Source organism: Mycobacterium sp. ACS1612 (assembly GCF_001667505.1).
Classification (GTDB): domain Bacteria; phylum Actinomycetota; class Actinomycetes; order Mycobacteriales; family Mycobacteriaceae; genus Mycobacterium.
Genome location: NZ_LZHZ01000054.1, coordinates 114329 through 169963 on the forward strand (window position 1 = coordinate 114329; position 55635 = coordinate 169963).

The window sequence follows — 55635 nt, forward strand, 5'->3', positions numbered from 1 at the left end:
GGCACCGGCCACCGGTGCGCACTGGCTGGACGGTCAGATGGCCGCGGCGTACGTGCCTGCGCTGGGGTTGGCGACAAGCGATAAGTACTCCCCCCAAAGCGGCACTGCGAGAATGGATTTCGAGCACGGATTCATCACGTGGGCACCGTTCACCGGCGTGAGGGTGACGCTCAGCTAGGCCGCGACGGTGTCGGCGCGCAGCAGCGCTTCCACCGCGCGGTGCGGTAGACGCTGCTCCCAGCGCTGCCGGTTGATCTCGTACAACCGGTCGCCGATCGCCGCGGCCCCCGTCTGGTCCACAAGAAGCCTGCGGCACTCTTCGACGAAACCGTCGTCGTCGTCGAAGGTTTCGAGGCCGAACAGCGACCCCAGGTCGCCGATGGCGGCGCTGGTACCGACCACCGGCAGCCCCATCCGCAGCGAGTCGAGGATCTTCACCCGGACGCCGCCACCGGTCTTGATCGGCGCGATCATGGCCCGGCAGGTGCCGAGAAACGCCTGCAGGTCGTCGACGAAACCGAGGTCGCGAACCCCGTCCGGATACACCGGATCGGCGGCGCCCGGTTTCTTCTTGCCGATCACGCACAACTCCGCGCCGGGAATGCCCGCCGCAATCCGCGGCCACAGCCTCAGTGCGTACAGGAACGCCTCCTGGTTCGGCGGCCAGTCGCGTAAGCCCATGAACACCAGTCGGCGCGGCGAGGTAGCGACGTCGACCTGCGGCACCGGCGGCAACGTCAGATCGAGCCAACGGGCGCGAGGCACCCCGTTGGCCCGGTAGAACTGTGCCTCGGGTTCGTCGTATGTGCCAACGGCGTTCGCCGCCCTGGCGACACGGACTTCGTCCCTTCGCAACCGGGAGGCCTCCAGCCTGCCGAGCGTCCCGCGAGTGGCCCGCCACACCAGGGCCTCGCTGACGTTGGTGTTGACGACCAGCGCCGCATTGCGAAACTTGTTGCTACGCAAGAACGATTCGGCCATGTAGCTGTGCTCTGCGACGAACACGTCGGCGTCGACTCCCTCGATCGCCGCCGCCAGCGCCGCGGTGTCGAACCGGACGTGAACCAAGCTGCGCCGCTTGCGGACCGCGTCGGCAAGCAACGGGGCGGGCCGGATCTGCGGCTTGGGTATCCGGGTCACCGGAATGCCGCCAGGCAACTGCGCCGCACCGGTTTGTCCGGACAGGCATATCGCTGAGACGTCATAGGCGTCGGCGGCGAGCTGCATCATCAGCCGGCCCAGCTCGACATCACCCGCCCGCTCGGTCAGCGGGTCCTTCGACAACAGGAACGTCGCCCTTGGCATTCCACCTCCTTCCGTAGATCGCGACGGTGAAGATCACCAACAGCAGGAAGTCGCTGACGGATGTGGCGATCGCCGCGCCGACCGCACCCAACGGCGCCGCCAGCGCGGCGAGGATGCCGAATTTGACTGGCACCAAGCCGATCACCGACGTCAGCCGAATCACGTCGCGCCGCTGGGCGTAAAGGATGAACGTGAACACCATGATGATCGTGCGGAAGGTGGCGTACGCGGACATGACGACCATCGCGACCGCGAGTTGATGCGGCACCGGCGTGAACAACAGCACGATGCCCGTGATGAGAACAATCAGCCCGCCTGCCAAACCTATTGCGACGGTGAGCTTCAGCGGTGGACCGGTCTTCACGTCGCCACCGCTGTCCCGCAGCGGCTGGGTGTAGGTGGCGCCGAACGCTTGGCCCACATAGCCGATCGCCGAGGCGAGCACCCAGGTCAGGTTGTAGTACCCGACGACCGTGGTGTCGGTCAGCCAACCGAGAAGCAGCACATCGCCCTGCAGGAACGCGGCGGTGCCGAGCATCTCACCGGACAGCACCAGGATGGTCCGGATCGGACCCGGCCATTGCGGGCGGTGGCCACGAACGGTGAACGCGGCCAGCACCGCGACCACCACATAGGGCACGCAGTAGGCGATGCTCGCGCCGAGCAGCGTCGGCTCGCCGAGTCCGGCGATGTGCGTGCCGAACAGGTAGGCACAGCCCGCGACGACGCTGCCGATCTGTCGGCTGGTGTCGATCCGGGAGGTGCGGTGCGGGTCTCCTTCGCGTAGCGCGCGCGCCTTATAGGCGCCGACGCACAGTTCACCGCCCGCGGCGAGGATGCCGAACCAGAGGATGTAGTTGATAGGCAGGAAGACCTGCGCCAGCAGCATGAGCGCGAGGCCGAGTAGGTAGCGGCTTGCGCGCTCCCGGACGAAGTCCTCTTCGGGTTCGCGCGCTGCGCGCACCACGTACGGGTTGTTCAGGGTCTGCCCGAGCACCGAGGTGACCGCGAAGCCCAGGCTGTAGAGGCCGTACTGGCTGATGCCGAGTTGATGGATCATCGCCAGCGTCCACAGCAGGCCCGCGGCCCTGCCGCCGTAGACGAACATCAGCGACATCAGCGTCTTCACGGAGCGGCGGGTGCCGGCTTGCGGCGTGGACAGCTCAGGACCCTTCAGTACAGGCTGGTATCACGCTGACAATCCCTTTGAGTGGCGGCGGCGACCGTTTTCGGTCAGTGTTCCGCGAGTGCGGATTATTTTTTCGAAGTAGATGGAACCGCAAACTCGTCATGGTGACAAGCCGGGCTCTCCGGGCGTCGCCATTTGCGCTGGCCACGTCACTTCAGTGAAGTTGCTGGGAGGTACGCCGCGCACTGGTGCGGCGCGATCACGATGTGACGAGAAGTGGCGCGGTCGCGTCGGCCACGTGCACGATCGGCCCTGCGCCTGGCCGAAACCCGGGCCCTGAAGGCGGTTGCTGAGCGCATCGAGTAGGCTGTGCCGACAGTCGTTCGCCTTTTGCAGGAGTAACGCGTGAGTATTGCTGGAACCCTGAAATTTCTGGTTCTTCAGCGGGTCATGGACTTCCCCGTCCCCGATAGTCCGTTTTTTTACGGCACCGACGGCAAGGGCGACGAGGGGCTCGCCTTTTTCCTCGAGACGCTCACCGGATCGAAGCGCTATCTGGAATACGGAACGGGCGGCTCCACGTATCTGGCGGCCAAACACGGGATCGAATTCATTGCGGTCGACTCGGATCCGTACTTCCTGAAAAGCGTCCGCAAGAAGATCGCCGACGCCGGCCTGGCCCAGCCGACCGGCCAGACGTACAAGTACGGCGACATCGGGTTGACCGGACACTGGGGGCGCCCGATCGGCCTGCGCAGTCCTTCGGCGAGCAGGCTGGAGAAGTTCCGGCGTTACTCCGATCCACCGCCGGAGTGCCTGGAGGGCGGGCGGACTCCGGACTTCGTTCTGGTCGACGGGCGCTTCCGGGTCGCGTGCGTGCTCAAGGCGATCCGGATGCTGCAGAACGAGCGCGGGTGGACCATCGCGATGGACGACTACGGCGACCGTCCGCATTACAAGGCGATCGATGAGTTCGCCAACATCGACCGTCTCGTAGGCGGTCGGATGGCGGTGATCACCTCGCTCAAGGAGTTCAGCGCAGAGCAGCTCGAGTCTGCGATCCGCAAATACGAAATCGACCCCGAGTAGCCGTCAATTCAGTTGGGCGCAGCGAGTATCCGGGACCAGACCGCGGCAAACGCCTCGGCGGTGCGCGGCACGGAGCGGTCCTGACGGGTCTTCTCGGAGTACTCGCCCAGTTCAGTCAGCCGCGGCTGATCGTCCACCAGCTCGGTGATGGTGCGTGCCAATTCTGTTGCGACGGTTTCGGGTTCGTCGTGATCGACGGGGACGACGACCGCTCCGGTCTTGGTGTCGAGTTCGGCCAGCGAGCCGTATCCTGTCGTCACGATCGGTGTGCGGTATGCCATCGCGTGCGCGACGACACCTGAGGCAGGGAAAGTGACGTCCTGCCAATGCCGCTTCCCGTAGGGCACCACGATCGCGCGGACAGATTCGAAGAACGCGTCCTCGTCAGGACCGTCAACGGCGCCCAGCACCTCGATACCGTCCTCACGGGGCAGCGCCTCGGTGCCGCGGCCCGCGACGCGGATCAGCACGTCGTCCGGCAACTGCTTACGGATGCCTTCGATCTGCTCGAATCCCTTGCCGCGGTACACATGTCCGAAGAACCCGATCGCCTTCGGCCGGTCCTGGGCGGGTCGGATCGTCGGCCGGTCCCGCACGATGTGCGGGATGTGCACCGCGGAAAGGTGCGGGTACCTCTGTTCGATGGACCGCCTGCCGGTTTCGGTCAGCGCGACCAACGTCCTGCCGGTGTAGACCCGGCCCTCCAGCGCGGTGGTGACGCGCTGCGTCGGGAAGTGCACGCCGTGGAAGAGCAGTCGGCTGCGGTGCATGAACCTCGCCGACCACGGCCACCAAACCCCTTGCGGCGGATCGTGAATCGTGGCGGTCACCGGCACGCCGCGCAGTCCGACGATCGACCAGAACGGCACGAAGCCGCCTGCCGCCAACTCGGCGTGCACCAGCACCCGGCCTGCCGGAGCGGTGGCGACGTAGTCCATGACGGCCTTGCGGGCGCGTCTGGCTTCGGCGATCCCGTCGTCGCCCGGCGAACCGCACCGCACCTCGACCACCTCACCGAAATGCGGTCGCACTCCGGTGAGGAAGTCTTCGGAGTAGTCGCCGACCGCGGTCTTGCCGCGCGCAGGCGCGACGAAGACCAGACGGTAGTCCTCGAGGTCGACCATCAGTGGAAGAGCGGTCGATAACTGGCGCTGTACTTCAGCGCCTCGGGGTCACGCTTGCCGATCACCTTGGCCGGAACGCCGCCCACCACTTCACATTCGCCGACGTCTTTGGTCACCAACGAGTGCGCGGCGACGACGCCGCCGCGGCCGATGATGCAGGGCAATGTCATTGCCCTGCTTGCGATCCAGGCGTAGTCACAGATGACGGTGGGGATGCCGGGCACCGGCAGGAAGTCGGGGTGGTTGATGTCGTGGCCGCCGCCGACGATGTGCACGTCGCTGGCCAGGGTGACGTTGTCGCCGATCCACACACTGGCGCGCGCGTCGATCAGACACCGCATGCCGATGGTGCTGTTCGTCCCGATCCGCAGGAACTCCGGGTCCAGGATGGTCGTGCCGCGCATGATCGACGAGCCCTTGCCGATCTTCGCGCCCGAAAGCCTCAAGAAGCCCAATCGCACTGTGTGCGAAGGGATGTAGGTGATGAACATGTTGTACAGCAGCGTGGCGACGCGGTTGCGGACCTTCCGCGTAAAACTGAGGTCCTGCATCTTGTAGCTGACCAGTCTCTCGCCGTCCTCGGACAGCACCCACGTCGGCCCGGGGACGACAACCAGATCGGGAGCCAGTTCGCGCTTGCGGGCGATGTCCTCGGGATCGGGCTTCTGCGGTTCTTTCCACATGGGTCCTGCTCCTCTCAGCTGCCGGCCAACTTGTCCACCTCGGCATAGAGGCGCTTGGCGAAGTGCTCTTCGTCGAATTGCTCGACGTGGCGACGGATCTTGTCCGGATCGAACTCCATCTGCTCGAATCGGTCGAGCGCCTCGGCGATGGCCTTGGGTTCCGGCTCGTCGAAATAGATTCCGGACAGGCCTTCGTCGACCGTGTCCAGGAAGCCACCCCAGCGCACCGCGACCGTGGGCCTGCCCCGCATCCCCGCCTCGATCGGCGTCAGGCCGAAGTCCTCGTAGCTGGCCGCGATCAGCGCCCTGCAGTTCTCGTAGAGCCAGGAGATCTGGCCGTCGGTCAGATCCGACAGCATGTGCACGTTGGACGTCTTCATACCGCGCAGCCGCTCGGCCTCCGGTCCCCGGCCCACCACGACGAGTTGCCGGTCGGTGTTCGCGAACGCGCGGATCACCACGTCGACGTTCTTGTACGGCAGCAGCCGAGACACGCACAGGTAGAAGCCACCGTTCTCCGCACCGGTGCCGCCCAGGGCGGGAATGGTCTCGGCCGCAGCGAGATTCGACATTTCAGCGGGCCCGAAGACCACGTCGGAGTCGATGCCGTACGCGTCGGCGATGCGCCCCTTGATCAAAGTCGATATCGCCAGATACTTGTCGGCGGAGCGGGCCTGGCGGCGGTCCCACGCCTTCAGATAGGGCGAGGTGGCCGCCAGCCCGATGCGCTTGGCCAGGCCGGCGTCCTCGCCGAGGTACTTGTCGGGCAGGTACAGCCACCGTGCGGGCGAATAGCAGTAGATGAGCTTGCGGCCCCTGGTACGGAAGCCGTGCGCCCAGCCGCTGCTGCTGGTCAGCACCACGTCGGCGTCGACGAACATCGAGTTCGCCACCAACGGCCAGATCGGCAGGCCCACGCGGTGATGCCTGCGCAGCGGCCCGACCTTGTTGGCTGCCGATACCCGAATATCGCGGTCGGCAAATTCCGGATACGTCAGCGCCGGGTCGTACAGCAACGTGTGGATCGGCGCGTTCGGAAAGGCGCGGCTCATCGACAGAACCATCTTTTCCGCCCCGCCGAGCTGGGTGAGATAGTCGTGGGCGATCGCCACCTTCGGGCCGTCGACACCGTCGTACCTGCGGTCTGATTGCACGCTGGTAATCCCCTCGAAAGGTTGCGCTGACGCTCGGATCCGAGTCGGTCGGGCTGACGACCAGACCCGCCGATTCCATTAGGACTGCAAACGTACCGCACTGTCCAACCGCGGCCAAACATCGCCGCGGCAAATCCTGGCAAAACGCATAATCGACGATTTCGGGCCATCTTCCGGCCATGTCGGCGTGACACGAACAGGTCGCACACCGGTGCAGATCTCTATCCAGATAGCGAATGGACCTCGGCAGAGTAACGTCTGTTGACGGTCCGTTTCCGATGCCGCCAGCAAGTTCGCTGCGTGCCTTGCGACGGCTAGCCGGGTCAGGTAGGTTGCGCCGGGGTTGATGATTCGTCAACGGCGCCGACATCGGCACCTACCGCTACAAAAGTGCGGCGGTGGGATGTTTGCCGGCCGGTGCCGGCAGTTGGCGACTCAGCAGACTTCGCCTGTTCGTGGTGCCAGGCACGACGACGTGTCCTCCGATGATTTGACGTCACGAGGATTAGCTGGTGAAGTGCGCGGTGTACGCGGCGTTCTTGCACCCGACACTGAGCTACTTGTAAGTTGGTCACGGTAGCCTGGGGGGCTTGTCGAGGAATTTGAGTTTGCCGGCAAATACCGCGGGAAATGACAATTCAATTGCGACCGGCACCACAACCTTTTGGAGTGCATACATGGCCATCCCCCCCGGCAAAGTCGTCTACATGGATATCGACGAGCTGTGGAACGGATATGAGGACTTACTCGTCGATCTCGCGAAGCGGGAGGGCGCAAAATCCGTCGCTGAACTCGGCGGCGGGGCAAACCCGATCGTCGCGGATTCGAACTGGGATTTCCTACAGCAGCGGGTGGTCGTCGACATCTCCGCCCAGGAACTCGCCAAGGGCGAAGGCGTAGTCGAGACCAGGGTCGCGGACCTTTGCCAGCCGATCAACGGCGGTCACAACTCCTACGACATGGTCTTCTCGAAGATGCTCGTCGAGCACTTGCCCGACCCTGTCGCATTCCACGAGAACTGCTTCAAATTGCTCCGCCCGGGCGGGCTTTCGGTGCATTTCTTCCCGACGCTGCACAGCTTGCCGATTCTGGTCAACCACTTGATCCCGGAGAAGCAGGCGCACGCTTTGGTGCGGTTCTTCCAGCCCTCCCGAATCGCCGATCCCAAGCAGCAGAAGTTCCCCGCCTATTACCGGTGGTGCCTCGGACCGTCCGAACGCACGGCAAAGCGATACGAGAGCGCCGGATTCGAGGTCGAGCGAATCAACGCCACTTTCGGTCACGGGTACTACCGCCGCATTCCGCCGTTGCACGGGCTCGAGCAGTTGAAGATGAAGATGCTGCACCGTCACCCGGTCCCCTATATGGCCAGCTTCATGGTGGTGATCCTGCGTAAGCCCCACGTCGGCTACGAGTCCGGGGCGGCGTCGTCGAGCGCCACCGCGCCCGAGAAGGCGATCAGAAACGCCTCCGGCTAGACACGCTGCGGACGCCTGCCTAAGAAGACTTTAAGGCCGTTCGTTAGCATCGACCACCATGACGAGCGTTTCCGAGCAGAAGGCTGAAGCGGCCGCCGAGCACGAGATCGACATTCACACGACCGCCGGCAAGCTGGCCGATCTGCGCAGGCGGACCGAAGAGACCCTGCATCCAGTCGGCGAGGCCGCCGTCGAGAAGACGCACGCCAAGGGCAAGCTGACCGCGCGGGAACGCATCCTGGCGCTGCTGGACGAGGATTCGTTCGTCGAACTCGACGCGCTGGCGCGGCACCGCAGCACCAACTTCGGCCTGCAGGACAAGCGCCCGCTCGGCGACGGTGTGGTGACCGGGTACGGCACCATCGACGGCCGCGAGGTCTGCATCTTCAGCCAGGACGCAACGGTGTTCGGCGGCAGCCTCGGCGAGGTGTACGGCGAAAAGATCGTCAAGGTTCAGGAACTCGCGATCAAGACCGGCAGACCGTTGATCGGCATCAACGACGGCGCGGGCGCTCGGATCCAGGAGGGCGTCGTCTCGCTCGGCCTGTACAGCCGCATCTTCCGCAACAACATCATGGCGTCGGGCGTGATCCCGCAGATCTCGCTGATCATGGGTGCCGCGGCCGGCGGGCATGTGTACTCCCCCGCGCTGACCGACTTCGTCATCATGGTCGACCAGACCAGCCAGATGTTCATCACCGGCCCCGACGTGATCAAGACCGTCACCGGCGAGGACGTCACCATGGAGGAGCTCGGCGGCGCGCACACCCACATGGCCAAGTCGGGCACCGCGCACTACGTCGCCTCGGGTGAGCAGGACGCGTTCGACTACGTGCGAGACCTGCTGAGCTACCTGCCGTCGAACAACTACGCCGATCCGCCGCGCTACCCGGCTGCGGTGCCGACGGGCGCCATCGAGGACAACCTGACCGACGAGGACGTCGAGCTGGACACGCTGATTCCGGATTCGCCGAACCAGCCCTACGACATGCACGAGGTGATCACCCGCATCCTGGACGACGACGAGTTCCTCGAGGTGCAGGCCGGCTACGCCACCAACATCGTGGTCGGCTTCGGCCGGGTCGAGGGACGCACGGTCGGCATCGTCGCCAACCAGCCCACCCAGTTCGCGGGCTGCCTGGACATCAACGCGTCGGAGAAGGCCGCCAGGTTCATCCGCACCTGCGACTGCTTCAACATCCCGATCGTGTTGCTGGTGGATGTGCCGGGCTTCTTGCCGGGCACCGACCAGGAGTACAACGGCATCATCCGCCGCGGCGCCAAGCTGCTGTACGCGTACGGCGAGGCTACGGTCGCGAAGGTCACCGTCATCACCCGCAAGTCCTACGGCGGCGCGTACTGCGTGATGGGATCGAAGGACATGGGCGCCGACGTCGTGGTGGCCTGGCCGACTGCACAGATCGCGGTGATGGGCGCCTCGGGTGCCGTCGGGTTCGTGTACCGCCAGCAGCTGACCGAGGCCGCCAAGAACGGCGAGGACGTCGATGCGTTGCGGCTCAAACTGCAGCAGGACTACGAGGACACCTTGGTCAACCCGTACATCGCGGCCGAGCGTGGTTACGTCGACGCGGTGATCCCGCCGTCGCACACCCGCGGGTATGTGGCCACGGCGCTGCGGTTGTTGGAGCGCAAGATCACCCAGATTCCGCCGAAGAAGCACGGGAACATTCCACTGTGAGCGGCCGAGTGCAGTTCGCGAAGCGAACGTGACGAGAGAGCGAACCGACAGCCATGAGTATTGAAGAGCAGGTCGTCGATCCGCACGCCCACGAGGCGCACATCAAGGTCGTCAAGGGCGAGCCGACCGAGGAAGAGTTGGCCGCGGTGATCGCCGTGTTCGCCGCGGCCTCGGGCACGCCTGAGCAGCCACGCGAACAAGAGCAGAATCTCTGGGGCCATCCGGTGGACCGACTCCGCTACAACGTCTTCAGTTGGCAGCGGGTGACGCTGCTGGAGCGGACGCACATGCGCAAATGACCCGGCTGGTGCTTGCGTCGGCCTCGCCCGGTCGTCGTAAGGTGCTGCGCCAGGCGGGAATCGATCCGCTTGTCATCGTCTCGGGTGTGGACGAGGACGCGGTGATCGCCGGGTTGGACCCCGAGGCCACCCCCGGCGACGTCACCACCGCGTTGGCGGCGGCGAAAGCCGACGCGGTCGCCCATGCCCTCGATCCAGCCGTGGCGGCGGATTGCGTTGTAGTGGGCTGTGATTCGATGCTGTACCGCGACGGCAGGCTGATGGGTAAACCGGCTACGGCGGCAGACGCGTTGGACGGCTGGCGGCAGATGGCCGGAACGGCCGGCCAGTTGTACACCGGGCATTGCGTTATCCGCTTGCGCGACAACGCGATCACCTATCGCGCCGCCGATGCGACGCGCACCACTGTCAACTTCGGCGTCCCCTCCCCCGACGACCTCGATGCGTACGTCGCGCGGGGCGAACCGCTGGCGGTGGCGGGCGGATTCACCATCGACGGACTCGGCGGCTGGTTCGTCGACGGGGTGGACGGCGACCCGTCGGCGGTGATCGGCATCGGTCTGCCGTTGACGCGCCGACTGCTGGCGCTGGCCGGGCTGTCGATTCGCGACCTGTGGGCCGCCAACCCGGTCACCCTTTAGCGCGAGACTGCAGTTGTCGCGCGCCGCCTCGAACTACCGCGCGATAACGGCAGTTTCGCGGCTACATCAGGTCGTTGGCGGGCACCAGGTCGCGGTTTTCGCGGTACCACGCCACCGTGCGTTCCAGGCCCTCGTCGAGTCCGACCACCGGTGACCATCCCAGCGCGCGCATCTTCGAGATGTCCGGACACCGCCGCTTGGTGCCGCCCTGGTGCAGCGCGCCGGGCCGAATGTCCAAGTCGATACCGACGATCTTGCCGATGCGCGCGGCGAGTTCGCGGATGGTGAGCTCCTCATCGCTGCCGATGTGGTAGATCTCGCGGTGCCCGCCCTTTTCGTACATCGTCAGAATGCCTTCGACGACGTCGTCCACATAACAGAACGACCGCGTCTCGGTGCCGTCGCCCTGAATCGGGAACGTCCCGTCGCCGGTCTCCTGACACGCCAGCGCCCGCAGAATGAACTGCGGCTCCACATGCTTCCAGCCCATGTTGGGCCCAAACACGTTGTGCGGCCGGAAAACCTGCACTTGACGGTAGTGGTCCTGGCCGTAGTTGAACGCGATCAGCTCGCTGACGATCTTGCCGCCGCCGTAGGAATATCTCGGGTTGAGGCTGTCGGGCAGCATCAGCGGAACGGTCTCCGGCGTCGGTATCACCGGCGGCGTCTGATACACCTCGGCTGTCGACGCCACCACCAGATCGGGCACGCCGACATTGCGGCCCGCGTTGGCGACCGCCAACATGCCGAGCATGCCCACCTCGAGCACGAGTTCCGGCTTCTTGTAGAAGTTTTCGGTGCCGTTGACGGCGGCCAGGTGCATGACGACCTCGGCGCCCTTGAACGCCTTCTCCAGCGCATCCTGGTCGCGCACGTCGCACGTGAAAAGCTCGACGTCCGAAGCGACTTCGGCGAATCGGCTGGCGTCGCCGCGCACCATGTTGTCGACGACCGCAACATCCCACCCGTCGCGCACCAGACGCTTGACCAGGTAGGCACCGATGAAACCGCCACCGCCGGTGACGACTACGCGCTCAGCCATCGATCGGCGCCCATCCGCTGCGGCCGACCGCGAAGTACGAGTCGCCCAGCTCCGATGCGGGTAAATGGCTGAAGTGGTTCCAATAATCGAAGACGAACCCGTTGGGACTGATGAACTCGGTGATGGTGCGCGGCCCGATGGTGCCAAGCGACGGATGGTTGTTGGCGATCACCACCACCGACGCCCCGCTGACAGCGTCGCCGAACCTGTTGAACACCTTCTCGTCGGGAAACTCGGCGGCAAGCGTTTCCGGTGAGGTGATCGGGTCGTACACCCCGATCTCGGCTTCCGGGTGTGCCTTCTTCAACGCATCGAGCACCCTGATCGACATCGACCCGCGCAGATCGCTCGTCTCGGGGATCCCCTTGAACGCCATGCCGAGGATGTTGATCCGCAACCGGCCCGCCGCTGCCAGATTGCGGCGCCTGATCTCGCTGCTGATGAACTGAACGGTCTCCAACGGCTGACGTTCGTTGACCAACCTGCCCGCCGTGGTTATCTCCATCTCGATGCCGCGCGACCGCGCGCTCTCCATCAGGATGTGCGGATCCTTCTCCAGGCAGGGCCCGCCGACCAGACCCGGCAACGGGATGTTGGTGCGGTTGTAGCCGAGCTTGCCCGCGGAGATCACCTCATGCGCGCTGACGCCGAACGCGTCGCACACCCGCGCGACCTCGTTGGCGAACGCAAACTGCACATCGCGGAAGGTATTACTGACCAGCTTGATGATCTCGGCGGTCTCGATATCGGCGACTTGGACTATCGAAATCGTGAGCCGCCGAAATAGCGCGGCGGCCCGATCGGCGACGGCCGGATCGTCGGCTCCGACAATTTGCGGCAATTCGCGCAATTCCTGCAGCGCCTTGCCTTCCAGCGTGCGTTCCGGACACATCGCGATATCGAATTTCTTACCGCTCGCGGTCAGGATCGGGGCCACCACATCGCGCGTCGTGCCCACCTTCACCGTCGACCGCAGGATCACCAGCGCCCCGTCGCGCATGTTCTCGGCGATGTCGCGGGCCGCCGCCTCGATCATGTCCAGGCGGGCCACTCCGTCGGCCGACAGCGGCGTCCCTACGGTGATGATGTAGGTGTCGCAGGTGAAGCTGTCGTCGAACTGCTCAACGGCCACGAACTTCTTGGACCTCGTGACGCCCGCCAGCGCGTCGGGCAGACCGGACTCGGTGAAGTGCGGGGTGCCTGCGTTGGTCATCTCGACGATCTCAGGCCGCTTCTCGACGCCGATCACCGAGGTGCCCGATTCGGCGAGAACAGTCGCCAACGTCAGCCCCACGAAACCGAGTCCGACAATTCCCACGTCGTACTTTGCTGGCTCAGCCATCATTCCTCATGTTCCTAGCGCGAAGACGTTGCGACGACAAGTGATCACAATACGTCGCCGCCCCGCATTTGCAGCAGTGGGCATGTGCTGTTTCGTATGCCGCCTGGGTAGGCTCGTGGTGTGCCGCTGCCTGCTGATCCAGATCCCGCCCTACAGTCGTATGCCCATCCCGAACGCCTGGTCACCGCCGATTGGCTATCGGGCAACCTGGGCCGCCCGGGGCTTGCCATTGTCGAATCCGACGAAGACGTATTGCTTTACGACACCGGCCACATCCCCGGCGCCGTGAAGATCGACTGGCATACCGACCTCAACGATCCCAATATCCGGGACTACATCAACGGCGAGCAGTTCGCCGAGTTGATGAACCGCAAGGGCATCGCCCGCGACGACACCGTCGTGATCTACGGCGACAAGAGCAACTGGTGGGCCGCCTACGCGCTGTGGGTGTTCACCCTGTTCGGCCATCCCGACGTGCGACTGCTCGACGGAGGCCGCGACCTGTGGATCTCCGACGGCCGCGAAACCACGCTGGACGTCCCGTCGAAGCAGAGCACCGGCTACCCGGTCGTCGACCGCGACGACGCGCCGATCCGCGCCTACCGGGAAGACGTCCTCGAGATCCTCGGTAAGCAACCGCTGATCGACGTCCGCTCGCCGCAGGAATACACCGGGGAACGCACCCACATGCCCGACTACCCGGAAGAAGGTGCGCTGCGCGGCGGCCACATCCCCACCGCCCGTTCCATCCCCTGGGCCAAGGCCGCTCGGGACAACGGCCGGTTCCGCAGCCGCGAGGAACTCGAGGAGCTGTACGGCTTCCTGCAGCCCGACGACAAGACCGTCGTCTACTGCCGCATCGGGGAGCGGTCCAGCCACACCTGGTTCGTGCTGACCCACCTGCTCGGCAAGCCCGGGGTGCGCAACTACGACGGCTCGTGGACCGAATGGGGTAACGCGGTGCGGGTGCCCGTCGCCGTCGGGGAAGAGCCTGGAAGCGCACCATGAGCGCCATGCCGGCGGCACTGGCCGAAGTCGTTTCGGATTTCCAGGACGTGCAGGGACAGGACAAGCTTGCCCTGCTGCTGGAGTTCGCGAACGAATTGCCCCCGCTGCCAGCCGATCTCGAAGAGGCGGCGATGGAGCCGGTGCCGGAATGCCAGTCGCCGCTGTTCCTTCACGTCGACGCGGCCGACCGCGACAAGGTGCGGCTGTATTTCAGTGCTCCCGCGGAGGCGCCGACGACGCGCGGGTTCGCCGCGATCCTGGCGACAGGCCTCGACAAGCAGTCGGTCGACGACATCCTCGCCGTGCCCGACGACTTCTACTCCGAGCTCGGGCTGGCCGCGCTGATCAGCCCGTTGCGGCTGCGGGGCATGTCGGCGATGCTGGCGCGGATCAAGCGCAGGCTGCGCGAGAACTGATCAGAAGAACGGCAGCTTGTACTTGCCGCTGTACTGAAGCGCGTCCTTGTTCCGCTCGCCGATCACCTTGGCGGGCACCCCGCCGACGATCGCGAACGGCGGCACTTCCTTGTTGACCACCGAGTGGGCGGCCACCACGGCGCCCCGCCCGATCAGGCTCGGCAGGATCATCGCGCGGCTGCCGATCCACACGTGATCGTCTATGACGATGGGGTCGGGCGGGTTGGGTGCAGGGACGAAGTTGGGGTGGTTGATGTCGTGCCCGCCGGCGATGATCTGCGTGTCGCTGGCGATGACCACGTCGTCACCGATCGCGATGCCTGCCCTGGCGTCCAGCAGGCAGCGGAATCCGATCGAGACGCGGTCTCCGATCACGATGTAGGGAATGAACCAGACACCGGTGCCCCGGCAAATCGCCGTGCCCTTGCCGATCTTCGCGCCGAACAGGCGCAGATAGCCCAGCCGGATGAAGTGGAACGGGATGTAGGTGACGACGGTGTTGTAGAAGTACGCCACGTAGACATCGCGGATCCGGTGGAACAGGGTCTCGCCCTCGAGCTTGTAATTGACGATGCGGCCGTCAGGCTCGGTGACCCACTCCATCTTCGGCGGGATGCGCACATCGGGGTTTACTTCACGCTTGCGGGCGATCACTTCGGGGTCGGACGCTTGCGGTTCAACGAACAAGAGTGCTCCCTCAATAGCCTCAGCTAACTCCTGGATCAGCAGCCACCTTAACTCCGGCGGCGGTGAACCTTCCAAACGCGCCGTGAATTTGCTCGTAGCGCGCCGCACCCGCGAGTGGGCCGGGCGGTCAAGCCCCTTAAACTGCGAGACGCTACATTCTTAAAGACGTTTCTTAGAGAATCTGCCACCAGGAGGCGAAGTGCCTAGTCACGCCAGCTCGAAGATCTCCAAGGTGCTTGTCGCCAATCGTGGGGAGATCGCGGTCCGGGTGATCCGGGCAGCCAGGGACGCCGGGCTGGCCAGCGTGGCCGTGTACGCCGAACCCGATGCCGACGCGCCGCACGTACGGCTGGCCGACGAGGCCTTCGCGCTCGGCGGGCAGACCTCCGCCGAGTCCTACCTCGACATCGCCAAGCTGCTCGACGCCGCGGAGAAGTCCGGCGCCAACGCGGTGCACCCCGGCTACGGATTCCTCTCTGAGAACGCCGATTTCGCGCAGGCAGTCATCGACGCCGGGCTGATCTGGATCGGACCCAGCCCGCAGTCCATCCGCGACCTCGGCGACAAGGTGACCGCCCGCCACATCGCCGCGCGCGCCCAGGCGCCGTTGGTGCCGGGCACCCCTGATCCGGTCAAAGACGCCGACGAGGTGGTCGCGTTCGCCGAGGAGTACGGCGTGCCGGTCGCGATCAAGGCCGCGTTCGGCGGCGGCGGCCGCGGCATGAAGGTGGCCCGCACCATCGAGGAGATTCCTGAGCTGTTCGACTCGGCGACTCGTGAAGCGGTTGCGGCGTTCGGCCGCGGTGAATGCTTCGTCGAGCGCTACCTGGACAAGCCGCGTCACGTCGAGGCGCAGGTGATCGCCGACCAGCACGGCAATGTCGTCGTCGCAGGCACCCGCGACTGCTCGCTGCAGCGCCGGTTCCAGAAGCTGGTCGAGGAGGCGCCCGCGCCGTTCCTGACCGACGCGCAGCGCAAGGAGATCCACGAGTCGGCCAAGCGCATCTGCAAAGAGGCCGGCTACTACGGCGCGGGCACCGTCGAGTATCTCGTCGGCCAGGACGGGCTGATCTCGTTCCTGGAGGTCAACACCCGTCTGCAGGTCGAGCACCCGGTCACCGAGGAGACCTCGGGCATCGACCTGGTGCTGCAGCAGTTCAAGATCGCCAACGGCGAGACCCTCGACATCACCGAGGACCCGGCGCCGCGCGGGCACGCGATCGAGTTCCGGATCAACGGCGAGGACGCGGGCCGCGGCTTCCTGCCCGCGCCGGGCCCGGTGACCAAGTTCGAGCCGCCGAGCGGCCCCGGGGTACGGCTGGACTCCGGCGTGGAGACCGGTTCGGTCATCGGCGGGCAGTTCGACTCGATGCTGGCCAAGCTGATCGTCTACGGCGCCACCCGCGAGGAGGCGCTGGCCCGGTCCCGCCGCGCGCTCGCCGAATTCAACGTCGAGGGCCTGGCCACCGTCATCCCGTTCCATCGGGCGATCGTGTCGGACCCGGCGTTCATCGGCGACGGTGACGGTTTCTCGGTGCACACCCGCTGGATCGAGACGGAGTGGGACAACACCGTCGAACCGTTCACCGGCGGCGATCCGATCGAGGAAGAGGACACCGTCCCGCGGCAGACCATCGTGGTGGAGGTCGGCGGCCGTCGACTCGAGGTGTCGCTGCCCGGCGACCTCGCGATCGGGGGCGGCGGCGTACCGGCGGGCGGCGGCAACGTCGTTCGCAAGAAGCCCAAGCCGCGTAAGCGTGGCGCGCAGGCTGGCGCCGCGGCGTCGGGTGATGCAGTGACCGCGCCGATGCAGGGCACCGTCGTCAAGGTGGCCGTGGAAGAAGGTCAGCAGGTGTCCGCGGGCGACCTCGTGGTCGTGCTCGAGGCGATGAAGATGGAAAACCCGGTCACCGCCCACAAGGATGGCACGATCACCGGCCTCGCCGTTGAGCCGGGCGCCGCGATCACCCAGGGCACTGTCCTCGCCGAGATCAAGTAGCGCTAGTCGGGGGTCACCAGGCTGCGTTTGGCCAGTAGCGTGCCGAAGTAGGCCGCCTTCGGGTCGACGACGACCGTCTTGTCGTCGCCCCGTCGGGCCAGCGAGTCACGGGCCATCTGTTCGAACGAAATCTTCTGTGGCCCACCGATGTTCACCACCGCGTTGAGTGGTGCGGCGACCGCTGCACGCGCGACGTTCCGTGCGACGTCGTCGGCGGCGATCGGTTGGATCAGCGCATCCGGGACGCGCACCTCGTCGCCTGCGGTCATGGAATCGGTGATGGCGTCGGTGAATTCGACGAATTGCGTGGCCCGCACGATTGTGTAGGGCAGGCCGGACTCGGTGATGATCTTCTCCTGCACCACTTTTGCCCGCATGTAACCGCTGTCGGGCAGACCGTCGACGCCGACGATCGACAGCGCGACGTAATGGCCGACATCCGCGCGTGCCGCCACCACGACGAGGTTGGTGGTGGACTTCGTGAAGAATTCCATCACCGGATCGTCCTCGAACGACGGCGAATTGACGACGTCTACGAGCGCGTCGGCGCCACTGAGCGCGTCGGCGAGGCCGTCGCCGGTGAGCACGTCGACACCCGATTGGCGCGACGCGGCCACGACGTCATGCCCCTCGGCGGTCAACAGATCAACCACCTTCGCGCCGATGAGCCCGCTTGCGCCGATAACCGTGATCTTCATGCCTACCATCAGACGCGTGGAGCCCGTCGAAATCAATGCCGGTGCTTGGTATCTGCGGGCGCTGCGGGCCGACGACCGCATCGACGACCGGCCCGCACTGGCCGAACTGGGCGAAACCGACGCCGGCTACGTCGCGCGGTGCGAAGCCCAATGGGATTCGGATGCGATGTACTCGTGGGCGGTGTGCGAGCCGACGACCGGTGAACTGCTCGCCGAGGTGACGTTGGATCCCGCCACCGGGGGCATCGGCCTGCCCGCACGACCCGGCCACGCCGAGGCCGCGCAGGCAGCGGGCGACGCGGTGCGCCGCTTCGCCGAAAGCCTCTAACGCACGTCGATGTCCCGTCCCGACGCCAGATCGGCGCAGTCCACCGCCGTCACGTCGGGCCGCCCGGCCAGGAACGGCCGTGCGCCTTCGTCGCCGTGTAGTTCCGACAGCAGCGCGGGCCAGTGCCTGCGCGCGATGACGACCGGATGCCCGGGCCGGTCGCGGTAGCGGGCCCGTGCCAACCCCGAGGCCGACGTCCGCGCCGCGTCGAGCACCCGCCGCACGGTGTCGGCGCCCACGTCAGGGGTGTCGACGGCGTGCAACACCGCGTAATCGGCGTCGATGGCGTCGATGCCCGCCCGCACCGAGGCGCTGAGTCCGCGCTCCCAGTCGGTCGCGACCACAGCCCTGGCCGGCACGGGCACGTCGACGACCGCGGCACCCAACACCACCACCACGTCGTCGCATCCTCCGTCGGCCAACGCGGCGACGCATGAGCAAAGCCAGCTGCCGTCCTGGGCAAGCACTTTCGGCTTGCCGTAGCGCGTGCCTGCACCCGCGGCCAGCAGCACGCCCGCGACCCTGTTGGGCATGTGGCCATTGTGAACCACGAGGATGCCCGGATCTGCGATTTGCGATTTGACCTGGCGTTTTGAGAAACCTGGCCGTTCAATTGCGGTGCGAGAGCGAACGGGCGTAAGGTCGAACCAGGTTGAGTTCACAGCCCACTGGAAGCGTCAGACGACGCACAGGGTCGAAAAACCCGCCTTGTAGCGAGGCTTTGAGGACGCAGGGCCGAATTATTTGACGTGAACCACAGTACGAATCACGCATTCCGACTGATGGAGTCACAATGTCTACCCCCGAAACGGGTCCGGCTTCGCCGGGCTCTCTCATCGAACCCACCGATTGCCACACCGCGCACTTCGCCACGAGGTGGCTGCAACCGTCGATGGCGGTCATCGCAGCGCACGGCGAACTCGACGCGGCCAACGCGCAGCAGTTCGTCGACTACGCCCTGCGGCATGCCGCGCATCTCGACCGCCTCGTGCTGGATCTGACCGGCGTGGACTTCTTCGGTACCGCGGGCTTTTCCGCCTTGCACACCCTGAACGTCCGTTGTGCCGCCGAGAAGGTCGACTGGGCCATGACGCCCAGCCCGGCCGTCGTGCGACTGATGCGGATCTGCGATCCCGACTCGACGTTGCCGATCTGCGACAGCGTCGATGCGGCGCTCGCCGCCGTACAGGGTGAACCCCGCCGGCTACTGCAGCTGGTCCCGAAGTCGCGCTAGCGATTTCGCCAACAAGCGGGACACGTGCATCTGCGAGATGCCGACTCGCTCGGCGATCTGCGTCTGTGTCAACGACTCGAAGAACCGCAGCAACAAGACGGTCCGCTCGCGCTCTGGTAGCGCAGCGAGCAACGGCCGCAACGCTTCTCGGTTCTCGATCTGATCGAGACCCAGGTCCACGTCGCCGAGCGTGTCGGCAATCGCAGGTGCGTCCTCGTTGCCGCTGCCGCCACTGTCGATCGACAACGTGTTGTAAGAACTGCCTGCGACCAGACCCTCGATTACCTCGTCGCGGTCCATGTCCAACTCGGCGGCCAGTTCGGTAGCGGTCGGCGCCCGGCCGAGTCGCTGAGACAATTCGGCGGTCGCCGCGCCCAACCGTAGATGCAGTTCCTTGAGCCTGCGCGGCACCTTGACCGACCAGCTGTTGTCGCGGAAATGCCTGCGAACCTCACCCATGATGGTCGGCACGGCGAAGGACACGAAATCCGAACCGGCGTGCACGTCGAACCGGATCACCGCGTTGACCAGTCCGACACGGGCCACCTGGACAAGGTCGTCACGTGGCTCGCCGCGCCCGTCGAACCGACGGGCGATGTGGTCGGCGAGCGGAAGGCACCGCTCGACGATCCGGTCGCGCTGGCGTTGGAACTGCGGAGAGGCCTCCGGCAGCTCTTCGAGTTCGCGGAACATGTCGGCGACGTCCGCGTATTCAGAGTTCGGACGCGACGGCGAACCCTGGGCCGACGACGGGCTCACTGCAGCGAACTCGCTCGCCTCGTCGTCATCGAAATCCCGACCACCTGTTCGTCGGCGGGGCCTTGCCCGTCCTGGAACGTCGCCACCTCGTCGGTCAGCGAACTCAGCACGTGCCAGCTGAAACTGCCTGGCGCGAGGATGTCAAGGCTCTTGCAGGTGGTCGATGCGTTGATGACGACCGCATCGTTACTCGGCTCGACGACCAGCAGCAGTGTCGAACCAGGAACGGCGGATCGAATCAGCCGGGTGCACGCCTCGTCGACCGCCAGTCGCAGATCGGCGACGGCGTCGAAATCGAGATCCTCGAATGTGCCGACGGCGGCCACCAAGGTGCGCAGCACCGCCAAATTCTCCAGCTTTGCGGCGACCCGGAGCTCAACGGACCGGTCGCTTCGCCGCCGTCCGATGTCTGTGCTCGCGTCGGCCATCTGACCTCCCGGGAATTTTTTCGCGACACTACCCCAGGCCGCGTCTGAGCTAGCCACTGACGCTCCGACGGCATATCCGTGCGAACGTGTGACGGCGCTGAGGGCGGGGTAACACCCCGTCATGCAGGACTTCCGGTGGCGACCCGCACAGGCGCTGACGACGTTGATGATGCAGTGACGCCGATGCCGAGATATCCCGCGCAGCGCCCATCGCTTTCCTTTTCACCATGGTGGAGGTCCAGTACCCACTCGTCGTTGCTCATCAAACATGAAACTTCGTCGTAGCTCCGTCAGCGGCCCCGGGATACGCCGGGTGCGCCGCGGTAAAGGCTTTTCGTACCAGGATCACGACGGCGCGCCGGTCACCGATCAGGCCACCCTGGAGCGGATCCAAGCACTGGTGATTCCGCCCGCGTGGAAGAAGGTGTGGATCTGTCCGCATTCGAATGGTCACATCCAGGCGGTCGGCACCGACGCGGCAGGCCGCCGCCAGTACTTCTACCACCAGCAGTGGCAGGAGGAACGCAACGAGGAGAAGTTCGACCGGGTGCTCGCGATGTCGGCCGCGCTCCCCGAGATGCGACGACAGATCACCGCCGACCTGCGTGGCCGCGGCCTGGACCGGGACCGGGTGCTCGCGCTGGCCCTGCTGCTGCTCGACTTGGGGTACTTCAGGGCGGGCGGTGAGCAGTATGCCGAGGAGAACAACTCGTACGGGATCGCCACCCTGCTCTGCGAGCACGTCGCGCTGCAGAAGCAGGCGGTCGAATTCGACTATCCGGCCAAGAGCGGAGTGCGTCGGACACTGATGATCGAGGACGACGAGGTGGTCCGCTCGGTACGCGCGCTGTTGCGCGACCGTCGTGACTCCAATCGATTCCTGGTGTGCCGCAATGGTTCCGACTGGGTCGACCTGCACGCCGACGATCTCAACGCCCGGTTCAAGGAACTGGTCGGCGACGACTACACGGTCAAGGATCTGCGGACGTGGCACGGCACGGTGCTCGGTGCCGCCGCGTTCGTCGACGCCGACCCGCCCGTAAACAAGACGGTGATCAAACGCGTCGAATCGGCGGTGATGAAGGAGGTCGCCGAAGAACTTGGCAACACCCCGGCGGTCGCCCGGTCGTCGTATGTCGACCCGCGGGTGGTGCAAGGCTATGAGGCCGGAATGACCATCGCCGCAGGCGTGCGCCGGGCGAACCGCAGCAAGAAACCCGCTGAGCGGCAGGCGATCCTGGAAAGCAGCACCGCGCGACTCATTCGCAAAGTGGGGAAAGGTTAGAAACCCGCCGGGATTCCGTTGCCCAGGTAGGTCAGTCCGCCCAGCGCGGCCGCGTCGAGAAGGTTGCGGGTGTCGACCACCACCGCACCCGGCGCCTGTTCGGCGATCCGCTGCCAGTTCAGTTCGCGGAACTCGGGCCATTCGGTGAGCACCACGATGGCGTCGGCGTCCTTAGCGGCCAGATACGGGTCATCGACCGCGGTGATCGCCGACCGGCGCACCGGCGCGGGCTCGATGGTCGCCAGCCGCGGATCGTATCCGGTGATCTGCGCGCCTGCCCCGGCCAGTTCGGCGCAGATGGTCAACGCAGGCGAATCCCGCACGTCGCTGGTGCCTGCCTTGAACGTCAGCCCCAGCGCGGTGATCCGGGCACGGTGCAGCGGAACCGACAAGCTGCGGCGCAACGCGGCGGCGATCCGGCCCGGCTGCGCGGCGTTGGTGCACCGCGCCGATTCCACCTCCGGCAACGCGACGCCGTGCACCCTTCCAGTGTGCAGCAGCGCGGCGGTGTCCTTGGGCAGACACGAGCCACCCCAGCCGGGACCGGGTTGCAGGAAGTGCTGTCCGATGCGCACGTCGGCACCCATGCACCGGGTGACATCCGCGATGTTTGCACCGACCTCGGCACACAGCCGGGCAAGCGAATTGGCGTAGGAGATCTTCACGGCGAGAAAGGCATTGCTGGCGTATTTGGCCAGTTCCGCGCTTTCCGGTGTCATCCGCAGCATCGCGGGCCCGGCGCCGAACACCTCGGCGAGCACGTCGGCCGCGCGCTGATCGTCGGTGCCGATCACGATGCGGTCCGGATGGCGAAAGTCGTAGACCGCGTGGCCTTCACGCAAGAACTCGGGCACCGACGCCGCGCGAATGCCGGAGGGCAGCCGTTGATCGATACGGCGCGTAGTGCCGACGGGAACCGTCGACTTGAGGGCCACGACGGCGCCGGGGCGCAGCACCGACCCGAGTCGCTCCACCACCGCGTCGACCGCCCGCAGATCCGCCGATCCGTCGGAACCGCTCGGGGTGGGTACGCAGACGAACACGACCTCGCGGTCGGCCAGATCGGCTCCGTCGCAACTGAATCTCAGTGTCCTGTGCTCGAGTCCCTGCCGCAGCAGCAGTGGTAATCCAGGTTCGTCGATGTGCGCAACGCCGCGGCGCAATTGCTCGACGCGCTCGGCGTCGATGTCGAGGCACACGGTGTCGTGGTCGCGCTCGGCCAGGCATACCGCGGTGGTCAGCCCGACGTAGCCGGCGCCGACGACTCCGATCCGAAGCTGACTCACGCGCATTCCCTCAGCAGACTCTTGGTCGCATCCAGCACTCGCGACACCGTGATCAGCAGCAGGCCCTTGTGCGGTCGGTCGGCGTGCGGATCTCCCCGATCGCCTGCCCACACCGCGATGTGCGGGCCGGCGCCCCGCGGTCCCCAGCGGTTCGGCGGGGTGGGGCCGAACAGCAGTACCGACGGTGTCCCGGTCGCGGTGGCGATGTGCCCGACGCCGGTGTCACCGCATATCAGCAGTCGGCAGTCGGCGATCAGCGCGACCAGTTCCAGCAGGCCGAGAGTGCCTGCCAGAACGGACGTTCGCGGCAGGCCCGCACCGGCCGCGACGGAATGGGCGAGGTCAACCTCGTTGGCGTCGCCGGTTATCAGTACCTCATGACCCATGTCGCGCAGCACGGCGGCCACCTGTGCGAACCGTTCGGCCGGCCACCGCCGGGCGGGGTACGCGGCGCCGGGGTGAATCACCACCGCACCGGACCGGACTGGATAGCCGGGTGGCCGCGAGATCGCGAGATCTCCTGGTTTGCAAGCGATTCCGGCCCATTCCAGCAGACCGCACCAGCGGTCCACCTCGTGGACCTCGGTACGCCACGGTGGACCCGGCAGATCGGAATAGGCGTGGTGCCGATGTGTGAGCAGCGCCCGTGGCCGCAGCGCGACGAGGTCGGCGATGCTCTCCGGCCCGCTGCCGTGCAGGTTCACCGCCAGTGCGGGCGGTTGCGGCTGCGGGCGCAACCGGCCCAGCCCCGGAGTGGGTTCGACGTCGTCGACCGCACCGGACGCCAGCGCCAACTGGCGAAACCGCTCGGGTGCCGCCAGCACGATGCGCGCGTCGGGATAGGCGCGGCGCAGTCCGCGCAGCGCGGGCACCCCCGTCAACAGGTCACCGAGTCCAAGCGCGCGCAGCACCAGAACGGTGTCCTGTGACCGCTTTACGGCCACGACGACTCCGTCGACGCGCACACCACCATCTCCCGGACCTCGCAGCCGGCGGGTTGGGACAACGCGAACACCACAGTCTCGGCGACATGCTCGGGTTTGTTCAGCTTCGCATCGGGCGGCGGCTTGTACTGTTCGTCGCGGTCGTCGAAGAACGGCGTATGCATGCCGCCGGGAACCAACATCGTCACCCCGACCTCGCCCGCCAGTTCGGCGGCCAGCGCACGGGACAGTCCGACAACGCCGAATTTCGATGCGCAGTAGGCGGTTGCGTCGCTCACGGCTTTGATCCCGAGCGTCGACGCGCAGGTGACGATGGTGCCCCCGGTGGCTCTCAGATACGGAAGCGCCGAGCGAATCACCGCCGCGGTGCCGAGCAGATTGACGTGCACGACGCGCTCCCAGTCCTTGACAGGCACATCGGCGAGCTTGCCGCAGGAGTCGATGCCGGCCGCGGTGAAGACTCCGTGCACCTGCCCACCGACGCGGTCGGCGAGCGTACGCACTGCGGCATCGACGGCGTCGGTGTCCGCCAGATCCGCCTGTGCGTAGGCCACGTCCGCTGCGGGCACCTTCTGGTCGATCACCAGCGGGGTGCCGCCATGAGCGATGATCGCCTGGACGGTGGCCGCGCCGAGGCCGGACGATCCACCTGTGATGATCACATTGCCCGAGAACATGCCCAATTCCATTGCAAATCCCTTCATTTGTCACGACCGCGCGGCGGCGATCAGCTTCGACGAGGAGTAGCCGGATACGGTCGGCAGCAGCACGACTTCACCGCCGTGCCGGCGCACCACCTCGGCCTCCGGCAGATCGGCCTCGGCGTAATCGCCACCCTTGACCCAGACATCGGGGCGCAATTGCTCCAATATTCGCTCGGGTGAGCGTTCGTCGAACACGATGACGGCATCGACACACGCCAGCGCGGACAGCACCCGTGCCCGGTCTTCGGCCCGCATCACCGGCCGCCGTGGGCCTTTCAGCGCTCGCACCGACGCGTCGGAGTTGAGCAGGACCACCAACGCGTCACCGAGTTGTCGTGCGTCGCACAGCAGTCGGACGTGGCCGGTGTGCAACAGATCGAAGCAGCCGCCGGTGGCGATCAACGTCCCGCCCCGGTTGCGCAGCCTGTCACGTACGGTGGCGACGTCACCGGTGATGGCGTCGAATTCGCCGACGGCCGAATGGCTTGCGCCGACAGACACCGGGGTCGATACGCCAGCCGCGCCGCCCGCGGCGACGAATCGGCTGGCCGCGTCGACTGCCACGGCGGCCGCCGCCGCGACGTCCTCTCCGGCGGCGAGCGCGAGGGTCGCAGCGATGGCGAACCGGTCTCCTGCGCCGCAGCTGTCGCCGCCTGCGCCGGCGGCAACCGCCGGAACCGGAATGAACGTGTTGGTCTCTGCGGTGGCGAGGACCGCGCCGCGCGATGCGCGCGTCACGCAGACGGCCTTGGCATGCCACCGCTTCCGCAGCGCATCGCCGCTTTCCGCACCGGCTTCCGCCTCGTTCGGCGTGACCAGCCAGCAGCCCTGCACCGGCGCGGCACCGCGCGGATGCGGATCCCAGACGACGGGCACGCGGTTCGCCGCTGCGGTCAGCGCGTCCCTGACGCCGGGATGGGAGGCAACGCCGCGGCCGTAATCGGCGACGCAGATCGCTCTCGCGTTCTGCAGAACCTCGGCCGCATGACCGGGAATCGACTCGCACCCGGCTGTGCCGTCGCCGTGATCCACTCGAAGCATCGAGTGACCGGCGGCTCGAATCCTGGTCTTGCAGACGGTGTTACCGGACAACGGCAGTCGGACGACGGTGACACCGGCGGAGGTGAGCAGGCGGTCCAGCGCCTGCCCGTCGGGGTCGTCCGCCAAAGCGGTTACCAGGACCACGTCGGATTCCAGCCGGGCGGCCAGCACCGCCGCCAGACCTGCCCCGCCGGGCCGGTGCCAGACCCGCTTCGTGTCCACGACTGCGACCGGCGCTTCGGGGCTGAGTCGAGTCGCGCTGCCTTCGATATCGACGTCGAGCATCGAATCGCCCACGATCACAATGGGTTCACTCATGGCTGGCTCCCAACAGCACATCGTCGACCGCGATGCACAGGGCGTGGACGAGTAGCAGGTGGATCTCTTGCACCGTCGCGGTGGTGGAGGCCTCGACGCAGACGGCGTCATCGCACATGGCCGCCAGCGGGTTGGGCGCCGGGCCGGACAACGCCCACGTAGTGAGCCCGGTTTCGTGTGCCGCCTTGACGGCACACAGCACGTTGGGGCTGGTGCCGCTGGTCGACAGTGCCACCAGGATGTCGCCAGGTCTGCCGTGCGCCCGCACCCCTCGGGCGTACATATCGTCAGTGCCGTAGTCGTTGGCGATTGCCGTCAGCGCCGACGTGTCGGCGTGTAACGAGATGGCGGACAACGGCATCCGCTCATCGCGGAACCGACCGACCAGTTCTGCGGTCAGATGCTGAGCCTCGGCGGCGCTGCCGCCGTTGCCGCAGGCGAGCAGGCGGCCGCCACCGATAAGCACGTCCGCCAGTCGACTGCCCCACGCCTGCAGGCGCGGTGCCTCCGCACTGATCTGCCCGACCGCGGTCGCCAAGGCCGTGATATGGGTTTCAATCACGATGTATCTCCAATCGGTCGACCGCATCCAACAACTCGGCGTCGGTGATCCCATCCAGACACGGATGGCCGAGCACCGGACAGGTGCGGGCGCGGGTTTCTCGGCACGGGGCCTCCTGGTCGCCGAGACGAATGACATTCCTGCCGTACGGACTCCACTGCGACGCGGGCACGACGGGCGCGAACAGCGACACCACGGGTGCACCAACCGCCGCGGCCAGGTGCGCGGGCCCGGTGTTCGGTGTCACCACGACGCGCGCCGCCGCGTACACCGCGCCCAGGATGGCCAGCGGGGTTCGCCCGCCCAGATCGACGGCGGCGGTGCCGGCGACCTCCGCGGTGAGGGCTTTCTCCGACTCGTCCCCGGTGACGACGACGCGGTGCCCCGCGGCAGCCAGCGCAGCGACCATCTGTGCGCTACGCGGCGTGCTCGGGCGGCGAGCGGGCACAGCGGCTCCGGGGTGGAACGCGAGAAACGGCGCTCGGCCGATGATTTCGGCGATGTCGTCGGGCAGCTTCGGCAACTCTCGCACGGCCAGCCCGCCGTCGTCCGCCCACGGCAGTTCGCAACCGGCCGCGCGGACCAGCGACAGGGCTCGTTCCGGTTCGGGGACACCTGCCGCCACGTGGTGGCGCAGGTCGAGCAGTGTGCCCGGATAGTCCTCGCTGATCGCGCCTATCCACGGTATGTCGGCCATCCGGCAGATCAGTGCGAGCGGCAGCGGTGACTGGTGAAACGACGTGAAGATGTACACCCGGCTCGGCGCCACGTCGCGCAGCAGCTTGAGCAGTGACTCGACGTGCGCGGCGGTGAGTTCCTGGGAGTCGAAATCCACCCACGGCGCCTGCCATTCGATGATGTCGTCTACGGCGGGCAGCAACTCGGCGGCGGCGCGGCCACGCGGGCCCGCCAGGAACGTGACCGCATCGTGGGCGGCCGCGACGGCGCGCACCGCGGGACCGGTGATCAGCACGTCGCCGGCGCTGTCCAGTCTGGCCACCACCGCGCGGTTCATCGGCAGTCCTTCAGCACGAGTGAAACCGCGTCGGTCAGGGTGGCGGCCACGCGGGCGCGTGCCCTGGCGTCGCTGATCTCCTGTCGTCGGGTCCGTTCGGTGGGCACCAGCACCACGTCGGCGTTCGCCGAGAGCGCCGCCTCGACGTCGCCGCCGGTGTCGCCGATCATCACGCACCGTGTCGGGTCAACGCCGAGCGCGTCGGCGGCGGCCTCGACCATGCCCGCCGCGGGCTTGCGGCAGCGGCACCCGTCTCCTTCGTCATGGGTGCAGATCTGCCAGGAATCGAACGGCCCAAGCAACGCATCGACTTTCGCGTTGACAGCCTCCAGCTGTTCGGCGGTGATCAAGCCCTTCGCGACCCCGGACTGATTGGTCACAATGGCGAGCAGCAGCCCGCGTTCGCGCAGCCGACCCAGCGCGTCGAGGGCACCCGGGACCGGTCGGACGCCGCCGGGATCGTTGAGGTACGGGCTGTCTTCGATGATCGTGTCGTCACGGTCCAGCAGGACGGCAAGCGGCGGGTCCCGGCGCGCCGCCCGGAAGGTCCACTCGCCATACACGCGATGCGCCACGGCGGTGGGCGGGATCAGGATGCTGGTCAACGCGATTCGGCCGGCCTCGACCGGGGTGTGCGGACCCGCCCAGAATCGTCGCGCGGCGAATTCGGCTGTCAGCGCGCACCAGAGTTGAGTCGCGCGTCGCGCGAGTCGCCCATGACAGGTCAGCGATGCGATCAGCGCGGTGGCGGCCGCCAGGCACGTCATTGCGTGGCCGGGCATCCGTCCACGGCCTTCCCCGATGGCGGTCCGCCAGGTCCTCCCGTGCTTGCGACGCATCAGCGCGTTGTCCCGGTTGCCGATCTGCGCCCTGATACTGCTGAACAGCGTCGCCTTGGCCACCGGATGAGTGCATCGCCGCGCGCCGTTGACAATGTTGTTGCCCGACATGGTGATTCGGAGCGCCAGATCGGAATCCTCCCGATACGCGCGGGGAAAGCGCTCGTCGAATCCGCCGATGGCTACCAACGCCGAACGCCGATAGGCCATATCGGCGGTGATCCACTTGGCATCCGACAGTCGCTGGGTGCGCCGCTCGTCGTCGGTGGCCCTGCGGCCTGCCACTCGCGGCACCTCGATGATCGCCTGTGAACCGGCAGCGCCGGCTTCTTCGGCCGCGGCGAGGTCGTCGGCCAGCGCGCTGAACCAATTCGCCTGCGGTAGCACGTCATCGTCGAGGAAACAGATCCACGCGCAGCGGGTGGCGCGCCACCCCACATTGCGCGCGGCGGCGGGGCCCCTGGCGCCGCTGCGCAGCACCCGCACAGCCAAATTCGACGCCACATGCAACGGTGTCGACGTGTCGGCTCGATCGTCGACGACGATCACCTCAGCCGGCCGGGGCCCCGCGGAGCCGTCGAGTTCTGCCAGCAGACGGTGAAGCGAGTCCCGGCCGATGGTCGGTATCACGATGGCGTAGCCCGTCATCGGGGCCGACTCACCAGAAACGGGCCGATCGCCAACACGTCGATCGGCGCGCTGCCGAAGCACTCCAATGCGTCGCGGGGGCTGTCGACCATCGGTCGGCCCGACGTGTTGAAGCTGGTGTTGACCACCACCGGCACACCCGTACGTTCGCAGAACCGACTGAGGGTGGCGTGCAGCAGCGCGTTCGTCGGCTCGACGGTCTGTACCCGCGCGGTGCCGTCGACGTGGGTGACGGCAGGGATCTTCGGCCGCCACTCGGCGGCGACGTCGTGTACGAACAACATGTACGGGCTGGGAATCGGTCCGCCCGAGAAGATTTCGCTCGCGCGCTCAGCTAGAACCATCGGGGCGACGGGACGGAATTGCTCGCGGCCTTTGACGGTGTTGAGCCGCTCCAGGTTTGCGCTGTTGCGCGGGTCGGCGAGCAGGGAGCGTCCACCGAGCGCGCGCGGCCCGAACTCCGCGCGGCCCTGGAACCACCCCACCAGCAGATCGTCGGCGAGCGCGTCGCCGACGGCGGCGGCATAGTCCACGGGCCGCTCGTAGGCCAGCGCCGCCTCACGCAGAGTCGACTCGATTTCGTCGTCGGAGAATCCGCGACCCAACTGGGCGGTCGGCATGGGAGCGAGCGGTTCGCCTGCCTCGCCCGCGAGGGCGAGTGCGGCACCCAGCGCGGTGCCGGAGTCCCCCGCGGCGGGTTGCACCCAGACGTTGCTGAAGCCGCCGTGCTGCCACAGCTTCGAGTTGGCCACACAGTTGAGCGCCACTCCCCCTGCTAGACAGAGGTTTTCGTACTCGGTTTGGTCCCGCAGCCAACGGACGAGGTCGAGAAGCACCTCTTCGACCACTTTCTGCACGCTGCAGGCCAAGTCAAAATTGTGTTCCCCGCGCGTGCCGAACTCCGTCCAGTCCACCGGCTCGGTGCGGAAGCCGCCCTCGCCGGTGGCATAGACCAATTCGCGGAACCGGTCGGCGAACCGCGGCGTCCCGTAGGACGCCATCGCCATCACCTTGTACTCGTCGCTGGAACGTTTGAAGCCCAGATGCTCGGTGAGGTCTTCGTAGAGCAGGCCCAGGGAATGCGGCAAGGCCTGGGTGGCCAGCACGTCGATCTTGCTGTCTGTGAAGCTGCCCGCCAACATCGACGTCCGCTCCCCCCGGCCGTCGACCACCAGGACGGCACAATCGGGATGCGGCGACGCGAGGGCGCTCGACGCGGCGTGCGCCACGTGATGGCGGACATGCCGCACGATCGCGGAATCCAGTCCTGGAAGGGCAGCCTGCAGAAAGCGCGGCGCCCGCTCGGCATACATGGTGCGCAGGTACTCCCAGTCGCAATCGAAACCGCCTGCCGTCACGTCGGCTTCGGCCATCAGCCGTGGGTCGTACGAGTAGCCGACCGCATCGAGGTCTGACGGCCGAAGCCCTGCCTCGGCGAGGCACCATTGCGCCGCCTGAGCCGGCAGTTCCCATGTGGAGAACGGCACCGCCTGCTTACCGTGCTTGCGCCGTGAGAATCGTTCCTCCTCCGCCGCCGCGATGATCTGACCGTCGACGACCAGCGCCGCGGCCGGGTCGTGGAACACCGCGTTTATGCCGAGTATGCGCACTAGGAATCTCCTATCTTCCCTGCAGGGCAGCGGATTTCGAGAGATTTGCGTCTCGCTGGGCACGGAACCACTTCAGTGTGGCCGCCAGCCCCGTCCGGTAGTCGACCCGTGGTCGCCAGCGCAGCCGTTCACCGGCGACGGTGATGTCCGGACAGCGACGCTGCGGATCGTCCTCAACCGCGGGCAGAAAGTGAATCGGGGACCGACTGCCCGCGAGGTCGCGGACGAGTTCGGCGATGTGCAGCACCGACAGCTCATCGGGATTTCCGATGTTGACCGGGCCAGCGAAGTCGGATCGGGCCAGCGCGAGCAGCCCCTCGACAGTGTCGTCCACAAAACACAGTGAGCGGGTCTGGTGGCCGGTGCCGGTCACCGTGATCGGTTCTCCCGCCAGCGCCTGATGGCAGAACGTCGGGACCATGCGGCCGTCGTCGGAGCGCATCCCCGGCCCATAGGTGTTGAAGATGCGCGCCACGCCCACGTCGGCCGAACGCACCCGCCGATACGCGAACGTCAACGCTTCTGCGAACCGCTTCGCCTCGTCGTACACGCTTCGCGGCCCAATCGGATTGACGTTTCCCCAATATGTTTCGGGTTGCGGATGCTGCAGCGGGTCACCGTAGACCTCGCTGGTCGACGCCAACACCATGCGCGCGCCGCAGCGTTCCGCGATGTCGAGGGCGTTGGCGGTGCCCAGGGCGCCGGTCCGCATGGTCTGTACCGGCAGGCGCAGGTAGTCGACCGGTGATGCCGGCGAGGCCAAATGCAGCACGGTGTCGACATCGACGTGTGTGCGCAGCGGTTCGCCGATGTCGTGCCGTATGAAGTGGTAGCCGGACTTGCCGAGAAACGCGGTCGCTGCCGACGCGGCGCTCGTCGACAGGTCGTCGACGCAGAACACCTCTACGCCATCATCGAGCAGGCGTGCGCACATATGTGCACCGAGGAACCCCCCGCCGCCGGTGACCATCACGCGGTTGAGTTCATGCATCGGTGTTTGTCCTCCGTTGCCGTGGGTAGGCGGCACCGTTATGGATGCCATGGCCCGCACGTCGTTCGTCATCGCCAGCCGCAACCGCGCTCACGAGCTGGCCACCACGGTTGCCAGGTTGCTCGACAGCACGTGTTGCCCAATCATTGTCGTGGACAACGATTCCCACGACGATTCCGTCGCAGTCATGAATCACGTCGCGGCCAGGGCCGCGGGCCGTCTGCGCGTCATCGAGCTGACCCAGAACCTGGGAGCGGTGGGCCGCAATATCGGGGTCCGCGCGGCAAAAACGCCGTATGTCGCGTTCTGCGACGACGACTCGTGGTGGACGCCTGAGTCCCCCGCGATCGGCGCCGCGCTGTTCGACCGGCACCCGTCGCTGGGTCTGGTAGCCGCGCGCACGATCGTCTGGCCGCAGGACCGGGAGGACCCGTTCTGTGCCCAGCTGGCCGCCAGCCCCCTCGGTCGCCGTTCCGATCTGCCGGGACCGTCCGTGCTTGGATTCATGAGTTGTGCGGCGATGGTGCGTAAGCAGGCGTTCGAGGCGGCAGGCGGTTTCAGCGAAATCCTGCACTTCCGCGGCGAGGAGGAGTTGCTCGCGGTCGACATGGCCGTGCTCGGCTGGGATCTGTGCTACTGCCCGGATCTCGTCGCGATCCACGAGCCGTCCGCCGTGCGAAGAAGCACTGCGGCACAGGACGCTCGAACACTGCGTAACGCGGTGCTGACGACGTGGATGAGGCGCCCAATGCCCCACTGCTTCAGAGCGGCTGGTGCGCTGTTCGCGGCCGCGCTGAAGGATCGTGAGCATGCGCGGGCCGCTGTCGAGGCGATTCGGCGGCTGCCGGATGTCGTCAACGAGCGCAGGCAGCTGCCGGCCAGTGTGGAACGCGCGCTGACCGTGCTGGAGTCGCGATGAATCCGTCATCCCGACGAGAGCTTCGACGCCGGCGCAGCCGGAACAAGTCGCTCGGGGGGGACCAACCGGTCGTAGATCCGCAACGTGTCCGCGGCGATCCGGTCCCAGGAGTAGCGGGCCTTCGCACGGTCGCGGCCTGCGGCGCCGAGGCTCTGCCGCAGAAACTCGTCGCGCACCAACTGTTTGATGGCTGCAGCCACGTGGGCAGGGCTATTCGGCTCGACCAATTGGCCGGTGACGTCGTGCACGACGGTGTCGAGCATGCCGCCGACCGCCGCGGCCACCACCGGCACACCGCACGCCATTGCCTCCAGCGGCACGATGCCGAACGGCTCGTACCATGGTGTGCAGGCGACTACGTCGGCTGACCGAAGAATGGCCGGCATATCGCCGCGCGCGACCGACCCGTACAGGTACACACGGTCGGCGACGCCGAGTTCGTCAGCCAGCCTCAGCAGTCGGCAGGCTTCCTTGTCCTTGCTCAGTTGCGACTTCTCCGGGCCACCGACAATGACCAGTTCGGTGTCGGGAATCGCGGGCAACGCCCGTATGACGACGTCGAAACCCTTGCGGGGCACGAACCTTCCGACGCTTACGATGCGATGGCGATGGCCGCGCGGGGCCACCGGGCCTTCCGGGGTGAAGATGTCCACATCCACGCCGCAGGGCACGACCGACATCCTGGCGCGCGATCGGCCCAGCCGGACCAATTCGAAGACCTCGTCGGTACAGGTGGCGGCGACCCATGAGGCGCCGCGCGCCACCATCGCCTCGAGGCGCCGGCGCTCCTCGGGACTGGTGTCGTTGGCACCTTGGTGTCGGCGCTTCACCACACCGAGCGCATGGAAGGTCTGTACCGCAGGGATTCCCAGATGGCGGGCGGCCAATTGGGTTGCGACCCCCGACATCCAAAAATGGGCGTGCGTCACGTCCGGCCGATCGGCGCTCCACTGCGCGTCCAAGAATTGTGCGAACGGACCCATGTGGCGCAGCAATTCGTCCTTCGGCAGGTGTTCGGCAGGTCCCGCGGGTACATGCACGACCGTGTACCCCTGCGGCATGTCGACGCGTTCCGGCAACTCCGGGTCGTCACGCCGGGTGTACACCGTCACCGTGTGGCCTCGGCGCGTCAACGCCGCTGACAGCTCGGCGACATGCACGTTCTGTCCGCCAGCGTCGGCGCCGCCGAGGACGGCCAGCGGACTGGCATGTTCGGAGACCATCGCGACCTTCATCGGGACCCTCCCTTCGAGCGCTGTCCGCATGTGGTTTGGATGACGTCGTCCCATTCGGCGAGGAACCGGTCGAGTCCGAAATGGGTCGTGGCGAAGTCGCGGGCGGCCTTGCCAGCCGCGGAGGCGGCGGAGACGTCGGTGACGAACCCCTCCAGCGCATGCGCCAGCGTCGAGACGTCCGCGCTGACCACGCCAGCCTCCTGGGGCACCACCAGCGGTGCCATGGTGGACGCGACCGCCACCACCGGCATGCCCAGGAACATCGCCTCGATCAGGGAGAGCCCGAGGGAGGTCCACCGTGCGGTGTGCAGATAGACCCGCCGCCGCGCCACCTGGTGCAGTAGCCGCGGTGCCTGCACATCGCCTTTCCCGCAGAGCCGGGGCGGTGCGGACATCGCCTCACTTCCGATGCCCCACACATCGATGGGGGTGTGCCTCGACAATTCGGCCAGCAAATCGGCGCCGACGGTGCGCCAGCGCCTGCGCGGCTCGTTGATCATGGTGGCGGCGGCGCCGATCTCGCCGGTGTACAGAAAGCCGGGATCGGCGATGCCATGGTTGATCACCCGGGTCGGCGCCTTGCCGTTGTCCCACATCAATCGGTTGAAGTCAGTCACATGGATCAGCGGAATGTCGTCGCGCCCGGCCAGCGAGTGCACGCTGTCGACGGCGAAGGGCCGCGGCGCGTTGTGCTCGACGTAGACCGCCGGGATGTCGACGCCGGGCCTGCGACCCAACCATCGTGTCGCCAACTCGATTTCAGCGGCCCGCTGCAAGATCACCATGTCAATCTCTTCGGCACGCAACCGACTCCACGAAATCTCCTGCGCGCGAGGCCATTTCCGTCCACACAGACCTCGGCCGAATTCATCCCGATTCTCGTTCACAGGAAGTACATAGCGATGCCGACCCGCGACGAGTGCCTCCGTCCACGACCCATGCACATGCCACACCAATACCGAATGGGCGGCTTGCGATCCCGACATGCGAACCGCTTACCCGAAGCGCTTCACAGGTAACGGTCGAGTGATCGACTCTTCGTTAAGTGACTACCCACTTTCGTAAACCGGATCGAACGCGGCCGTTGCCCGGTTTTCGGCAAGATCAGAAAGGGTATTCCGGCCGTTATGCCAGACAGCGAACACCTGCCCGACGACGTGCCAGTCGCCGACGCGGTAGAGCAAACCCGGACGCCCACTGAGCCTGCACTCGACGAAGAGGCCTCCGCCGAACCGCCGGACTCCCCGCCGCTGGAGGCGACGGAAGCCGACTGGCAGGAACAGCTCGAGGTCGTCGATCTCGACCCCGAGGATGTCGATCTGGACCTGTCCTGACAGGCCCGAACGGTGGTGACTGCCGGGCTGACGGGAGCGGCTATGGCACAACTGAATGGACGCCCGCGGCGCTGGCGGACCGGAGCCGTCCTGGTCGCGATCTTCGTCGCGTTCGGCCTGCTGTTGACCCGCTGTCCGGCGAACCGTGACGGTATGCCGGGACAACTGGCCCAGTCCATGGAGGAGTCCACCGGCGCGGCCCGCAGCGGCGCCCTGGCACTGGACATGTGGCTGCAGCGGCGCTCCACCACTGCACTCACCAGCGTTGCGCTCACCGATGCGCGCGACGAGGTTGTCAAGGCCTTCAAGGGAATTGCCGAGCTGCGGGCAGAGGATCCAGTCGACGTCGACCGCCAGCGCATGCTGGCCCAGTCGATGACCGACATCATCGCGCAACTGAACGCGGCGGGCGCGTCGATCCGAGACGTCACCAAGGCGCCGCCCGCCCAGAAGGCGCGTGACGACCTGCGCGCGGCGGCCGACGCACTCGAGAGCGCGTACCGCTGATGAAGAAGCTCTTCTCGGTCGCACTGGGAATCCTCACCGCCATCGGCGGATTCGTTGATATCGGCGATCTGGTGACCAATGCGGTCGTCGGTTCGCGATTCGGCATGGCGCTGGTCTGGGTGGTGGTGGTCGGGGTGGTCGGAATCTGTCTGTACGCCAACATGGCCGGACGTGTCGCCGCCGTCAGCGGCCGGGCCACATTCGAGATCATCCGCGAGCGCCTCGGCCCACGCGCCGCGGCGGCGAACCTGTCCGCGTCATTCTTCATCAACCTGATGACGTTGACCGCCGAGATCGGTGGCGTCGCATTGGCGCTGCAGTTGGCCACCGACGTCGGGCGCACGATGTGGATTCCAGTTGCCGCGTTCGGCGTATGGGTGGTGGTGTGGCGCGTCAAGTTCTCCATCATGGAGAACGTGACCGGGCTGCTCGGCCTCTTCCTGATCATCTTCGCGGTCAGTGTGTTTGCGCTGCACCCGAATTGGGCCGACCTCACGCAACAGGTCACGTCACCGGTCATTCCGGAGAAGGAGTCGGCGGCCACATACTGGTATTTCGCGGTCGCACTGTTCGGTGCCGCGATGACACCGTACGAGGTGTTCTTCTTCTCCTCCGGAGCAGTGGAGGAGCATTGGACCAAGAAGGATCTGGGCACGTCGCGGCTCAACGTCTTGGTGGGCTTCCCGCTGGGCGGAATGTTGTCGATCGCGATCGCCGCATGCGCGACGATCGTGCTGCTGCCCAACCAGATCGAAGTCACGACTCTGTCGGAGACGGTGATGCCGGTCGTAGCCGCGGGCGGAAAACTGTTCCTTGCGTTCGCGATCGTCGGGATCGTCGCAGCGACGTTCGGCGCCGCGCTGGAAACCGCGTTGTCCGGCGGCTACATCCTGGCCCAATTCCTGGGTTGGCCGTGGGGGAAGTTCCGGCGTCCGGCGGAGGCGGCGCGATTCCATGTGGTGATGATGGTGACGATCGTCCTCGGTGCCGCGGTGCTCTACACCGGCATCGACCCGATCATGGTCACCGAGTACTCGGTCGTGTTCTCTGCCATCGCGTTGCCGCTGACGTATCTGCCAATCCTGATCGTGGCCAACGATTCCCAATACATGGGCGCCGAGACCAACGGGAGGGTGACAAACGTCTTCGCCTCCGTGTATCTGGTGATCATCCTGGCGGCGTCGCTCGCCGCGATCCCGCTGATGATCGTGACAGGAGCCGGCCAATGAGCGAGCTTCCCACCCAACCCCACCGCGGCCGAGTGCTCGACGCCCGCCTGCATCTGCTGGACCGCCAACTGCTCGACGACGCCGGCGATCCGGCGGGGATCGTCGACGACCTCGAACTCGCGGGGGTGGAATTCGACACGGGCATCGCGAACAGCAGCGACGCCCCGCAGGTGACCTCGCTGCTGTCCGGTCACGTCGTGGCCACTCGGATCTTCGGCGGCAAGCCCCCTCGGTCACGCCTGCAGGCCATCCCGTGGGATCTGGTCGCCTCGGTGTCAGTGGTGGTGACGTTGAAACCCACTGATGTGGCCCTCGACAGCGGCTGGATGGAGAAGTGGCTGTGCGATCGAATCGTCAAGCGCATCCCGGGAGGCAGGCATGCTGCTGAGTGAGGTGCTCGGGCTGCGCGTCGTCGACGCCGGGAACCATCCGGTGGGCACGGTGGTCGACGTCCGACTGACGATCTCAGATGCGCACGATCTGCCGAAGCCGCGGGTTCTCGGCCTGGTGATCAGCCCCCGCACGAAGTCGTCCTTCCTCGGCTATGAGCGTTCCGCGGCCAACGCCCCTGTGATGATCGCCGCACTGATGCGCTGGCGGCACCGCGGCACTTTCGTGGCCGCCTGGGACGACGTCGCCCGAATCGGCTCTGACCTGGTCAGATTGCGTCCCGGTTTCACCCGGTACTCCCCGGTGCTGCGCGATGCAGGCGTTTAGCCATTCGAGGCCACGGGAATGCCACCCCGCAGCGAGGGGAGATTCCTCTTGTCGGCCCGCAGGGCCCTCCGACCCAGATCAACAGTGGAAGGGTAAGCATGACCGAGAAGAACAGTGGCCCCCAAGAAGGCATCAAGGGCGCCGTCGAAGACGTCAAGGGCAAGGCGAAGGAAGCGGTCGGCACCGTCACGGGTCGTGACGATCTGACCCGCGAAGGCAAGGCACAGCAGGACAAGGCCGACGCCCAGAAGGACGTCGCCAAGAAGGAAGCCGAAGCGGAATCCGCCCGCGCCGGCGCACATGCCGCCGAGCGGCGTCAGGAATCCGAGCAGCACTGATCTCACACGAAAGAGGCCCAGCCGATCGGCTGGGCCTCTTTTCGTCTCAACTACTTGGGCGTTGTCGATGAGCATCGGGATGCTGTGCGTACCAACGATCTTCGATGCGGCGCACCCGCAGATGCTCGACGAGCAGCCAACCTCCTCCAATCAGAAACAGTACAAGGGACGTGATCCCGAGGCTGATCCCGACGCTGTGATGTGCCGACGCGTGCGCGGCCAGTGCGGAAACGAAAAGCACAAGGGCGACGCCGATCACGATCAGCCCCGGCATGATCTTGTTGTCCTTCATCGACTCGCCTGCGTGCGGCCGCGTCGTCCTCGCGTGGTCGACAGGATCCTTCGGGCCCTTCATCGGTACTCCTCTCTCGGCATACCTACAGCCGCCGAAACTGGGCTGATTTCAACGGTAGGACTACCCGGCGGCGCCGTCACGCGTTCGGCGGATACTGCTCGCGCCGTAGCACGGCGGCGAGATGGGCGGCGTTGCGGGCGGCCGAGGCGGTGGTCTTGGCGACGGGTTCGGGGACTTCGTCGAGGTCGTCGTAGTTCTTCGACTGCATCGCCTCGCCGGTCCAATACGTTCCGGCCTGCGCGGGAATGGAGAAGCCGATGTCGTTGAGGCCCTGGAACAGGTCGGCGATGACCTTGTGGGCACCGTCTTCGTTGCCCACCACCGCGACGATCGCGACCTTGCCCACCATGACCGGGCGTCCGGCGTCGTCCGTGGTGGACAACTCGGCGTCGAGACGCTCGAGGACACGCTGCGCGATGCTGCACGGATGGCCTACCCAGATCGGTGTGGCGAGCACGAGAATGTCGGAGTCCAGGATGGTTTGGCGGATTCTGGGCCACTCGTCGCCGTCACCCATATCGGCCTCGACGCCCGGGTGAATCGCGTAATCGACCATCCGCAGCGATTCGGTCTTCACACCGGCTTCCCGCAACCCCTGACACACGTGTTCGGCCATCAGGGCGCTGCTCGACGGGGCAGGGCTCGGTTTCAGACTGCATACGAGCGCGACAGCGCGCAACGGTCCTGAAGAGGTTTCGGGCATGCGCCGGGGCTACCCGGCTGACGAAAGGTCAAACGACGCCGGGCTATCCGCCAAGCAGGACGGGGCCTGCCAGCGCGGGCATGCTCATCGCCACCACCACGAGCATCAACGTGACCAGGACCCAGCCCGCGCCCTGCCACGCCCACCAGGTCTCACGGTTGCGCCACGTCTGATAGGTACGCACGAAAGCCCACACCGCCCCTGCCAGGAAGATCAGCGGCGCACCGACTGACAGCAACGTCCGCTGGGGCACCCCGCAGGCCACGGTGTCGGCGGTGGCGCCCTGGCACGTGCTCAGCCACAGCGCCGCGAAGACCAGAAACGCCAACCCTGCCACCGCGACGACCGAGCCGAAGCGCACCGCATCGCGCACGTTTGCCCTGTCGTGCCGTAAGTCGTTGGGATTGTTATACACAGCCACCCGAATTCCCTGCTCAAACGTATCCGTCCAATGCGCGGGGAGATTCCCTGTCCGGCGAACGAATAAACCTCTACCGCTCGACGCGCAGGTGCGCGGTCAGCAGGAGCCTGTCGTACACCGACCTAGCGGGCAGTACCTCGTCATAGGGCAGGTCCAGGAAGTCCCTGGCGAGTTGCTCGGCCAGCGCGCGCAACTTGGTATTCGTCTCCTGCGAGCGCCACTTCAGCAACTCGAAAGCGGAATCGGCGTTGATCCGGTAGATCAACATCAACATCCCCTTGGCCTGCTCGATGCCGCTGCGGGCCTCGGCGATCTCGGCGACCGCCTCGGTGAATCGCTCCTTGTGGCCGCCCGTCGGCGACGGGGTGACGTCGACGTAGAAGCCGTGCGTTCCGACGACCTCGCCGGCTTCGTCGAAGATCTGGTCCCCCACGACCACCACGTCGTGGACTTCGCCTCTGGTGTCGACGATCCGGTGCCGGGTGGAGAATGCGCCTGCGGTGCGGCGGATCTCGTCCAGCGTCGCCGCGACCTGACCGTAGTCGTCGGGATGCTTGTGTGACAGAACCAGGTCCGTCGTCGGTTGCACCGTATCCGGCTCGTAGCCGTGCATCCGCTCCACCTGAGGCGACCATTCCCAGCGCTCGTCGGCGAAGTAGAACCGGAACCAACCGACCCGTTGGGGCTCGCCGCCCGCCAACGCGTGTTCGACGGGCGTCTGCCCCTCGCGGTCGGTCAACCCTTCGGTCATGGTGTGCAGGTTAGCTCGGCTCAGTACGTCACGGCATCGAAGCTGATCAGCCGTTCGTTTCGGGGACATCAGCGGGATCAGTGCGATCGCTGCTGTCGGGGCGGGGCTCTAGCATTCCCACCCGTGAGGCTCAAGCTGTACGTGGTCGCGAGCGTGGTATCCGGCATCGCCGCACACCTTCTCGGCGTGTCCGCGCCGTGGAGCCTGGCGGTCGGCGCGGTCGCGCCCGCGCTCGCCGCGGCGGCGCCTGTCTTCCTGCGCGGTGTGCTGTCGGGCGTCAGCACCCGCGACGACATCGCCGCCGAGATGTCGGGCACGGAGTTCGAGGACTACGTGGCGCGGATGGTCCGGTCGTGCGGCGTCCCGGTGATCATGACGTCGGTCACGGGCGACTGGGGTGTCGACATCATCGTCGGCAGACGGCCGAATCGTGTTGCGATTCAGTGCAAACGGCAGTCCCGCCCGGTGGGCACCAGCGCCATCCAGGAGGTGGTGGCCGGCGCACCCATGCAGGACTGCGTCAAGACCATGGTGGTCACCAACCACGAATTCACCCCTGCGGCACGCAAACTCGCGGAGTTGCACGGCTGCGAGCTCGTGGGCCGAGGCGAACTTCCCCGGCTCCGGTCGACGATTTGCCGCCTCACCGCATCTGCGTGAGCACCTGCCGCACCGCCGCGACGGCGGTGTCGATCTCGTCATGCGTCACCGTCAGCGCCGGGCGGAACCGCACGCTGTCCGGACCGCTGGCGAGCATGATGACGTGGCGATCCCACAACCTGCGGATCAACTCGTCCCGCTCTGCGCCGCTGGGCAGGCTGAACGCGCACATCAAGCCGCGACCACGCACGTCGAGGACCAGGCCGGGGAACTCGTCGGCCAACTCGGCCAGCTGATCCAGCAGATAGCGGCCTGCGTTGGCGGCGCGCATCATCAACCCGTCCGATTCGATGACCTCCAGGATGCGGCGGGAGCGCACCATGTCGACCAGGTTGCCGCCCCAGGTCGAATTGATCCGCGAGCTGACGGCGAACACGTTGTCGCGCACCTCATCCACGCGGGTCTTGAATCGCTCCTCGCGTGCGCGGCCGCCCGCCATGATCCCGCACACCTGCGTCTTCTTCCCGAACGAAACGATGTCCGGTGTGACGCCCAGTTGCTGGTAAGCCCACGCGGTTCCGGTGAATCCGCAACCTGTCTGCACCTCGTCGAAGATCAGCAGCGCATCGAACTCGTCGCACAGTGCGCGCATCGCGGCGAAGTACTCCGGCCGGAAGTGCCGGTCGCCACCCTCACCCTGGATCGGTTCGGCGATGAAGCACGCGATGTCGTGCGGGTTGGCTTCGAACGCCGCACGCGCCTGGCGCAGCGACTCGGCTTCGAGCGCGTCCATGTCGGCGCCGGGGCGGATGTACGGCGCGTCGATCCGCGGCCATTCGAACTTCGGGAACCGCGCCACCTTGTTGGGGTCGGTGTTGGTCAGCGACAGCGTGTACCCGCTGCGGCCGTGGAAGGCCCCGCGCAGGTGCAGCACCTTGGTGCCGAGTTCGGGGTCTCTGCCGTGCGCCTCGTTGTGCCGGCTCTTCCAGTCGAATGCGACCTTGAGCGCGTTCTCGACGGCCAGCGCTCCCCCGTCGACGAAGAACAGATGCGGCAGCGCGGGATCGCCGAGCACCCTGGCGAAAGTGTCGACGAAGCGCGCCATCGGCACGCTGTACACGTCGGAGTTGCTCGGCTTGTTGACCGCGGCCTGTGCCAGTTCGGCGCGGAAGTCCTCGTCGTCGGCCAGCGCCGGGTGGTTCATGCCCAGCGCGGACGACGCGAAGAACGTGAACATGTCGAGGTAACGCTCGCCGGTGCGGGCGTCGACCAGATACGACCCCGATGAGCGGTCGATGTCGAGGACGAAGTCGAGCCCATCGGCCAGCATGCTGCGGGCCAGCACGTCGCGGACGTCGTGGGGACGCAGGGCAGCGGAGGTCAGCACGGCAGTCATGAGACCATCTTAACAGATTATTTACGGTGGTAATGCCGTGTGACCGGAACTATTACGGTATGAACTCGCGGCCAGCGTAAAAAGTCTGTAGGATGATCGTGCTTCGGGTCCGCACGTTCGCCGCCGTCCGAATCCGTTGCAGCAAATCTTCGAGCGCCCGCGCCGATTCGACACGCACCAGCAGGATGTAGCTCTCTTCTCCTGCGACCGAGTAACAGGACTCGATTTCCGCGATGTGTTCGAGCCGGGCGGGCGCATCATCAGGTTGGGAGGGATCAAGAGGAGTGATGGCCACAAACGCGGACAGCAAGTGCCCGATGGCCTCGGGGTTGATCCGGGCCGAGTACCCGGTCACCACGCCACGCGACTCCAGCCGCCGCACCCGGGACTGGACAGCCGACACCGACAACCCGGCCACCGCCGCGAGATGCGCCAGCGTCGCGCGTCCGTCGGCCACCAGTTCACGCGCGAGGGTGCGATCGATCTCGTCGAGCGGTTCGCTCATGGCGGCACCCTATCCAAGGTGGTCGTGAAAATGACCCGGCGCTCCGATTTCTGGGAGACCTCGCGGCTTCGCGCCGAATTCGCGGCCGCGTTGTCGCGCCTCTACGGCGCCGAGGTTCCCGCGTATCACACGCTGGTGGAAGTCAGCACCGCGGTGAACCGCGAAGTCAGCACCGCGGTGAACCGCGACATGCGCGGCGACGAGCGCCTCGGTTCGTTGGACCGGGTGACGGCCGAACGTCACGGCGCGATCAGGGTGGGCAGCGCCCGCGAACTCGCCGACGTCGCGGATCTGTTCGCGGCGTTCGGGATGTTCCCGGTCGGCTTCTACGACCTGCGCGAAGCGGCATCGCCGGTCCCGGTCGTGTCGACCGCGTTCCGTCCGATCGATACCGACCAACTGGCCGCCAACCCGTTCCGGGTCTTCACGTCGATGTTGGCGACCGCGGACGAGCGGTTCTTCTCGCCGCAGTTGCGGGCCCGCGTCGAGCGGTTCCTCGATGCGCGGCAGTTGTTCGACCCGGCGCTGATCGCCGAGGCGCGACACATCGCTGCCGACGGCGGAGCCGATTGTGCACGCGCGCGACGGTTCGTCGCCGACGCGGTGTCGGCGTTCGCGCTCTCGCGTGAACCGATCGACCGCGGCTGGCACGACGAACTCGTCAAGGTGTCGGCAGTGGCCGCCGACATCGCCGGGGTGCGCACCACCCACATCAATCACCTGACGCCGAGGGTGCTCGACATCGACGAGCTGTACCGGCGGATGACCGCGCGCGGCGTCACGATGATCGACGCCATCCAGGGCCCGCCCGCCTGGCACGGGCCCGCGGTCTTGTTGCGGCAGACGTCATTTCGTGCGCTGGCCGAGCCACGACGGTTCCGTGAGGCCGACGGCTCGGTGTCGCACGACACGCTGCGGGTGCGGTTCGGCGAGGTCGAGGCGCGAGGGGTGGCCTTGACCCCGTTGGGCAGGCAGCGTTACGACGCCGCAATGGGAACGCCGGATCCCGCCGCGGTGTGGGCCGACTACTTCCCCGCCACCGACGAGGCGATGGCGGCCGAAGGGCTGGCCTATTACCACTGCGGCGATCCGGCGAAACCCGTTGTCTACGAAGACTTTCTGCCCGCCTCCGCGGCAGGAATCTTCCGTTCCAACCTCAATACCGACAGCCAGGCGGCAGATACCGCGGATAATTCGCAGTACAGCCTGCAGTGGCTCGCCGGTCAGATCGGCCACCACATCCACGACCCCTACGAGATCTACGAGAAAGTCGCGTCCTCATGACCACGATTCAGTCCACGAAGCTTTCGACCGCCGACGAACTGCGCGCCAAGACCCGTGACGCGCTGAGTGCCGTCGGCTCGCGCACCGCGCTCGGTGAGCCGGGCGGCACCGGATTGCAGGCCAGCACGCCGATCACCGGCGACGTGCTCTTTACCGTGCCGGAGTCCACGCCGGAGCAGGCGGACGCGGCGATAGCCGAAGCCGCACAAGCATTTACGACATGGCGGACCACACCTGCGCCGGTCCGCGGTGCGCTGGTGGCCCGGTTGGGTGAACTGCTCGTCGAGCACAAGACCGATCTCGCCACGCTGGTCACCATCGAAGCCGGCAAGATCACCTCAGAGGCCCTCGGTGAGGTGCAGGAGATGATCGACATCTGCCAGTTCGCGGTGGGCCTTTCCCGCCAGCTGTACGGCAAGACGATCGCCTCGGAGCGACCGGATCACCGTTTGATGGAGACCTGGCATCCGCTCGGTGTGGTCGGCGTGATCACGGCGTTCAACTTCCCGGTCGCGGTGTGGGCGTGGAACACCGCGATCGCGTTGGTGTGCGGGGACACCGTGGTGTGGAAGCCCTCGGAACTGACGCCGCTGACGGCGGTGGCGTGCCAGGCGCTGATCGAACGGGCAGCCGACGAGGTGGGCGCCCCGCGAGCGGTGTCCCGACTGGTGCAGGGCGGCCGCGAGGTCGGCGAACGGCTGGTCGACGATCCGCGGGTGGCGTTGCTCAGCGCGACCGGTTCGGTGCGGATGGGTCGCGGGGTCGGCCCACGGGTGGCGCAGCGGTTCGGCAAGGTGCTGCTCGAACTCGGCGGAAACAACGCCGCGATCGTGACCCCGTCGGCCGATCTCGACCTCGCCGTGCGCGGCATCGTGTTCGCGGCGGCGGGAACCGCGGGACAGCGATGCACGACGCTGCGCAGGCTGATCGTGCACACCTCGATCGCCGACGAATTGGTCGGCCGGATCGTCAACGCCTACCGGCAATTGCCGGTCGGCGACCCGGCCGCCGAGGGCACACTGGTGGGCCCGCTGATCCACGAGACCGCGTATCGCGACATGGTGCGGGCGTTGGAGCAGGCCCGCGCCGACGGCGGCGAGGTGATCGGCGGCGAACGCCATGACGTCGGGGACGAAAGCGCCTACTACGTGTCGCCCGCGGTGGTGCGGATGCCGTCGCAGACCGCGGTGGTGCATTCGGAGACGTTCGCGCCGATCCTCTACGTGTTGACCTACGACGACCTCGACGAGGCGATCGCGTTGAACAACGCGGTGCCCCAAGGTCTTTCGTCGGCGATCTTCACGCTCGACGTGCGAGAGGCCGAGCGCTTCATGGCGGCCGACGGCTCGGACTGCGGCATCGCCAACGTCAACATCGGCACCTCGGGCGCCGAAATCGGAGGCGCGTTCGGCGGCGAGAAGCAGACCGGTGGCGGCCGCGAATCGGGCTCCGATGCGTGGAAGGCATACATGCGCCGGGCCACCAACACGGTGAACTACTCGTCCGAGTTGCCGCTGGCGCAAGGGGTGCACTTCGGATAGCGGCCTGACAGGTCTTTCCCAGGGCCCGCGGGCGTTTTGATACCGCGTAAGCGGGTCACTCTACGACCATGCAAAACAGCAATCCGCGTGTATTTGCAGTGGTCGGCGTGGTTGCCGCAGCGATAGCGGCAGGCGCATTGGTGATACCCGCCGCCCGCCAACTCGGCTCAGCGTCCGGTTCGTTGACGGCAGCGGCGATCATCGGGATCCCGGTTCTCGTCGTGCTGGCGGTCAGCGGTGCGGCCTACTACGGCGTGCTGGCCAGTTGCGTCGTCGCGGTGGTTACGGCCGTCCTCACCTGCATCGTGTCCTGGGTGATCGCCGCGTTCGCGTTCGCCACCGCGCTGTCCGGGTCCACCACCGGCCTGCTGCTTGCGGTCGTGCTCTTCGGCGGACCGGCGCTGTGCGTGCTGCTCCTCGGCCTGTTGGCGTTGCGGGTGGTGCCCGCCCGGTCGGACGACGCCGCGATCCGTCGAGAATCCCAACTCCACTAACGGCATGCTGGGGCTACCGGACACCGTGCGCGCCTGTCTGTTCGACCTCGACGGCGTGCTGACCGACACTGCAAGCGTGCACAAGAAGGCTTGGAAAGCCATGTTCGACGCCTTCCTCCGTGCGCGGGCTGAGCGAACGGGTGAGCAGTTCGTCGAGTTCGACGTCGCATCGGACTATCTGACCTACATCGACGGCAAGAAGCGCGAGGACGGTGTCCGGTCGTTCCTGGCCTCACGCGACATCGCGCTTCCCGACGGCGCGCCCGACGACGATCCGTCGACCGAAACCGTGCACGGCCTCGGCAATCGGAAGAACGACCTATTCCATCAGACGCTGCGCGAGGACGGCGTCAAGGTGTTCGAGGGTTCGCGGCGATATGTCGAGCAGGCCAACGCCGCTGGCCTGGCCATTGCGGTGGTGTCATCGAGCGCCAACACCCGCGAAGTGCTGGAAATCACCGGACTCGACAAGTTCGTCCAACAGCGCGTCGACGGCGTGACCATGCGGGAGGAACACATCGACGGCAAGCCTGCGCCAGACTCGTTCCTGCGCGCCGCCGACTTGCTGGGGGTCGAGCCCGCCGAAGCGGCGGTCTTCGAGGACGCGTTGGCCGGTGTCGAGGCGGGCCGGCGCGGCAACTTCGGCTGCGTAGTCGGCGTGGACCGTGTCGGGCAGGCAGATGCGTTGCGCCGCAACGGCGCAACGACCGTCGTGACCGATCTGGCCGAATTGCTGCCCAACCGATGATCACCGAACAGACCTTCCCCGTCGAGCCGTGGTGCGTGCGCGAGACGAACCTCGACCTGAACCTGCTGGCGCAGTCGGAGTCGGTGTTCGCGTTGTCCAACGGCCACATCGGCCTGCGCGGCAACCTCGACGAAGGCGAACCGTACGGGCTGCCCGGCACCTACCTCAACTCCTTCTACGAGACGCGCCCGCTGCCGTATGCCGAAGCGGGATACGGCTATCCGGAGGACGGCCAATCGGTCGTCGACGTCACCAACGGCAAGCTCCTGCGACTGCTCGTCGACGATGAACCTTTCGACGTGCGCTACGGCCAGTTGGAATCCCACGAGCGCGTCCTTGACATGCGCGCAGGCACGCTGATCCGGCATGCTGAATGGACATCGCCTGCGGGGCGACGGATTAAGCTGCGTTCGACACGTCTGGTATCGCTGGCGCAGCGCGGGGTTGCCGCCATCGAGTACGTCGTGGAGGCCGTCGACGAATTCGCCCGCATGACGGTGCAATCCGAGCTCGTGGCCAACGAGGACCAGCCCAAGCCTTCTGCCGATCCGCGGGTCGCGGCCATGCTGCTGAATCCGCTGGAGGCGGTGCAGCACGACGCTGGCGAGCGGGGCGCGCTGCTCGTGCACCGGACCCGCAGCAGCGGGTTGATGATGGCCGCGACGATGGAGCATCAGATCGACGTGCCCGGCCGTGTCGAAGTCGACACCGATGCCGGTGAGGACTGGGCGCGAACGACCATCATTTGCGGGCTGAGGCCCGGACAACAATTGCGGATCGTGAAGTTCCTCGCCTACGGGTGGTCGAGTCTGCGCTCCCGGCCTGCACTGCGCGATCAGGTGCTCGGGGCGGTCGCCGGTGCCCAGTACTGCGGGTGGGAAGGGTTGGTCTCGGCACAGCGGGAGTTCCTCGACGATTTCTGGGACTGCGCGGACGTCGAAGTGGAGGGCGACGCGGACTGCCAGCAGGCCGTGCGCTTCGGGCTGTTCCACGTGTTGCAGGCCAGCGCGCGCGCCGAGTGCCGCGCGATCCCGGGCAAGGGTTTGACCGGAACCGGCTACGACGGCCATACCTTCTGGGACACCGAGGGATTCGTGCTCCCTGTGTTGACCTACACCGCGCCCCGTGCCGCGGCGGACGCGTTGCGCTGGCGGGCTTCGACGCTGGATATGGCCCGCGAACGCGCGGAGGAACTGGATCTGGCCGGCGCCGCGTTTCCCTGGCGGACGATCCGCGGCCAGGAATGCTCCGCTTACTGGCCCGCGGGCACGGCCGCCTGGCACATCAACGCCGACATCGCGATGGCATTCGAACTCTATCGCACAGTCACAGGCGATGATTCGCTCGAGGCCGATTGCGGTCTCGAGGTGCTGGTGCACACCGCGCGACTGTGGATGTCGTTGGGACACCACGACCGCCACGGAGTGTGGCATCTCGACGGTGTGACCGGTCCCGACGAGTACACCGCCATCGTCAGGGACAATGTATTCACCAATCTGATGGCAGCACACAACCTTCGGACTGCGGTCGAGGCCTGCAATCGTCATCCCGACGCGGCACTCGCGCTTGGCGTCGGCTCGGAGGAGACGGCCGCGTGGCGTGACGCGGCCGCGGCGGCGAACATCCCGTTCGACAAGGAGCTCGGTGTGCACCAACAGTGCGAGGGTTTCACGACGTTGCGCGAGTGGAATTTCACGGATAATACCGAGTATCCGCTGCTACTGAACGAGGCTTACGTACGGCTGTACCCTTCGCAAGTCGTCAAGCAGGCTGACCTTGTTCTGGCAATGCACTGGCGCAGCAGCGAATTCACTCCCGAGCAGAAGGCGCGCAACGTCGACTACTACGAGCGGCGCACCACCAGGGATTCCTCACTTTCGGCGTGTACGCAGGCAGTGATGTGCGCGGAGGTGGGCCATCTCGAGTTGGCGCACGACTACCTGTACGAGGCGGCGTTGATCGATCTGCGCGACCTGCACCACAACACCCGCGACGGCCTGCACATGGCGTCGTTGGCGGGAGCGTGGATCGCTCTGGTCGCGGGTTTCGGCGGCCTGCGAGACCACGACGGGGAGCTCGATTTGAATCCCCAACTACCGGACGGTATCTCACGTCTGCGGTTCCGGCTGCGATGGAGAAACTTCCGACTCACCGTCGACGTCACACACGACGACGTGACATACGGATTGCGGGACGGCCCCGACCATCGGCTGACCATCCGACATGCCGGCGAGCCGCTCGATTTGTGCACTAACTCGCTGACGACGGTGCCGGTGCAGCGCCGCAAGCCGCTGCTTCCGCCGCCGTGCCAACCGCCGGGCCGCGCGCCGATCCACCGGCGAAGCGATAAATCACGTGCCACCAGCGACAGCCACTGACTACCCTCTACGTCGGGGGTGAACACCAAATGTTGCAAATGATCGACGGACACAACACGGTCAACGTCGTCAACTTCGCCAGCCAGATCGACCAGGGCACGATCGAGCAGGCCGCGCAGACCGCGGCACTGCCGTTCGTGTACCCGCACGTGGCGTTGATGCCTGACGCTCATGTGGGCAAGGGCGCGGCGGTCGGCACCGTCATACCGACGCTGGCTGCCGTCATCCCGGCCGCGGTCGGCGTGGACATCGGCTGCGGAATGATCGCGGCCCGAACCCGTTTCACGGCAGCCGACATTGCGGGCAAGGACCTTGCGCGGTTGCGTTGTTCGCTCGAATCCGCGATACCGCTGAGCGCAGGCAACTACAACAAGTCGCTGACGCGGTACGCATTCACGGCCGCGCGAATCGAACACCTCGATGCGCTGGCTAGTGACAACGACGTCGACCTATCCCATTCGCCCAAGTGGAGACGACAGCTGGGAACGCTCGGCGGCGGAAACCATTTCATCGAGTTGTGTCTCGACGAAGGCGATGCGGTCTGGATGTTCCTGCACTCCGGATCGCGCGGCGTCGGCAACAAGATCGCCACCCGGCACATCAACGTGGCCAAGCAGCACTGCCGCGACGCGGGCGTCGCGCTGCCCAACGCCGACCTGGCGTACCTGGAAGAGGGCACACCCGAATTCGACACCTACATCGCCGAATTGCGGTGGGCTCAGGCCTTCGCGCTGGCCAACCGCGAGGAGATGATGGACCGCTTCCGGCAGGCGTTCGCGCACTGGATGCAGGTCGACGCCGACGACGTCGAGACCGAACGGATCAACACCCATCACAACTACACCACGCCAGAACGGCACGGGGACAAGGAAGTCTGGGTGACCCGCAAGGGAGCCGTCGACGCGCACCACGGCCGGATGGGGATCATCCCGGGATCGATGGGTACCCGCTCCTACATCGTGCGCGGCAAGGGCAACCCCGACAGCCTGTGCAGTGCGCCGCACGGTGCAGGGCGCCGGTTCTCCAGAACCGAGGCGCGCCGCCGGTTCACCGCCGACGACCTCGCCGAGCGGATGAAGGGCATCGAGTACCGCCACGGTGAGGCGTGGGTCGACGAGATTCCCGACGCGTACAAGTCGATCGACGTGGTGATGGCCGATTCGAAAGACCTCGTCGAGGTGGTGACCACGCTGCGTCAGGTGATCAACGTCAAGGGCACCTGAGTCAGCGGCGCTTGGGCACCGGGATTCGCATCAGATCCTCGGCGACGACCACGTCGCCGCCGAACACCGCGGCCGCTTCGTCGCGGTGGCGGCTCAGGTCGGGATACCGCTGGGAGAAGTGCGTGAGTACGAGCCGGCGTACTGCGCACTCCTCCGCGACACGGGCCGCCTGGGCCGCGGTCAGGTGGCCGTAGAGGGTGGCCAGTTCGGCGTCCTCGTTCAAAAACGTCGCCTCGATCACCAACATGTCGGCACCGTCTGCCAGTGCGTAGACCGCGTCGCACAACCGGGTGTCCATCACGAAGGCGAACCGCTGTCCGCGCCGCGGCGCACTGACGTCCGCCAGGGCGACGGTGCGGCCGTCGACCCGGATCCAACCGGTGCGCTGCAGTTCGCCGACGGCGGGCCCCGCGATGCCGTGCCGGGCCAGCAGGTCCGGAACGAAGCGCAGCCCGTCGGGTTCGATCAGCCGGTAGCCGAAGGCGTCGATCGAGTGCTCGAGGCGCATCGCCTCCAGCATCCCGAAACCGCCCAGCGCGATCGGCCCGTCCGCGTCGATGGGGACCTCGATCAGGCTCGCGCGCTCATGGAACGAGCAGGCGTGGCGCAGCCGGGCGAAGTACTCGGCGCCAGAGGCGGGAAAGTAGGCGGGCATCTCGTGCGCCACGCCGTCGGCCGAAAAGCGCTGCACCACACCGGGTACGCCAAGACAGTGATCGCCGTGGAAATGGGTGAGGCAGAGCCGGCTGATGCTGCTGGCCGCGACACCGGCCAGCAGGAGTTGGCGCTGCGTGCCCTCGCCAGGGTCGAAGAGCAGGCCTTCGCCGTCCCACAGCAGCAGATAACCGTTGTGGTTGCGCTGCCGGGTCGGCACCTGGCTCGCCGTCCCGAGCACCACCAACTCACGTGTGGACACCTCTGTGACACTAAGCCGCAGACTGTTTTACATGTGTTGACTAGACTGGCGGTATGCCAGGGCCTGACGCTCTTCGCGCAAGCGGCTCATCGCCGTCCCGGCGGCGGCTGTCGCCCGACGATCGTCGCAACGAACTGCTAGCCCTTGGCGCCGAGGTGTTCGGTGAGCGGCCGTACGACGAGGTCCGCATCGACGAGATCGCCGAACGGGCGGGCGTGTCGCGCGCATTGATGTACCACTACTTCCCGGACAAGCGGACGTTCTTCGCGGAGGTGATCCGCGCCGAGGGCGACCGCCTCTTCGAGGCGACGAGCACCCCGCCCAAGCCCGGGCAGAGCCTCTTCGACCAGGTGCGCGAGGGTGTGCTGGCGTATGTGCGCTACGACGAGGAGCATCCGCACGGCGCGTGGGCCGCCTACGTCGGCATCGGCACCTCCGATCCGGTGCTGCGCGGCATCGAGGACGTCGACAACAACCGGCAGGTCGACCGGATCATCGAGCGTGTCACCGGCGCCGTCGGCGCGGAGATGGACTCCAAGGTCGGACGCGACCTGCGCGTCACCATCTACGGCTGGCTGGCGTTCACCTTCGAGATGTGCCGCCAACGCCTGCTCGACCCGTCGCTCGACTCCGGATACGTCGGCGACTGCTGTGCGCACGCCCTGCTCGACGCGATCGGCAGGGTCCCTGGCATCCCGGCCGCGCTGAGGGACGCCGTCGCGCCCGAGCAGCGCTGAAATCTGTCGGTGGGCTCCTGCACCATGGCTAGATGACCTCCGATCCGCTCGAGCGCTTCAGCGCGCTGACCCGCGAGTGGTTCACGGGCACGTTCGCCGAGCCCACCGCGGCGCAGGCGCAGGCCTGGTCGGCCATCGCCGACGGCGACAACACGCTGGTCATCGCACCGACCGGGTCCGGTAAGACGCTGGCCGCGTTCCTGTGGGCCATCGACCAACTGGCGTCGGCCGGGCCAAGAGGCGCCGGCACGCGGGTGTTGTACGTCTCGCCGCTGAAGGCGCTGGCCGTCGACGTCGAGCGCAACCTGCGCACGCCGCTGATCGGCGTCGGCCGGATCGCCGAACGGCGCGGGCTGGCCGCGCCGTCCATCAGCGTCGGGGTGCGGTCCGGCGACACCCCACCCGCCCAGCGCAGGGCGCTGATCACCAATCCGCCGGACGTCCTGATCACCACGCCCGAGTCGCTGTTCCTGATGCTGACGTCATCGGCCCGCGACACGCTGGCCGAGGTGCAGACGGTCATCGTCGACGAGGTGCACGCCGTCGCGGGCACCAAACGCGGCGCGCATCTGGCGCTGTCGCTGGAGCGGCTCGACCAGATTCTGGCCACCCCCGCACAGCGCATCGGGCTGTCCGCGACCGTTCGGCCGCCCGAGGAAGTGGCGCGATTCCTGTCCGGGCAGGCCAGGACGACGATCGTCGCGCCGCCGGCGGCCAAGACGTTCGACCTGTCGGTGCAGGTACCGGTGCCGGATATGGCGAATCTGGAAAACAACTCCATCTGGCCCGACGTCGAGGCGCGCATCGTCGATCTGATCGAGGCGCACCGCAGCTCGATCGTGTTCGCGAACTCGCGGCGGCTGGCCGAGCGGCTGACCTCGCGGCTCAACGAGATTCACGCCGAACGCAACGGCATCGAACTGCCTGACGGGCGCAATCCACAAGTCGGCGGCGGCTCCCCCGCCCAGCTGATGGCCAGCGGCCAGTCGCATGGCGCGCCCACCCTGCTGGCCCGCGCGCATCACGGCTCGGTCAGCAAGGAGCAGCGCGCGCTCGTCGAGGACGACCTGAAGAGCGGACGCCTGCGCGCCGTCGTCGCGACGTCCAGCCTGGAGTTGGGCATCGACATGGGCGCCGTCGATCTGGTGATCCAGGTCGAGGCGCCGCCGTCGGTGGCCAGTGGGCTGCAGCGGATCGGCCGGGCGGGGCACCAGGTCGGCGAGATCTCGCAGGGCGTGCTGTTTCCCAAGCACCGCACCGACCTGATCGGCTGCGCGGTGACGGTGAAGCGGATGCTGGCCGGCGAGATCGAGACCATGCACGTGCCCACCAATCCGCTCGACGTGTTGGCACAGCACACGGTGGCGGCGTGCGCGCTGGAGCCCATCGACGCCGACCGCTGGTTCGACGCGGTGCGGCGCAGCGCACCGTTCGCGACGTTGCCGCGCAGCGCATTCGAGGCGACGCTGGATCTGCTGTCGGGTAAGTACCCGTCCACCGAATTCGCCGAACTGCGGCCCCGGCTGGTGTACGACCGGGATGCGGGCACGCTGACCGGGCGGCCCGGCGCGCAGCGGCTGGCGGTCACTTCCGGCGGCGCCATCCCCGACCGCGGGCTGTTCACCGTATACTTGGCCACCGACTCCGAAAAACCTTCGCGGGTAGGCGAACTCGACGAGGAGATGGTCTACGAGTCGCGGCCGGGTGACGTGATCTCGCTCGGGGCGACCAGTTGGCGCATCACCGAGATCACCCACGACCGTGTGCTGGTCATTCCGGCGCCCGGCCAGCCTGCCCGGCTGCCGTTCTGGAAGGGTGACGGCGTCGGCAGGCCGGCCGAGTTGGGTGCCGCGGTCGGTGCGTTCACCGGTGAGTTGGCACGACTGGGCCACGACGAGTTCGTCGAGCGTTGCCGGGCAATGGGTTTCGATCAGTTCGCCTCCGACAACCTGTGGCAGTTGCTCGACGACCAGCGGCAGGCGACGGGCACCGTGCCGAGCGACAGCACGTTGATGGCCGAACGCTTCCGCGACGAGCTCGGGGACTGGCGGGTGATCCTGCACTCCCCCTACGGATTGCGGGTGCATGGGCCGCTGGCGTTGGCGGTGTCCCGGCGACTGCGCGAACGCTACGGCATCGACGAGAAGCCGACGGCGTCCGATGACGGCATCATCGTCCGGCTACCCGATACCGAGGACGCCGCGCCCGGTGCCGACCTGTTCGTCTTCGACGCCGACGAGATCGAACCGATCGTCACCGCCGAGGTGGGCGGTTCGGCGCTGTTCGCGTCGCGGTTCCGCGAATGTGCCGCTCGCGCTCTGCTTTTGCCACGGCGACATCCCGGCAAGCGGTCGCCGCTGTGGCATCAGCGGCAGCGTGCCGCGCAACTGCTCGACGTCGCCCGCAAGTATCCGGACTTCCCCATCGTGCTGGAGGCGGTTCGGGAGTGCCTTCAGGACGTCTACGACGTGCCCGCGCTGACCGAGCTGATGCACCGGGTGGCGCAGCGCCGGCTGCGGTTGGTCGAGGTGGAGACCTCGACACCATCTCCGTTCGCGGCGTCGCTGTTGTTCGGATACGTGGGCGCCTTCATGTACGAGGGCGACAGCCCGCTGGCCGAGCGCCGCGCCGCCGCCCTGTCGCTGGACAGCGTGCTGCTCGCCGAACTGCTCGGCCGTGTCGAGTTGCGTGAACTGCTCGATCCGCAGGTTATCGCAACCACCACCGGACAGTTGCAGCATCTGTCCGCCGACCGGTTGGCCCGTGACGCCGAGGGCGTCGCCGACCTGTTGCGGGTGCTCGGGCCGCTGACCGAACAGGAGATCGCCGACCGCTGCGCCACCAGGGACGTCGGCGGTTGGCTTGATGGTTTGCAGGCCGCCAAGCGGGCGCTGCGAGTGTCGTTCGCGGATCAAACCTGGTGGGCGGCAATCGAAGACATCGGCCTGCTGCGCGACGGCGTCGGGGTGGCGGTGCCGGTGGGGGTACCGACGGCGTTCACCGAATCGGTCGACGACCCGCTCGGCGAACTGTTGGGCCGCTACGCGCGCACCCACGGACCGTTCACCACGCGTGACGCCGCGGTACGGTTCGGCCTCGGCCTGCGGGTTACCGCCGACGTGCTGGGCCGGATGGCCATCGACGGCAAGCTGATCCGGGGTGAGTTCACCGATGCCACGGACAGCGAGCAATGGTGTGACGCAGACGTTTTGAAGATCCTGCGGCGCCGGTCGCTTGCGGCGTTGCGGGCGCAGGTGGAGCCGGTCAGCACGGCGGCCTACGGCCGGTTCCTGCCGTCGTGGCAGCAGGTGGGCACACACAATTCCGGTATCGACGGCCTGGCCTCGGTGATCGACCAGTTGGCCGGTGTGCCCGTCCCCGCATCGGCGGTGGAGCCGCTGGTGTTCGGGCAGCGGGTGCGCGACTACCAACCGGCGATGCTCGACGAACTGCTCGCCTCGGGCGAGGTCACCTGGTCGGGTGTCGGTCAGATCGGTGGCGGTGACGGCTGGATCGCGT

General features: G+C 66.7%; 58 protein-coding genes (2 of these 58 only partly in view). 28 read left to right on the forward strand and 30 right to left on the reverse strand.

Annotated features, from left to right (window positions below):
- Nucleotides 1-84, forward strand: partial view of a cellulase family glycosylhydrolase gene (locus tag A5724_RS21730; protein WP_197518746.1) — the 3' portion only. It extends 1236 nt beyond the left edge of the window; 84 of the gene's 1320 nt are visible here — the last part of the coding sequence; its start codon lies off the left edge, out of view; its stop codon occupies nucleotides 82-84.
- Nucleotides 85-174: 90 nt separating this feature from the next.
- Here A5724_RS21730 and A5724_RS21735 read toward each other — a convergent pair whose 3' ends face one another.
- Nucleotides 175-1305, reverse strand: coding sequence for a glycosyltransferase (locus tag A5724_RS21735; protein ID WP_067806941.1), 1131 nt, complete (start codon nucleotides 1303-1305; stop codon nucleotides 175-177).
- Entirely contained in the window at nucleotides 1250-2434 is a 1185-nt protein-coding gene (locus tag A5724_RS21740) for a lipopolysaccharide biosynthesis protein (RefSeq protein WP_232004926.1), read from the reverse strand. The genes A5724_RS21735 and A5724_RS21740 overlap by 56 nt, the downstream gene beginning before the upstream one ends.
- 405 nt (nucleotides 2435-2839) lie before the next feature.
- On the opposite strand from A5724_RS21740, the gene A5724_RS21745 reads away from it, so the two are divergent.
- Nucleotides 2840-3523, forward strand: a complete 684-nt coding sequence (locus A5724_RS21745; RefSeq protein ID WP_156752400.1) for a hypothetical protein — start codon at nucleotides 2840-2842, stop codon at nucleotides 3521-3523.
- An 8-nt stretch (nucleotides 3524-3531) separates the two neighbouring features.
- Here A5724_RS21745 and A5724_RS21750 read toward each other — a convergent pair whose 3' ends face one another.
- The 3 genes from A5724_RS21750 to A5724_RS21760 are packed head-to-tail and all read right to left on the reverse strand — an operon-like array spanning nucleotide 3532 to nucleotide 6484.
- Nucleotides 3532-4647, reverse strand: coding sequence for a glycosyltransferase (locus A5724_RS21750; RefSeq protein WP_067806947.1), 1116 nt, complete (start codon nucleotides 4645-4647; stop codon nucleotides 3532-3534).
- The gene (locus A5724_RS21755) at nucleotides 4647-5330 is read right to left on the reverse strand and encodes an acyltransferase (RefSeq protein WP_067806950.1); all 684 of its coding nucleotides are present in this window, start codon (nucleotides 5328-5330) and stop codon (nucleotides 4647-4649) included. The genes A5724_RS21750 and A5724_RS21755 overlap by 1 nt, the downstream gene beginning before the upstream one ends.
- A gap of 14 nt (nucleotides 5331-5344) precedes the next feature.
- Nucleotides 5345-6484, reverse strand: coding sequence for a glycosyltransferase (locus A5724_RS21760; protein ID WP_067806952.1), 1140 nt, complete (start codon nucleotides 6482-6484; stop codon nucleotides 5345-5347).
- Between the two features lie 677 nt (nucleotides 6485-7161).
- Here A5724_RS21760 and A5724_RS21765 point away from each other — a divergent pair.
- The 4 genes from A5724_RS21765 to A5724_RS21780 are packed head-to-tail and all read left to right on the forward strand — an operon-like array spanning nucleotide 7162 to nucleotide 10601.
- Nucleotides 7162-7962, forward strand: coding sequence for a bifunctional 2-polyprenyl-6-hydroxyphenol methylase/3-demethylubiquinol 3-O-methyltransferase UbiG (locus tag A5724_RS21765; protein ID WP_067806955.1), 801 nt, complete (start codon nucleotides 7162-7164; stop codon nucleotides 7960-7962).
- Nucleotides 7963-8020: 58 nt separating this feature from the next.
- Nucleotides 8021-9661 (forward strand): acyl-CoA carboxylase subunit beta, encoded by a 1641-nt coding sequence (locus tag A5724_RS21770; RefSeq protein WP_067806957.1) that lies wholly within the window; start codon nucleotides 8021-8023, stop codon nucleotides 9659-9661.
- Nucleotides 9662-9714: 53 nt separating this feature from the next.
- Nucleotides 9715-9960, forward strand: a complete 246-nt coding sequence (locus A5724_RS21775) for an acyl-CoA carboxylase subunit epsilon (RefSeq protein WP_067806960.1) — start codon at nucleotides 9715-9717, stop codon at nucleotides 9958-9960.
- The gene (locus A5724_RS21780) at nucleotides 9957-10601 is read left to right on the forward strand and encodes a nucleoside triphosphate pyrophosphatase (protein WP_067806962.1); all 645 of its coding nucleotides are present in this window, start codon (nucleotides 9957-9959) and stop codon (nucleotides 10599-10601) included. The genes A5724_RS21775 and A5724_RS21780 overlap by 4 nt, the downstream gene beginning before the upstream one ends.
- 61 nt (nucleotides 10602-10662) lie before the next feature.
- Here A5724_RS21780 and A5724_RS21785 read toward each other — a convergent pair whose 3' ends face one another.
- Nucleotides 10663-11643 (reverse strand): NAD(P)-dependent oxidoreductase, encoded by a 981-nt coding sequence (locus tag A5724_RS21785; RefSeq protein WP_067806964.1) that lies wholly within the window; start codon nucleotides 11641-11643, stop codon nucleotides 10663-10665.
- Entirely contained in the window at nucleotides 11636-12985 is a 1350-nt protein-coding gene (locus tag A5724_RS21790; protein WP_232004927.1) for a nucleotide sugar dehydrogenase, read from the reverse strand. Before A5724_RS21790 ends, A5724_RS21785 begins: the two co-directional genes overlap by 8 nt.
- A gap of 120 nt (nucleotides 12986-13105) precedes the next feature.
- On the opposite strand from A5724_RS21790, the gene A5724_RS21795 reads away from it, so the two are divergent.
- Both A5724_RS21795 and A5724_RS21800 read left to right on the forward strand, forming a co-directional pair.
- A complete protein-coding gene (locus A5724_RS21795; protein WP_067806970.1) occupies nucleotides 13106-13993 on the forward strand; it encodes a sulfurtransferase in 888 nt (295 codons plus the stop codon).
- Nucleotides 13990-14409 (forward strand): SufE family protein, encoded by a 420-nt coding sequence (locus A5724_RS21800; RefSeq protein WP_067806975.1) that lies wholly within the window; start codon nucleotides 13990-13992, stop codon nucleotides 14407-14409. Before A5724_RS21795 ends, A5724_RS21800 begins: the two co-directional genes overlap by 4 nt.
- Here A5724_RS21800 and A5724_RS21805 read toward each other — a convergent pair whose 3' ends face one another.
- Nucleotides 14410-15096, reverse strand: a complete 687-nt coding sequence (locus A5724_RS21805) for a DapH/DapD/GlmU-related protein (protein ID WP_067806978.1) — start codon at nucleotides 15094-15096, stop codon at nucleotides 14410-14412. It abuts the gene before it with no gap.
- 199 nt (nucleotides 15097-15295) lie between these two features.
- Between A5724_RS21805 and A5724_RS21810 the strand changes: the two genes are divergently transcribed.
- Complete coding sequence (locus A5724_RS21810) at nucleotides 15296-17095, forward strand: acetyl/propionyl/methylcrotonyl-CoA carboxylase subunit alpha (RefSeq protein WP_067806981.1); 1800 nt, start codon at nucleotides 15296-15298, stop codon at nucleotides 17093-17095.
- A 2-nt stretch (nucleotides 17096-17097) separates the two neighbouring features.
- Here A5724_RS21810 and A5724_RS21815 read toward each other — a convergent pair whose 3' ends face one another.
- Nucleotides 17098-17793: an SDR family oxidoreductase gene (locus tag A5724_RS21815; protein ID WP_067806983.1), complete on the reverse strand. Its 696-nt coding sequence runs from the start codon at nucleotides 17791-17793 to the stop codon at nucleotides 17098-17100.
- A 16-nt stretch (nucleotides 17794-17809) separates the two neighbouring features.
- On the opposite strand from A5724_RS21815, the gene A5724_RS21820 reads away from it, so the two are divergent.
- Nucleotides 17810-18121, forward strand: coding sequence for a hypothetical protein (locus A5724_RS21820; RefSeq protein ID WP_067806986.1), 312 nt, complete (start codon nucleotides 17810-17812; stop codon nucleotides 18119-18121).
- Here the strand turns inward: A5724_RS21820 and A5724_RS21825 are convergent.
- Entirely contained in the window at nucleotides 18118-18654 is a 537-nt protein-coding gene (locus A5724_RS21825) for an NTP transferase domain-containing protein (RefSeq protein ID WP_067806989.1), read from the reverse strand. The two genes, A5724_RS21820 and A5724_RS21825, sit on opposite strands and share 4 nt — an antisense overlap.
- Nucleotides 18655-18914: 260 nt before the next feature.
- Here A5724_RS21825 and A5724_RS21830 point away from each other — a divergent pair, with 260 nt between their 5' ends.
- The gene (locus tag A5724_RS21830; protein ID WP_067806992.1) at nucleotides 18915-19355 is read left to right on the forward strand and encodes an STAS domain-containing protein; all 441 of its coding nucleotides are present in this window, start codon (nucleotides 18915-18917) and stop codon (nucleotides 19353-19355) included.
- On the opposite strand, the gene A5724_RS21835 is transcribed toward A5724_RS21830, so the two are convergent.
- Together A5724_RS21835 and A5724_RS21840 are read right to left on the reverse strand one after the other, a co-directional pair.
- A complete protein-coding gene (locus A5724_RS21835; RefSeq protein ID WP_369830652.1) occupies nucleotides 19326-20048 on the reverse strand; it encodes an RNA polymerase sigma factor SigF in 723 nt (240 codons plus the stop codon). The genes A5724_RS21830 and A5724_RS21835 overlap by 30 nt on opposite strands.
- A gap of 62 nt (nucleotides 20049-20110) precedes the next feature.
- Nucleotides 20111-20542 (reverse strand): ATP-binding protein, encoded by a 432-nt coding sequence (locus A5724_RS21840; protein WP_067806998.1) that lies wholly within the window; start codon nucleotides 20540-20542, stop codon nucleotides 20111-20113.
- Between the two features lie 268 nt (nucleotides 20543-20810).
- On the opposite strand from A5724_RS21840, the gene A5724_RS21845 reads away from it, so the two are divergent.
- Nucleotides 20811-21827, forward strand: coding sequence for a DNA topoisomerase IB (locus tag A5724_RS21845; protein WP_067807000.1), 1017 nt, complete (start codon nucleotides 20811-20813; stop codon nucleotides 21825-21827).
- On the opposite strand, the gene A5724_RS21850 is transcribed toward A5724_RS21845, so the two are convergent.
- From A5724_RS21850 to A5724_RS21890, 9 genes are read right to left on the reverse strand one after another with little or no spacing between them, the layout of a single operon-like run.
- Complete coding sequence (locus tag A5724_RS21850; protein WP_067807003.1) at nucleotides 21824-23119, reverse strand: UDP-glucose/GDP-mannose dehydrogenase family protein; 1296 nt, start codon at nucleotides 23117-23119, stop codon at nucleotides 21824-21826. The genes A5724_RS21845 and A5724_RS21850 overlap by 4 nt on opposite strands.
- Nucleotides 23110-24078 carry a glycosyltransferase family 9 protein gene (locus A5724_RS21855; RefSeq protein WP_082965192.1) on the reverse strand — a complete coding sequence of 323 codons (969 nt, stop codon included), beginning with the start codon at nucleotides 24076-24078 and terminating at the stop codon, nucleotides 23110-23112. The genes A5724_RS21850 and A5724_RS21855 overlap by 10 nt, the downstream gene beginning before the upstream one ends.
- Entirely contained in the window at nucleotides 24048-24746 is a 699-nt protein-coding gene (locus A5724_RS21860; protein ID WP_232004929.1) for an SDR family oxidoreductase, read from the reverse strand. Before A5724_RS21860 ends, A5724_RS21855 begins: the two co-directional genes overlap by 31 nt.
- Before the next feature lie 18 nt (nucleotides 24747-24764).
- Nucleotides 24765-26120, reverse strand: a complete 1356-nt coding sequence (locus A5724_RS21865; protein WP_067807011.1) for a PfkB family carbohydrate kinase — start codon at nucleotides 26118-26120, stop codon at nucleotides 24765-24767.
- The gene (locus A5724_RS21870; RefSeq protein ID WP_067807014.1) at nucleotides 26113-26682 is read right to left on the reverse strand and encodes an SIS domain-containing protein; all 570 of its coding nucleotides are present in this window, start codon (nucleotides 26680-26682) and stop codon (nucleotides 26113-26115) included. The genes A5724_RS21865 and A5724_RS21870 overlap by 8 nt, the downstream gene beginning before the upstream one ends.
- Nucleotides 26675-27697, reverse strand: coding sequence for a glycosyltransferase family 9 protein (locus A5724_RS21875; RefSeq protein ID WP_067807017.1), 1023 nt, complete (start codon nucleotides 27695-27697; stop codon nucleotides 26675-26677). Before A5724_RS21875 ends, A5724_RS21870 begins: the two co-directional genes overlap by 8 nt.
- Nucleotides 27694-29184 carry an HAD-IIIA family hydrolase gene (locus tag A5724_RS21880; protein WP_067807020.1) on the reverse strand — a complete coding sequence of 497 codons (1491 nt, stop codon included), beginning with the start codon at nucleotides 29182-29184 and terminating at the stop codon, nucleotides 27694-27696. Before A5724_RS21880 ends, A5724_RS21875 begins: the two co-directional genes overlap by 4 nt.
- On the reverse strand, nucleotides 29181-30794 hold the full coding sequence (locus A5724_RS21885) for a carbamoyltransferase C-terminal domain-containing protein (RefSeq protein ID WP_067807023.1): 1614 nt from the start codon (nucleotides 30792-30794) through the stop codon (nucleotides 29181-29183). The genes A5724_RS21880 and A5724_RS21885 overlap by 4 nt, the downstream gene beginning before the upstream one ends.
- A gap of 10 nt (nucleotides 30795-30804) precedes the next feature.
- Nucleotides 30805-31836, reverse strand: a complete 1032-nt coding sequence (locus A5724_RS21890; protein ID WP_067807026.1) for an NAD-dependent epimerase/dehydratase family protein — start codon at nucleotides 31834-31836, stop codon at nucleotides 30805-30807.
- Here A5724_RS21890 and A5724_RS21895 point away from each other — a divergent pair.
- A complete protein-coding gene (locus A5724_RS21895) occupies nucleotides 31835-32704 on the forward strand; it encodes a glycosyltransferase family 2 protein (protein WP_232004930.1) in 870 nt (289 codons plus the stop codon). The genes A5724_RS21890 and A5724_RS21895 overlap by 2 nt on opposite strands.
- 5 nt (nucleotides 32705-32709) lie before the next feature.
- Here A5724_RS21895 and A5724_RS21900 read toward each other — a convergent pair whose 3' ends face one another.
- The gene (locus A5724_RS21900; protein ID WP_067807032.1) at nucleotides 32710-33939 is read right to left on the reverse strand and encodes a glycosyltransferase; all 1230 of its coding nucleotides are present in this window, start codon (nucleotides 33937-33939) and stop codon (nucleotides 32710-32712) included.
- On the reverse strand, nucleotides 33936-34925 hold the full coding sequence (locus A5724_RS21905; RefSeq protein ID WP_067807035.1) for a glycosyltransferase: 990 nt from the start codon (nucleotides 34923-34925) through the stop codon (nucleotides 33936-33938). Before A5724_RS21905 ends, A5724_RS21900 begins: the two co-directional genes overlap by 4 nt.
- A 141-nt stretch (nucleotides 34926-35066) precedes the next feature.
- Here A5724_RS21905 and A5724_RS21910 point away from each other — a divergent pair, with 141 nt between their 5' ends.
- The 6 genes from A5724_RS21910 to A5724_RS21935 all read left to right on the forward strand — a co-directional run bounded on the left by A5724_RS21910 (nucleotide 35067) and on the right by A5724_RS21935 (nucleotide 38064).
- Entirely contained in the window at nucleotides 35067-35273 is a 207-nt protein-coding gene (locus tag A5724_RS21910; protein ID WP_067807039.1) for a hypothetical protein, read from the forward strand.
- Between the two features lie 42 nt (nucleotides 35274-35315).
- Nucleotides 35316-35780: a hypothetical protein gene (locus tag A5724_RS21915; protein WP_067807042.1), complete on the forward strand. Its 465-nt coding sequence runs from the start codon at nucleotides 35316-35318 to the stop codon at nucleotides 35778-35780.
- A complete protein-coding gene (locus A5724_RS21920; protein WP_067807046.1) occupies nucleotides 35780-37009 on the forward strand; it encodes an NRAMP family divalent metal transporter in 1230 nt (409 codons plus the stop codon). The genes A5724_RS21915 and A5724_RS21920 overlap by 1 nt, the downstream gene beginning before the upstream one ends.
- Complete coding sequence (locus tag A5724_RS21925; protein ID WP_067807048.1) at nucleotides 37006-37401, forward strand: hypothetical protein; 396 nt, start codon at nucleotides 37006-37008, stop codon at nucleotides 37399-37401. The genes A5724_RS21920 and A5724_RS21925 overlap by 4 nt, the downstream gene beginning before the upstream one ends.
- Entirely contained in the window at nucleotides 37388-37726 is a 339-nt protein-coding gene (locus A5724_RS21930; RefSeq protein WP_067807050.1) for a hypothetical protein, read from the forward strand. The genes A5724_RS21925 and A5724_RS21930 overlap by 14 nt, the downstream gene beginning before the upstream one ends.
- A 98-nt stretch (nucleotides 37727-37824) precedes the next feature.
- Nucleotides 37825-38064: a CsbD family protein gene (locus A5724_RS21935; protein WP_067807053.1), complete on the forward strand. Its 240-nt coding sequence runs from the start codon at nucleotides 37825-37827 to the stop codon at nucleotides 38062-38064.
- 46 nt (nucleotides 38065-38110) lie between these two features.
- On the opposite strand, the gene usfY is transcribed toward A5724_RS21935, so the two are convergent.
- The 4 genes from usfY to A5724_RS21955 all read right to left on the reverse strand — a co-directional run bounded on the left by usfY (nucleotide 38111) and on the right by A5724_RS21955 (nucleotide 40294).
- Entirely contained in the window at nucleotides 38111-38419 is a 309-nt protein-coding gene (gene usfY, locus A5724_RS21940; RefSeq protein WP_067807056.1) for a protein UsfY, read from the reverse strand.
- A gap of 76 nt (nucleotides 38420-38495) precedes the next feature.
- Nucleotides 38496-39122 (reverse strand): flavodoxin family protein, encoded by a 627-nt coding sequence (locus A5724_RS21945; protein WP_067807057.1) that lies wholly within the window; start codon nucleotides 39120-39122, stop codon nucleotides 38496-38498.
- A gap of 43 nt (nucleotides 39123-39165) precedes the next feature.
- Complete coding sequence (locus A5724_RS21950) at nucleotides 39166-39543, reverse strand: hypothetical protein (RefSeq protein ID WP_067807060.1); 378 nt, start codon at nucleotides 39541-39543, stop codon at nucleotides 39166-39168.
- A gap of 70 nt (nucleotides 39544-39613) precedes the next feature.
- The gene (locus tag A5724_RS21955) at nucleotides 39614-40294 is read right to left on the reverse strand and encodes a PAS and ANTAR domain-containing protein (RefSeq protein ID WP_067807063.1); all 681 of its coding nucleotides are present in this window, start codon (nucleotides 40292-40294) and stop codon (nucleotides 39614-39616) included.
- A gap of 123 nt (nucleotides 40295-40417) precedes the next feature.
- On the opposite strand from A5724_RS21955, the gene A5724_RS21960 reads away from it, so the two are divergent.
- On the forward strand, nucleotides 40418-40954 hold the full coding sequence (locus tag A5724_RS21960) for a restriction endonuclease (RefSeq protein WP_067807066.1): 537 nt from the start codon (nucleotides 40418-40420) through the stop codon (nucleotides 40952-40954).
- On the opposite strand, the gene lat is transcribed toward A5724_RS21960, so the two are convergent.
- On the reverse strand, nucleotides 40938-42290 hold the full coding sequence (gene lat / locus A5724_RS21965) for an L-lysine 6-transaminase (protein ID WP_067807068.1): 1353 nt from the start codon (nucleotides 42288-42290) through the stop codon (nucleotides 40938-40940). The two genes, A5724_RS21960 and lat, sit on opposite strands and share 17 nt — an antisense overlap.
- Before the next feature lie 52 nt (nucleotides 42291-42342).
- Nucleotides 42343-42795 (reverse strand): Lrp/AsnC family transcriptional regulator, encoded by a 453-nt coding sequence (locus A5724_RS21970; RefSeq protein WP_067807071.1) that lies wholly within the window; start codon nucleotides 42793-42795, stop codon nucleotides 42343-42345.
- A gap of 30 nt (nucleotides 42796-42825) precedes the next feature.
- On the opposite strand from A5724_RS21970, the gene A5724_RS21975 reads away from it, so the two are divergent.
- The 6 genes from A5724_RS21975 (at nucleotide 42826) to A5724_RS22000 (ending at nucleotide 50463) form a co-directional block, all read left to right on the forward strand.
- The gene (locus A5724_RS21975; RefSeq protein WP_067807274.1) at nucleotides 42826-44079 is read left to right on the forward strand and encodes a VOC family protein; all 1254 of its coding nucleotides are present in this window, start codon (nucleotides 42826-42828) and stop codon (nucleotides 44077-44079) included.
- Nucleotides 44076-45620, forward strand: a complete 1545-nt coding sequence (locus tag A5724_RS21980; RefSeq protein WP_067807073.1) for an aldehyde dehydrogenase family protein — start codon at nucleotides 44076-44078, stop codon at nucleotides 45618-45620. Before A5724_RS21975 ends, A5724_RS21980 begins: the two co-directional genes overlap by 4 nt.
- Nucleotides 45621-45688: 68 nt before the next feature.
- Complete coding sequence (locus A5724_RS21985; RefSeq protein WP_067807076.1) at nucleotides 45689-46114, forward strand: hypothetical protein; 426 nt, start codon at nucleotides 45689-45691, stop codon at nucleotides 46112-46114.
- 4 nt (nucleotides 46115-46118) lie between these two features.
- Nucleotides 46119-46862 carry a beta-phosphoglucomutase family hydrolase gene (locus tag A5724_RS21990; RefSeq protein WP_067807079.1) on the forward strand — a complete coding sequence of 248 codons (744 nt, stop codon included), beginning with the start codon at nucleotides 46119-46121 and terminating at the stop codon, nucleotides 46860-46862.
- Complete coding sequence (locus A5724_RS21995; protein ID WP_067807082.1) at nucleotides 46859-49240, forward strand: glycoside hydrolase family 65 protein; 2382 nt, start codon at nucleotides 46859-46861, stop codon at nucleotides 49238-49240. The genes A5724_RS21990 and A5724_RS21995 overlap by 4 nt, the downstream gene beginning before the upstream one ends.
- Nucleotides 49241-49272: 32 nt before the next feature.
- Nucleotides 49273-50463 (forward strand): RtcB family protein, encoded by a 1191-nt coding sequence (locus A5724_RS22000; protein ID WP_369830653.1) that lies wholly within the window; start codon nucleotides 49273-49275, stop codon nucleotides 50461-50463.
- 1 nt (nucleotide 50464) lies between these two features.
- On the opposite strand, the gene A5724_RS22005 is transcribed toward A5724_RS22000, so the two are convergent.
- Nucleotides 50465-51379, reverse strand: coding sequence for a ribonuclease Z (locus tag A5724_RS22005; RefSeq protein WP_067807085.1), 915 nt, complete (start codon nucleotides 51377-51379; stop codon nucleotides 50465-50467).
- 53 nt (nucleotides 51380-51432) lie between these two features.
- Here A5724_RS22005 and A5724_RS22010 point away from each other — a divergent pair, with 53 nt between their 5' ends.
- Together A5724_RS22010 and A5724_RS22015 are read left to right on the forward strand one after the other, a co-directional pair.
- Nucleotides 51433-52116 (forward strand): TetR/AcrR family transcriptional regulator, encoded by a 684-nt coding sequence (locus A5724_RS22010; RefSeq protein WP_067807088.1) that lies wholly within the window; start codon nucleotides 51433-51435, stop codon nucleotides 52114-52116.
- Nucleotides 52117-52148: 32 nt separating this feature from the next.
- Nucleotides 52149-55635: the 5' portion of an ATP-dependent helicase gene (locus A5724_RS22015; protein WP_067807091.1), read on the forward strand. The gene runs 1037 nt beyond the window's last position; 3487 of the gene's 4524 nt are visible here — the first part of the coding sequence; its start codon is at nucleotides 52149-52151; the stop codon falls past the right edge of the window.

Excerpts from the sequence above, each read along its gene's own strand:
- A5724_RS21750 (WP_067806947.1), bottom strand. The coding sequence starts at position 4,647 with ATGGTCGACCTCGAGGACTACCGTCTGGTCTTCGTCGCGCCTGCGCGC.
- A5724_RS21975 (WP_067807274.1), top strand. The coding sequence starts at position 42,826 with ATGACCCGGCGCTCCGATTTCTGGGAGACCTCGCGGCTTCGCGCCGAA.
- A5724_RS21780 (WP_067806962.1), top strand. The coding sequence starts at position 9,957 with ATGACCCGGCTGGTGCTTGCGTCGGCCTCGCCCGGTCGTCGTAAGGTG.
- A5724_RS21860 (WP_232004929.1), bottom strand. The coding sequence starts at position 24,746 with ATGGAATTGGGCATGTTCTCGGGCAATGTGATCATCACAGGTGGATCG.
- A5724_RS21945 (WP_067807057.1), bottom strand. The coding sequence starts at position 39,122 with ATGCCCGAAACCTCTTCAGGACCGTTGCGCGCTGTCGCGCTCGTATGC.
- A5724_RS21735 (WP_067806941.1), bottom strand. The coding sequence starts at position 1,305 with ATGCCAAGGGCGACGTTCCTGTTGTCGAAGGACCCGCTGACCGAGCGG.
- A5724_RS21925 (WP_067807048.1), top strand. The coding sequence starts at position 37,006 with ATGAGCGAGCTTCCCACCCAACCCCACCGCGGCCGAGTGCTCGACGCC.
- A5724_RS21930 (WP_067807050.1), top strand. The coding sequence starts at position 37,388 with ATGCTGCTGAGTGAGGTGCTCGGGCTGCGCGTCGTCGACGCCGGGAAC.
- A5724_RS21790 (WP_232004927.1), bottom strand. The coding sequence starts at position 12,985 with ATGGCTGAGCCAGCAAAGTACGACGTGGGAATTGTCGGACTCGGTTTC.
- usfY (WP_067807056.1), bottom strand. The coding sequence starts at position 38,419 with ATGAAGGGCCCGAAGGATCCTGTCGACCACGCGAGGACGACGCGGCCG.
- A5724_RS21910 (WP_067807039.1), top strand. The coding sequence starts at position 35,067 with ATGCCAGACAGCGAACACCTGCCCGACGACGTGCCAGTCGCCGACGCG.
- A5724_RS21770 (WP_067806957.1), top strand. The coding sequence starts at position 8,021 with ATGACGAGCGTTTCCGAGCAGAAGGCTGAAGCGGCCGCCGAGCACGAG.
- A5724_RS21955 (WP_067807063.1), bottom strand. The coding sequence starts at position 40,294 with ATGACCGAAGGGTTGACCGACCGCGAGGGGCAGACGCCCGTCGAACAC.
- A5724_RS21850 (WP_067807003.1), bottom strand. The coding sequence starts at position 23,119 with ATGCGCGTGAGTCAGCTTCGGATCGGAGTCGTCGGCGCCGGCTACGTC.
- A5724_RS21995 (WP_067807082.1), top strand. The coding sequence starts at position 46,859 with ATGATCACCGAACAGACCTTCCCCGTCGAGCCGTGGTGCGTGCGCGAG.
- A5724_RS21905 (WP_067807035.1), bottom strand. The coding sequence starts at position 34,925 with ATGTCGGGATCGCAAGCCGCCCATTCGGTATTGGTGTGGCATGTGCAT.
- A5724_RS21980 (WP_067807073.1), top strand. The coding sequence starts at position 44,076 with ATGACCACGATTCAGTCCACGAAGCTTTCGACCGCCGACGAACTGCGC.
- lat (WP_067807068.1), bottom strand. The coding sequence starts at position 42,290 with ATGACTGCCGTGCTGACCTCCGCTGCCCTGCGTCCCCACGACGTCCGC.
- A5724_RS21845 (WP_067807000.1), top strand. The coding sequence starts at position 20,811 with ATGAAACTTCGTCGTAGCTCCGTCAGCGGCCCCGGGATACGCCGGGTG.
- A5724_RS21800 (WP_067806975.1), top strand. The coding sequence starts at position 13,990 with ATGAGCGCCATGCCGGCGGCACTGGCCGAAGTCGTTTCGGATTTCCAG.
- A5724_RS21875 (WP_067807017.1), bottom strand. The coding sequence starts at position 27,697 with ATGAACCGCGCGGTGGTGGCCAGACTGGACAGCGCCGGCGACGTGCTG.
- A5724_RS21970 (WP_067807071.1), bottom strand. The coding sequence starts at position 42,795 with ATGAGCGAACCGCTCGACGAGATCGATCGCACCCTCGCGCGTGAACTG.
- A5724_RS21935 (WP_067807053.1), top strand. The coding sequence starts at position 37,825 with ATGACCGAGAAGAACAGTGGCCCCCAAGAAGGCATCAAGGGCGCCGTC.
- A5724_RS21815 (WP_067806983.1), bottom strand. The coding sequence starts at position 17,793 with ATGAAGATCACGGTTATCGGCGCAAGCGGGCTCATCGGCGCGAAGGTG.
- A5724_RS21890 (WP_067807026.1), bottom strand. The coding sequence starts at position 31,836 with ATGGCATCCATAACGGTGCCGCCTACCCACGGCAACGGAGGACAAACA.
- A5724_RS21920 (WP_067807046.1), top strand. The coding sequence starts at position 35,780 with ATGAAGAAGCTCTTCTCGGTCGCACTGGGAATCCTCACCGCCATCGGC.
- A5724_RS21765 (WP_067806955.1), top strand. The coding sequence starts at position 7,162 with ATGGCCATCCCCCCCGGCAAAGTCGTCTACATGGATATCGACGAGCTG.
- A5724_RS21990 (WP_067807079.1), top strand. The coding sequence starts at position 46,119 with ATGCTGGGGCTACCGGACACCGTGCGCGCCTGTCTGTTCGACCTCGAC.
- A5724_RS21755 (WP_067806950.1), bottom strand. The coding sequence starts at position 5,330 with ATGTGGAAAGAACCGCAGAAGCCCGATCCCGAGGACATCGCCCGCAAG.
- A5724_RS21895 (WP_232004930.1), top strand. The coding sequence starts at position 31,835 with ATGGCCCGCACGTCGTTCGTCATCGCCAGCCGCAACCGCGCTCACGAG.
- A5724_RS21900 (WP_067807032.1), bottom strand. The coding sequence starts at position 33,939 with ATGAAGGTCGCGATGGTCTCCGAACATGCCAGTCCGCTGGCCGTCCTC.
- A5724_RS21825 (WP_067806989.1), bottom strand. The coding sequence starts at position 18,654 with ATGCCCAACAGGGTCGCGGGCGTGCTGCTGGCCGCGGGTGCAGGCACG.
- A5724_RS21785 (WP_067806964.1), bottom strand. The coding sequence starts at position 11,643 with ATGGCTGAGCGCGTAGTCGTCACCGGCGGTGGCGGTTTCATCGGTGCC.
- A5724_RS22010 (WP_067807088.1), top strand. The coding sequence starts at position 51,433 with ATGCCAGGGCCTGACGCTCTTCGCGCAAGCGGCTCATCGCCGTCCCGG.
- A5724_RS21985 (WP_067807076.1), top strand. The coding sequence starts at position 45,689 with ATGCAAAACAGCAATCCGCGTGTATTTGCAGTGGTCGGCGTGGTTGCC.
- A5724_RS21830 (WP_067806992.1), top strand. The coding sequence starts at position 18,915 with ATGTCTACCCCCGAAACGGGTCCGGCTTCGCCGGGCTCTCTCATCGAA.
- A5724_RS21880 (WP_067807020.1), bottom strand. The coding sequence starts at position 29,184 with ATGACGGGCTACGCCATCGTGATACCGACCATCGGCCGGGACTCGCTT.
- A5724_RS21775 (WP_067806960.1), top strand. The coding sequence starts at position 9,715 with ATGAGTATTGAAGAGCAGGTCGTCGATCCGCACGCCCACGAGGCGCAC.
- A5724_RS21840 (WP_067806998.1), bottom strand. The coding sequence starts at position 20,542 with ATGGCCGACGCGAGCACAGACATCGGACGGCGGCGAAGCGACCGGTCC.
- A5724_RS21835 (WP_369830652.1), bottom strand. The coding sequence starts at position 20,048 with ATGTTCCGCGAACTCGAAGAGCTGCCGGAGGCCTCTCCGCAGTTCCAA.
- A5724_RS21865 (WP_067807011.1), bottom strand. The coding sequence starts at position 26,120 with ATGAGTGAACCCATTGTGATCGTGGGCGATTCGATGCTCGACGTCGAT.
- A5724_RS21915 (WP_067807042.1), top strand. The coding sequence starts at position 35,316 with ATGGCACAACTGAATGGACGCCCGCGGCGCTGGCGGACCGGAGCCGTC.